Annotated in this window: 52 protein-coding genes (1 of these 52 running past the window's edge); 27 read left to right on the plus strand and 25 right to left on the minus strand. The window is 60.0% G+C overall.

What is annotated here, in order from left to right; genetic code table 11:
- Nucleotides 1-25 precede the first annotated feature (25 nt).
- Nucleotides 26-1,225: a tyrosine--tRNA ligase gene (tyrS, locus tag OK411_RS25300; protein ID WP_071173751.1), complete on the minus strand. Its 1,200-nt coding sequence runs from the start codon at nt 1,223-1,225 to the stop codon at nt 26-28.
- A 212-nt stretch (nt 1,226-1,437) separates the two neighbouring features.
- Here tyrS and OK411_RS25305 point away from each other — a divergent pair, with 212 nt between their 5' ends.
- Nucleotides 1,438-2,862: a peptidoglycan DD-metalloendopeptidase family protein gene (locus OK411_RS25305; protein WP_110603590.1), complete on the plus strand. Its 1,425-nt coding sequence runs from the start codon at nt 1,438-1,440 to the stop codon at nt 2,860-2,862.
- Nucleotides 2,863-2,865: 3 nt separating this feature from the next.
- Nucleotides 2,866-3,957, plus strand: coding sequence for an anhydro-N-acetylmuramic acid kinase (locus OK411_RS25310; RefSeq protein ID WP_217878908.1), 1,092 nt, complete (start codon nt 2,866-2,868; stop codon nt 3,955-3,957).
- A 69-nt stretch (nt 3,958-4,026) separates the two neighbouring features.
- Here the strand turns inward: OK411_RS25310 and erpA are convergent, their stop codons facing one another.
- Complete coding sequence (gene erpA, locus OK411_RS25315; protein WP_007918905.1) at nt 4,027-4,377, minus strand: iron-sulfur cluster insertion protein ErpA; 351 nt, start codon at nt 4,375-4,377, stop codon at nt 4,027-4,029.
- 168 nt (nt 4,378-4,545) lie between these two features.
- Nucleotides 4,546-5,580, minus strand: coding sequence for an N-acetyl-gamma-glutamyl-phosphate reductase (gene argC, locus OK411_RS25320; protein WP_217878909.1), 1,035 nt, complete (start codon nt 5,578-5,580; stop codon nt 4,546-4,548).
- Between the two features lie 134 nt (nt 5,581-5,714).
- On the opposite strand from argC, the gene hemJ reads away from it, so the two are divergent.
- From hemJ to coq7, 6 genes are all read left to right on the plus strand, one after another.
- On the plus strand, nt 5,715-6,143 hold the full coding sequence (hemJ, locus tag OK411_RS25325) for a protoporphyrinogen oxidase HemJ (RefSeq protein ID WP_016772928.1): 429 nt from the start codon (nt 5,715-5,717) through the stop codon (nt 6,141-6,143).
- Nucleotides 6,144-6,176: 33 nt separating this feature from the next.
- A complete protein-coding gene (locus tag OK411_RS25330; protein ID WP_016772927.1) occupies nt 6,177-7,145 on the plus strand; it encodes an NAD(P)H-dependent flavin oxidoreductase in 969 nt (322 codons plus the stop codon).
- A gap of 66 nt (nt 7,146-7,211) precedes the next feature.
- Complete coding sequence (locus OK411_RS25335; RefSeq protein WP_136493043.1) at nt 7,212-8,159, plus strand: DUF805 domain-containing protein; 948 nt, start codon at nt 7,212-7,214, stop codon at nt 8,157-8,159.
- Between the two features lie 61 nt (nt 8,160-8,220).
- Complete coding sequence (locus OK411_RS25340) at nt 8,221-9,009, plus strand: SDR family NAD(P)-dependent oxidoreductase (protein WP_264365842.1); 789 nt, start codon at nt 8,221-8,223, stop codon at nt 9,007-9,009.
- 56 nt (nt 9,010-9,065) lie between these two features.
- The gene (locus OK411_RS25345; RefSeq protein WP_016772924.1) at nt 9,066-9,404 is read left to right on the plus strand and encodes a histidine triad nucleotide-binding protein; all 339 of its coding nucleotides are present in this window, start codon (nt 9,066-9,068) and stop codon (nt 9,402-9,404) included.
- A gap of 196 nt (nt 9,405-9,600) precedes the next feature.
- Nucleotides 9,601-10,248 carry a 2-polyprenyl-3-methyl-6-methoxy-1,4-benzoquinone monooxygenase gene (gene coq7, locus OK411_RS25350; RefSeq protein WP_264365843.1) on the plus strand — a complete coding sequence of 216 codons (648 nt, stop codon included), beginning with the start codon at nt 9,601-9,603 and terminating at the stop codon, nt 10,246-10,248.
- Between the two features lie 110 nt (nt 10,249-10,358).
- Here coq7 and speD read toward each other — a convergent pair whose 3' ends face one another.
- Together speD and OK411_RS25360 are read right to left on the minus strand one after the other, a co-directional pair.
- Nucleotides 10,359-11,153, minus strand: coding sequence for an adenosylmethionine decarboxylase (gene speD / locus OK411_RS25355; RefSeq protein ID WP_024014530.1), 795 nt, complete (start codon nt 11,151-11,153; stop codon nt 10,359-10,361).
- Between the two features lie 237 nt (nt 11,154-11,390).
- Nucleotides 11,391-11,813, minus strand: coding sequence for an OsmC family protein (locus OK411_RS25360; protein WP_016772921.1), 423 nt, complete (start codon nt 11,811-11,813; stop codon nt 11,391-11,393).
- A gap of 235 nt (nt 11,814-12,048) precedes the next feature.
- Between OK411_RS25360 and crp the strand changes: the two genes are divergently transcribed.
- Entirely contained in the window at nt 12,049-12,693 is a 645-nt protein-coding gene (gene crp, locus OK411_RS25365; RefSeq protein WP_041476679.1) for a cAMP-activated global transcriptional regulator CRP, read from the plus strand.
- A gap of 9 nt (nt 12,694-12,702) precedes the next feature.
- On the opposite strand, the gene OK411_RS25370 is transcribed toward crp, so the two are convergent.
- The 4 genes from OK411_RS25370 to OK411_RS25385 all read right to left on the minus strand — a co-directional run bounded on the left by OK411_RS25370 (nt 12,703) and on the right by OK411_RS25385 (nt 16,017).
- Nucleotides 12,703-13,404 (minus strand): biotin/lipoate A/B protein ligase family protein, encoded by a 702-nt coding sequence (locus tag OK411_RS25370; protein ID WP_217878910.1) that lies wholly within the window; start codon nt 13,402-13,404, stop codon nt 12,703-12,705.
- A 124-nt stretch (nt 13,405-13,528) separates the two neighbouring features.
- Nucleotides 13,529-14,368 (minus strand): indole-3-glycerol phosphate synthase TrpC, encoded by an 840-nt coding sequence (trpC, locus tag OK411_RS25375; protein WP_110603583.1) that lies wholly within the window; start codon nt 14,366-14,368, stop codon nt 13,529-13,531.
- Nucleotides 14,365-15,414 (minus strand): anthranilate phosphoribosyltransferase, encoded by a 1,050-nt coding sequence (gene trpD / locus OK411_RS25380; protein WP_016772917.1) that lies wholly within the window; start codon nt 15,412-15,414, stop codon nt 14,365-14,367. The genes trpC and trpD overlap by 4 nt, the downstream gene beginning before the upstream one ends.
- Before the next feature lie 9 nt (nt 15,415-15,423).
- Entirely contained in the window at nt 15,424-16,017 is a 594-nt protein-coding gene (locus OK411_RS25385; protein WP_042610431.1) for an aminodeoxychorismate/anthranilate synthase component II, read from the minus strand.
- Between the two features lie 407 nt (nt 16,018-16,424).
- Between OK411_RS25385 and estP the strand changes: the two genes are divergently transcribed.
- A complete protein-coding gene (gene estP, locus OK411_RS25390) occupies nt 16,425-18,332 on the plus strand; it encodes an esterase EstP (RefSeq protein ID WP_217878911.1) in 1,908 nt (635 codons plus the stop codon).
- Nucleotides 18,333-18,504: 172 nt separating this feature from the next.
- On the opposite strand, the gene trpE is transcribed toward estP, so the two are convergent.
- From trpE to OK411_RS25440, 10 genes are all read right to left on the minus strand, one after another.
- Entirely contained in the window at nt 18,505-19,986 is a 1,482-nt protein-coding gene (gene trpE / locus OK411_RS25395) for an anthranilate synthase component I (protein WP_016772912.1), read from the minus strand.
- Between the two features lie 70 nt (nt 19,987-20,056).
- Entirely contained in the window at nt 20,057-20,875 is an 819-nt protein-coding gene (locus tag OK411_RS25400) for a phosphoglycolate phosphatase (protein WP_122612452.1), read from the minus strand.
- Entirely contained in the window at nt 20,872-21,546 is a 675-nt protein-coding gene (gene rpe, locus OK411_RS25405) for a ribulose-phosphate 3-epimerase (protein ID WP_007918813.1), read from the minus strand. Before rpe ends, OK411_RS25400 begins: the two co-directional genes overlap by 4 nt.
- A gap of 114 nt (nt 21,547-21,660) precedes the next feature.
- Nucleotides 21,661-22,809, minus strand: coding sequence for an iron-containing alcohol dehydrogenase (locus tag OK411_RS25410; protein WP_016772910.1), 1,149 nt, complete (start codon nt 22,807-22,809; stop codon nt 21,661-21,663).
- Nucleotides 22,810-23,094: 285 nt separating this feature from the next.
- On the minus strand, nt 23,095-23,919 hold the full coding sequence (locus OK411_RS25415) for an ABC transporter permease (RefSeq protein ID WP_016772909.1): 825 nt from the start codon (nt 23,917-23,919) through the stop codon (nt 23,095-23,097).
- Nucleotides 23,920-23,931: 12 nt separating this feature from the next.
- A complete protein-coding gene (locus OK411_RS25420) occupies nt 23,932-25,179 on the minus strand; it encodes an ABC transporter permease (RefSeq protein WP_016772908.1) in 1,248 nt (415 codons plus the stop codon).
- A gap of 277 nt (nt 25,180-25,456) precedes the next feature.
- Nucleotides 25,457-26,500, minus strand: a complete 1,044-nt coding sequence (locus OK411_RS25425) for an ABC transporter substrate-binding protein (RefSeq protein ID WP_016772907.1) — start codon at nt 26,498-26,500, stop codon at nt 25,457-25,459.
- 48 nt (nt 26,501-26,548) lie between these two features.
- Nucleotides 26,549-27,673 carry an ABC transporter ATP-binding protein gene (locus OK411_RS25430; protein ID WP_041476689.1) on the minus strand — a complete coding sequence of 375 codons (1,125 nt, stop codon included), beginning with the start codon at nt 27,671-27,673 and terminating at the stop codon, nt 26,549-26,551.
- Between the two features lie 349 nt (nt 27,674-28,022).
- Nucleotides 28,023-28,652, minus strand: coding sequence for a response regulator transcription factor (locus OK411_RS25435; RefSeq protein ID WP_003228820.1), 630 nt, complete (start codon nt 28,650-28,652; stop codon nt 28,023-28,025).
- A gap of 84 nt (nt 28,653-28,736) precedes the next feature.
- The gene (locus tag OK411_RS25440) at nt 28,737-31,133 is read right to left on the minus strand and encodes a PAS domain S-box protein (protein WP_136493047.1); all 2,397 of its coding nucleotides are present in this window, start codon (nt 31,131-31,133) and stop codon (nt 28,737-28,739) included.
- A 74-nt stretch (nt 31,134-31,207) separates the two neighbouring features.
- On the opposite strand from OK411_RS25440, the gene OK411_RS25445 reads away from it, so the two are divergent.
- Nucleotides 31,208-32,194, plus strand: coding sequence for an alpha/beta hydrolase family protein (locus OK411_RS25445; RefSeq protein ID WP_264365844.1), 987 nt, complete (start codon nt 31,208-31,210; stop codon nt 32,192-32,194).
- A gap of 123 nt (nt 32,195-32,317) precedes the next feature.
- Here the strand turns inward: OK411_RS25445 and OK411_RS25450 are convergent, their stop codons facing one another.
- Genes OK411_RS25450 through OK411_RS25460 form a run of 3 tightly spaced genes read right to left on the minus strand, consistent with a single transcriptional unit; the run spans nt 32,318 to nt 34,774 of the window.
- The gene (locus OK411_RS25450; protein WP_264365845.1) at nt 32,318-33,085 is read right to left on the minus strand and encodes a TerB family tellurite resistance protein; all 768 of its coding nucleotides are present in this window, start codon (nt 33,083-33,085) and stop codon (nt 32,318-32,320) included.
- Between the two features lies 1 nt (nt 33,086).
- Nucleotides 33,087-33,758: an N-acetylmuramate alpha-1-phosphate uridylyltransferase MurU gene (murU, locus tag OK411_RS25455; protein WP_264365846.1), complete on the minus strand. Its 672-nt coding sequence runs from the start codon at nt 33,756-33,758 to the stop codon at nt 33,087-33,089.
- Nucleotides 33,755-34,774, minus strand: coding sequence for an aminoglycoside phosphotransferase family protein (locus OK411_RS25460; protein WP_016772900.1), 1,020 nt, complete (start codon nt 34,772-34,774; stop codon nt 33,755-33,757). Before OK411_RS25460 ends, murU begins: the two co-directional genes overlap by 4 nt.
- Before the next feature lie 130 nt (nt 34,775-34,904).
- Between OK411_RS25460 and OK411_RS25465 the strand changes: the two genes are divergently transcribed.
- The 11 genes from OK411_RS25465 (at nt 34,905) to OK411_RS25515 (ending at nt 49,003) form a co-directional block, all read left to right on the plus strand.
- Nucleotides 34,905-37,703 carry an LPS-assembly protein LptD gene (locus OK411_RS25465; RefSeq protein WP_217878915.1) on the plus strand — a complete coding sequence of 933 codons (2,799 nt, stop codon included), beginning with the start codon at nt 34,905-34,907 and terminating at the stop codon, nt 37,701-37,703.
- On the plus strand, nt 37,678-39,000 hold the full coding sequence (gene surA, locus OK411_RS25470; protein ID WP_177421654.1) for a peptidylprolyl isomerase SurA: 1,323 nt from the start codon (nt 37,678-37,680) through the stop codon (nt 38,998-39,000). Before OK411_RS25465 ends, surA begins: the two co-directional genes overlap by 26 nt.
- The gene (gene pdxA, locus OK411_RS25475) at nt 38,997-39,986 is read left to right on the plus strand and encodes a 4-hydroxythreonine-4-phosphate dehydrogenase PdxA (protein ID WP_136493051.1); all 990 of its coding nucleotides are present in this window, start codon (nt 38,997-38,999) and stop codon (nt 39,984-39,986) included. Before surA ends, pdxA begins: the two co-directional genes overlap by 4 nt.
- A complete protein-coding gene (rsmA, locus tag OK411_RS25480; RefSeq protein WP_041476699.1) occupies nt 39,983-40,801 on the plus strand; it encodes a 16S rRNA (adenine(1518)-N(6)/adenine(1519)-N(6))-dimethyltransferase RsmA in 819 nt (272 codons plus the stop codon). Before pdxA ends, rsmA begins: the two co-directional genes overlap by 4 nt.
- Nucleotides 40,802-40,914: 113 nt before the next feature.
- A complete protein-coding gene (apaG, locus tag OK411_RS25485) occupies nt 40,915-41,295 on the plus strand; it encodes a Co2+/Mg2+ efflux protein ApaG (protein WP_122612442.1) in 381 nt (126 codons plus the stop codon).
- Nucleotides 41,295-42,176 carry a symmetrical bis(5'-nucleosyl)-tetraphosphatase gene (locus OK411_RS25490; protein ID WP_016772894.1) on the plus strand — a complete coding sequence of 294 codons (882 nt, stop codon included), beginning with the start codon at nt 41,295-41,297 and terminating at the stop codon, nt 42,174-42,176. Before apaG ends, OK411_RS25490 begins: the two co-directional genes overlap by 1 nt.
- Before the next feature lie 33 nt (nt 42,177-42,209).
- Entirely contained in the window at nt 42,210-42,539 is a 330-nt protein-coding gene (glpE, locus tag OK411_RS25495; protein ID WP_110754832.1) for a thiosulfate sulfurtransferase GlpE, read from the plus strand.
- Nucleotides 42,540-42,836: 297 nt separating this feature from the next.
- Nucleotides 42,837-44,759: a PrkA family serine protein kinase gene (locus tag OK411_RS25500; protein WP_016772892.1), complete on the plus strand. Its 1,923-nt coding sequence runs from the start codon at nt 42,837-42,839 to the stop codon at nt 44,757-44,759.
- Between the two features lie 120 nt (nt 44,760-44,879).
- Nucleotides 44,880-46,151: a YeaH/YhbH family protein gene (locus tag OK411_RS25505; RefSeq protein WP_039757709.1), complete on the plus strand. Its 1,272-nt coding sequence runs from the start codon at nt 44,880-44,882 to the stop codon at nt 46,149-46,151.
- Nucleotides 46,148-47,710 carry a SpoVR family protein gene (locus tag OK411_RS25510; protein ID WP_024014545.1) on the plus strand — a complete coding sequence of 521 codons (1,563 nt, stop codon included), beginning with the start codon at nt 46,148-46,150 and terminating at the stop codon, nt 47,708-47,710. Before OK411_RS25505 ends, OK411_RS25510 begins: the two co-directional genes overlap by 4 nt.
- Before the next feature lie 63 nt (nt 47,711-47,773).
- Nucleotides 47,774-49,003 carry a multifunctional CCA addition/repair protein gene (locus OK411_RS25515; RefSeq protein ID WP_264365847.1) on the plus strand — a complete coding sequence of 410 codons (1,230 nt, stop codon included), beginning with the start codon at nt 47,774-47,776 and terminating at the stop codon, nt 49,001-49,003.
- An 85-nt stretch (nt 49,004-49,088) separates the two neighbouring features.
- Here the strand turns inward: OK411_RS25515 and folK are convergent, their stop codons facing one another.
- Complete coding sequence (gene folK / locus OK411_RS25520; protein ID WP_264365848.1) at nt 49,089-49,607, minus strand: 2-amino-4-hydroxy-6-hydroxymethyldihydropteridine diphosphokinase; 519 nt, start codon at nt 49,605-49,607, stop codon at nt 49,089-49,091.
- Entirely contained in the window at nt 49,598-49,954 is a 357-nt protein-coding gene (folB, locus tag OK411_RS25525) for a dihydroneopterin aldolase (protein WP_016772885.1), read from the minus strand. Before folB ends, folK begins: the two co-directional genes overlap by 10 nt.
- Nucleotides 49,955-50,028: 74 nt before the next feature.
- Between folB and plsY the strand changes: the two genes are divergently transcribed.
- Nucleotides 50,029-50,598 carry a glycerol-3-phosphate 1-O-acyltransferase PlsY gene (gene plsY / locus OK411_RS25530; protein ID WP_024014548.1) on the plus strand — a complete coding sequence of 190 codons (570 nt, stop codon included), beginning with the start codon at nt 50,029-50,031 and terminating at the stop codon, nt 50,596-50,598.
- 23 nt (nt 50,599-50,621) lie between these two features.
- Here plsY and tsaD read toward each other — a convergent pair whose 3' ends face one another.
- The gene (gene tsaD, locus OK411_RS25535; protein ID WP_136493055.1) at nt 50,622-51,647 is read right to left on the minus strand and encodes a tRNA (adenosine(37)-N6)-threonylcarbamoyltransferase complex transferase subunit TsaD; all 1,026 of its coding nucleotides are present in this window, start codon (nt 51,645-51,647) and stop codon (nt 50,622-50,624) included.
- A 199-nt stretch (nt 51,648-51,846) separates the two neighbouring features.
- Here tsaD and rpsU point away from each other — a divergent pair, with 199 nt between their 5' ends.
- The 4 genes from rpsU to OK411_RS25555 form a co-directional block, all read left to right on the plus strand.
- A complete protein-coding gene (gene rpsU, locus OK411_RS25540; RefSeq protein WP_002551877.1) occupies nt 51,847-52,062 on the plus strand; it encodes a 30S ribosomal protein S21 in 216 nt (71 codons plus the stop codon).
- A 486-nt stretch (nt 52,063-52,548) separates the two neighbouring features.
- The gene (gene dnaG / locus OK411_RS25545; RefSeq protein WP_076564352.1) at nt 52,549-54,513 is read left to right on the plus strand and encodes a DNA primase; all 1,965 of its coding nucleotides are present in this window, start codon (nt 52,549-52,551) and stop codon (nt 54,511-54,513) included.
- Between the two features lie 67 nt (nt 54,514-54,580).
- Entirely contained in the window at nt 54,581-56,428 is a 1,848-nt protein-coding gene (rpoD, locus tag OK411_RS25550; protein ID WP_024014550.1) for an RNA polymerase sigma factor RpoD, read from the plus strand.
- A gap of 126 nt (nt 56,429-56,554) precedes the next feature.
- On the plus strand, nt 56,555-57,671 hold the 5' portion of the coding sequence (locus tag OK411_RS25555) for a bifunctional diguanylate cyclase/phosphodiesterase (RefSeq protein ID WP_264365852.1). 2,630 nt of this gene lie beyond the right edge of the window; only the first 1,117 of its 3,747 coding nucleotides appear in the window; it begins with the start codon at nt 56,555-56,557; the stop codon falls past the right edge of the window.

Raw genomic sequence — 57,671 nt, forward strand, 5'->3', positions numbered from 1 at the left:
TCGCCGTCAACCCCCAATTTCAACTTTATTCAGATTTCAGCGTAATACGTGCAAAAGCCTTCTTGCCGGCCTGGCAAACGTGAGTCGCGCCCAGTGCATATATAAAGGAGCGATCAACCACCTCACCATCGACACGCACGCCGCCAGCCGCCAACAGATCTCGCGCCGCCGCTGAGTTCTTCACCAAGCCAGCCTTATTAAGGACAGCAGCGATCGGCATATCCTCAACCGAAGACAGTTCGATCTCAGGCAAGTCATCTGGAAGCTCGCCATCCTTCATGCGGTTGCCAGCGCCTCGGTGAGCGTTCGCCGCAGCATCTTCACCATGGAAACGCGCAACGATCTCTTCAGCGAGTTTGATTTTGATGTCACGCGGATTCGCCCCAGCTTCGACGTCAGCCCGGAATGCGTTGATTTCATCCATCGAACGGAAGCTGAGCAACTCGAAGTAACGCCACATCAGCGCGTCCGGGATGGAGACCAGCTTGCTGTACATGACGCCCGGCGCTTCCTGGATACCGACATAGTTACCCAGCGACTTGGACATCTTCTTTACGCCATCCAGACCTTCCAGCAATGGCATGGTCAGAATGCACTGGGCTTCCTGGCCATAACCACGCTGCAACTCACGCCCCATCAGCAAGTTGAATTTCTGATCGGTACCGCCCAGCTCGACATCGGCGCGCAGCGCGACCGAGTCATAACCCTGAACCAGCGGATAGAGGAACTCGTGAATAGCGATCGGTTGGTTGGTGGTGTAGCGTTTGTCGAAGTCATCGCGCTCGAGCATGCGAGCGACGGTGTATTGCGAAGTCAGGCGAATGAAATCCGCTGGCCCCATCTTGTCCATCCAGGTGGAGTTGAAGGCAACTTCGGTTTTCGCCGGATCAAGGATTTTGAAAACCTGAGTCTTGTAGGTCTCAGCATTTTCCAGAACCTGCTCACGCGTCAGTGGCGGACGCGTGGCGCTCTTGCCACTCGGATCACCGATCATCCCGGTGAAGTCACCTATAAGGAAGATGACCTGGTGCCCCAGCTCCTGGAACTGGCGCAGCTTATTAATAAGCACGGTATGCCCAAGATGCAGATCCGGAGCGGTTGGATCGAAACCAGCCTTGATACGCAGCGGTTGGCCGCGCTTGAGCTTCTCGACCAGCTCGGACTCGACCAACAGTTCTTCCGCACCACGTTTAATCAGCGCTAGCTGCTCTTCAACCGACTTCATAACAGACCCGCAAGGCTCAGATTCAAAGGGAACCAACCATACAAGAACGCGCACCAATTACAAGTTTTGCCCGGCGCACGGACACCAATCCACAGACCCGAGGTCTGTAGACTTGCTTCAGCGATGATTTGGTTATATTTTATACAGTTATTTCATCTTCATCATGTCATTCATCTTTTCCAATTCATCTATTTCAAAGTCAAAAATTACCTATGACCACAGAACCGTCTAAAGCGCCCCCGCTTTACCCGAAGACCCACCTGCTCGCCGCAAGTGGAATCGCCGCCCTTCTCAGCCTGGCACTGCTGGTATTTCCCTCCAGCGATGTTGAAGCCAAAAAGACGACTCTGAGTCTTGAACTGGAAAGTCCTGCTGAACAACTGACACAAGATCAAGACGCTGCTGATGCGGCTCAAGCCACAAACGAGCCCGTAGCTTCGCCGTTCGCACAAATCGAAAACAGCGACGAAAACGCCGCGCAAACCGCTGAAACCGCGCCAGCACCTGTAGCCCCTGCTGAGAAACCAAAAGAGCCTGGGCACCGTGAAGTCGTGGTTTCCAAAGGCGATACGCTGTCTACCCTGTTTGAAAAAGTCGGCCTACCGGCAGCCTCCGTGCACGAAATACTGGCTAGCGACAAGCAAGCCAAGCAGTTCAGCCAACTCAAGCGCGGTCAGAAACTCGAATTCGAACTCAGCCCGGAAGGCCAGTTGACCAGCCTGCACAGCAAAGTCAGCGACGTTGAAACCATTACTTTGACCAAGAACGATAAGGGCTATTCGTTCAACCGAGTGACTGCCAAGCCAACCGTTCGCACTGCCTACGTCCACGGTGTCATCAACAGCTCACTGTCGCAGTCCGCAGCCCGCGCCGGCCTTTCTCACAGCATGACCATGGATATGGCCAGCGTCTTTGGCTACGACATCGACTTCGCGCAGGACATTCGTCAGGGTGATGAATTCGATGTGATCTACGAGCAGAAAGTCATAAACGGCAAGGCTGTCGGCACCGGCCCGATCCTGTCTGCGCGCTTCACCAACCGCGGCAAGACCTACACCGCTGTGCGCTACACCAACAAACAAGGCAACAGCAGCTATTACACTGCCGATGGCAACAGCATGCGCAAGGCTTTCATCCGGACGCCGGTTGACTTCGCCCGCATCAGCTCGAAGTTCTCCATGGGCCGCAAGCACCCGATCCTCAACAAGATCCGCGCCCACAAAGGCGTCGATTACGCAGCGCCGCGAGGCACGCCGATCAAGGCTGCCGGTGATGGCAAGGTCCTGCTGGCCGGCCGTCGCGGCGGTTACGGCAACACCGTGATCATTCAGCATGGCAACACCTACCGTACGCTTTACGGCCACATGCAGGGTTTCGCCAAAGGCGTGAAAACCGGTGGCAGCGTCAAGCAAGGTCAAGTCATTGGCTACATCGGTACAACTGGCCTTTCCACCGGCCCGCATTTGCACTATGAGTTCCAGGTCAACGGCGTTCACGTCGATCCGCTGGGCCAGAAGCTGCCGATGGCCGATCCGATCGCCAAGTCCGAACGCGCGCGCTTCCTCGCGCAGAGCCAACCGTTGATGGCGCGCATGGATCAAGAGAAGGCCACGATGCTGGCTTCGAGCAAGCGCTAAGCCATGGCCCTGTATATCGGTGTGATGTCCGGAACCAGTCTCGACGGGCTGGACATCGCCCTGATCGAGCAGACCTCGGCGATCAAACTGATCGCCACCCACTACCTGCCAATGCCTGACTCCCTGCGCGCCGAGCTGCTTGGCTTGTGCGCCAGCGGCCCCGACGAGATCGCCCGCTCGGCGATTGCCCAGCAACACTGGGTCGAACTTGCCGCGTCGGGCATTCACACCCTCCTCGCGCAACAACAACTCAAGCCCGATGCCATTCGTGCCATCGGTAGCCACGGTCAGACCATTCGCCATGAGCCGGCGCGCGGGTTTACCGTGCAGATCGGTAATCCAGCCCTGCTGACTGAGTTGACCGGTATTACCGTCGTCAGCGATTTCCGCAGTCGCGATGTCGCAGCGGGTGGCCAAGGTGCGCCTCTGGTGCCAGCCTTTCACGAAGCGTTGTTTGAAGAGCGTACTGGTAACCAGGCAGTCTTGAATGTCGGCGGATTCAGCAATCTCAGCCTGATTGAGCCGAACAAACCTGTAGCCGGTTTCGACTGCGGACCGGGGAATGTTCTGATGGACGCCTGGATTCACCGGCAACGGGGCGAGAACTATGACCGGGACGGCAAATGGGCTGCGATCGGCAAGGTTGAACCAGCCCTGCTCACGGCACTGCTCAGCGACCCGTTCTTCGTCACCAAAGGCCCGAAGAGTACCGGCCGGGAAGTCTTCAATCTGCCATGGCTGGAACAGCATCTTTCGAACCTGCCAACCTTCGCAGCCGAAGACGTTCAGGCCACGCTGCTCGAACTGACGGCGCTGACCATCGTCGAGTCGCTACAAAGCGCTCAATCGGACACTCAGGAATTGCTGGTTTGTGGCGGCGGCGCGCACAACGCGACGCTGATGAGACGTCTGGCGGATCTGCTGCCAAATACCCAAGTCGCCAGCACCGCAACTCACGGCGTTGACCCTGACTGGGTAGAAGCCATGGCCTTCGCCTGGCTGGCTCATTGCTGCCTCGAAGGCATCGCCGCCAATCGGCCAAGCGTCACCGGCGCTCGCGGGCTGCGCGTACTCGGCGCCATCTACCCGGCATAAACTTCAGATACAAAAACGCCGCAGAACCGAAAGGCTCTGCGGCGTTTTGTTGTGTGCGCTGAAGCGCGATCAGATCGAGAACGACGACCCGCAACCACAAGTCGTGGTGGCATTCGGGTTCTTGATCACGAAGCGCGAACCTTCCAGACCTTCCTGATAATCCACCTCGGCACCGGCCAAGTACTGGAAGCTCATCGGATCGACCACCAGGCTCACGCCTTCGCGCTCGACGATGGTGTCGTCATCGGCCACGTCCTCATCAAAGGTGAAACCGTATTGAAACCCTGAACAACCGCCGCCCGTAACAAATACGCGCAGCTTCAAGCGATCATTCCCCTCTTCATCGACCAGGCTCTTCACCTTGTGCGCAGCACCTTGAGTGAATTGCAAAGCCGTGGGGGTGAAGGATTCGACGCTCATGCTGACTATCTCCCGGCGTTACGCCGCCATAATGCGTGATGACGCGCATTATCCGCTTGTCCTAGAAAATTGGTCAACTATTAGAGGAGCAGCGGCAAGCTTCAAGCGGTGAGCTTCAAGCCTGCCTCTGATCTCTTGTAGCTTGTGGCTTGAAGCTCGTAGCTGCTTTTAAGGCAGCATGCCGGCGTGTGACAGGCCGAAGCGCTCGTCCAGTCCGAACAGAATGTTCATGTTCTGCACCGCCTGGCCCGAGGCGCCCTTGACCAGATTGTCGATCACCGAGAGCACGACCACCAGATCGCCATCCTGTGGACGATGCACGGCGATGCGGCAGACGTTGGCGCCGCGCACGCTACGGGTTTCCGGGTGGCTGCCGGCTGGCATGACATCGACGAACGGTTCGTTGGCATAGCGCTTTTCGAACAGTGCCTGCAGATCAACCGAGCGATCCGCTACTGTCGCGTAGAGCGTGGAGTGAATACCGCGAATCATCGGCGTCAGGTGGGGGACGAATGTCAGGCCGACTTCCTTGCCCGCCGCGCGACGCAGGCCTTGGCGAATTTCCGGCAGATGACGATGACCTTTTACCGCATAGGCCTTCATGCTTTCCGACGTCTCGGAGTACAAAGAACCTACAGCCGCACCACGCCCGGCACCACTGACACCGGATTTGCAGTCGGCGATCAAACGCGATGCGTCGGCCAGACCTGCTTCCAGCAACGGCAGGAAACCCAATTGCGTTGCGGTCGGATAGCAACCCGGCACCGCGATCAGGCGCGCTTTCCTGATCTGCTCGCGATTGACTTCCGGCAGACCATAGACCGCTTCGTCCAGCAATTGCGGTGCGCCGTGTGGCTGGCCGTACCACTTGGCCCATTCATCAGCATCTTGCAGACGGAAGTCAGCGGACAGGTCGATGACCTTGGTGCCCGCCGCCAGCAGCTCGCCTGCCAAGGCGTGAGCCACGCCGTGTGGCGTGGCGAAGAAAACCACATCGCAGGCGCCAAGGGTTTTCACGTCCGGCACGCTGAACGCCAGCCCGTCATAGTGACCGCGCAGGTTCGGGTACATGTCAGCCACGGCCAGACCGGCCTCGGATCGGGAAGTGATGACGACCACTTCTGCCTGCGGATGCTGTGCCAACAGACGCAGCAGTTCGACACCGGTGTAACCCGTGCCGCCGACGATACCGACCTTGACCATAAACCTGCCCTCAACGAACCCACTGGAAAGCCGTCGATAATAGGGGCCGCGCGCGCCTGCGACAACCGCCAAGGTGACGCGCGGACGCTCAAGCCTCTACTATCTGGCTACCGTGAATGAGGGAATAACCAAAAATGCTCTATCTATGGCTCAAAGCGTTTCACATTGTCAGCGTCGTCTGCTGGTTTGCCGGGCTGTTCTACTTGCCGCGCCTGTTCGTTTACCACGCGCAAAGCACCGACACGATCAGCCAGGAACGCTTCAGCGTCATGGAGCGCAAGCTGTATCGCGGCATCATGGGCCCGGCGATGATCGCCACGCTGATCTTCGGTGGCTGGCTGATCTACCTCAACCCGAGCCTTTTCAGCCAGGGCGGCTGGATTCACGCAAAACTGACTCTGGTCGTTCTGCTGATCGGTTACCACCATATGTGCGGCGCGCAGGTAAAACGCTTCGCCCGTGGCGAAAACACCCGCAGCCATGTCTTTTATCGCTGGTTCAATGAAGTGCCGGTTCTGATATTGCTGGCTATCGTAATTCTGGTCGTGGTCAAGCCGTTCTAACTTCAACCAATACAGATCCTCGGGGTGTTCTCAATGTCGCTGCCCGCTCTGCTCGAACAACGTCTGCGTCTGCCCGTAGTAGCAGCGCCGATGTTCCTGATCTCCAATCCGGAACTGGTGCTCGCCTGCTGCCGCAACGGCGTGGTCGGCAGCTTTCCGGCGCTGAACCAACGCGAAAGCAGTGGGTTCAAGGCCTGGCTGGAACAGATCGAAGCGGGCCTGGCGACGCTGGCTAATCCGGCTCCTTATGCGGTGAACCTGATTGTTCACCACAGCAACCCGCGTCTGCAGGCGGATCTGGACATTTGCGTCGAGCACAAGGTGCCGATCGTTATCACCAGCCTCGGCGCGGTGAAGGAACTGGTCGACGCGGTGCACAGCTACGGCGGTCTGGTGTTTCACGACGTGACCACGCGGCGCCATGCCGAGAAAGCCGCTGAAGCCGGTGTCGACGGGCTGATTGCCGTCGCGGCCGGCGCCGGCGGGCATGCCGGCACCTGGAGTCCGTTTGCGCTGATTGCCGAGATCCGTGAGTTTTTCGACAAGACGCTGTTGCTTGCAGGATGTTTGAACCACGGCCATGAGATTCTCGCCGCGCAGCTGCTCGGCGCGGATTTGGCCTACTTCGGTACGCGATTTATCGGCACCACCGAAAGTCACGCGCCTGACGCTTATAAAGAAATGCTGCTGACAGCCAAGGCTGCCGACATCATTCATACTCCAGCGGTGTCGGGAGTGCCGGCCAGTTTCATGCGCCAGAGCCTGGAGGCGGCCGGTTTCGACATGGCGGCACTGCAAGGCAAGGGCGAGGTCAATTTCGGCGACAAGCTCAAGCCGATCAACGATGAAGCCAAAGCCTGGAAGACCGTGTGGTCGGCGGGTCAGGGTGTTGGTCAGATTGGTGATCTGCCAAGCGTGGATCAGTTGATCGCGCGGCTCGACGCTGAATATCGTCAGGCCCAAGCGCGCGCTGCACAGTTGCCACAACGCTGGCCGCGCTGAAAAACATATCTGGCCAGTCCTGATCAGACTGGCTGCCAAATGAATCGCGACAAGGATGCCTCGGCCATGAGCGACACCCGTTACAAGATCGTCTTCGACGGCGCGCTGCAGCCCGGCGTCGACTTCACCACCGCCAAACTGAATCTGGCGGATCTGTTCAAAAGCGATGTGGCCGCCATCGAGCGCCTGTTCAATGGCCGCACCGTCGCTCTCAAACGTGATTTGTCCCACAGCGATGCGCAGACGTATCTGCAGGCGTTGAACAAAACCGGGATCGATGCGCGGATCGAAGCGGAAACCGCCATCGAGCTGAATCTCGCGGACGTCCACGACAACCCTGCAACGGTGGCCGAACCGGACTCGCCTTACGCACCGCCGCGCGCCAATGTCGGTGAAGCTCTGCCGCCATTCGCCACGCTCAAGCCATTCAGCGTCGAAGGCCGGATCGGTCGCCTGCGCTTTCTGGCCTGGACCATGGTCTTGAGCCTGGTGACCCTGCCCATCGTCGGCGTGTTTGCTTTGATTGCGTTGGGCTTGGTCAGCGGCGACTCGACTACCGGGCTGATCCTCGGCGGCATTCTGGCGGTCTTCCTGTTCCTCGGCTTCATGATCGTCAGCATTCTGTTCAGCGTTCAGCGCCTGCACGATATCGGCTGGTCGGGCTGGCTGTGGCTGTTGAACCTGGTGCCGTTCGTGGGCAGTTTTTTCCCGCTGGTAATGATGGTCGTACCCGGCAATGCCGGCGCCAACCGCTATGGCCCGCCGCCGCCACCGAACAGCACGGCGGTCAAAGTGCTGTGCTCGTTGTGGATCGTATTCTTCGCACTGATTTTTGCCGGCGGCCTGCTTGGCGGCTTCTCGGCTGTCCAGGAAGAATATGAAAGCAATCTGGAGAGCAGCTATGACAGCGGCTCGGTGACCACCGACGAAGTCGAGGTTGTCGAGCCGCCAGCGATTTCCGCCGACGAGGCAGCCGAACCGGCGCAGGCCCCTGTAGACTCTGCGCAAGAATGAACAGCGCTCCCTGCCGCGACAACCGCGTCGCCGGCGCGGAGCTGTTGCGATGGAGAACTGCATGACCCGTTACGCTCTGATCACTGGCGCTTCCAGCGGCATCGGCCTGGCCATGGCCGAAGCACTGGCCCGGCGCGGCCGCAGCCTGATTCTGGTGGCACGACAGCGTGATCAGCTGGAAAGTATCGCCATCGAGCTGACCCAGCGTTTCGATGTCGAAGTATTGTTTCGTGCCTGCGATCTCGGCGAACCGTTGCGCCTGTCGGGCTTTTTGCTGGAGCTGGAAGAAGGCGACCGGCAGATCGATCTGCTGGTCAATTGCGCCGGCATCGGCACCTGCGGGCCATTCCTCGCGCAGGACTGGATGACTGAGCAGGACCTCATCGAGGTCAATATCCTCGCCCTCACCCGCCTCTGCCATGCGCTGGGTAACAGCATGGCGCTGCTGGGTAGCGGGCAGATCCTCAATGTCGCGTCGGTGGCTGCGTACAGCCCCGGCCCATGGATGAGCACCTACTACGCCAGCAAAGCCTATGTGCTGCATTTTTCCGAAGCCCTGCGCGTGGAGCTCAAACAAAGCGGCGTGAAAGTCTCCGTGCTTTGCCCCGGCCCGACGCGCACACCGTTCTTCCGAACCGCACAGATGAGTAGCGAGAAGATAGAAAGCAGCCACTCGCTGATGAGTCCGGAAGAAGTGGCACTGCATGCCGTACGCGCACTGGATAAAAACCGCGCCATCATTATTCCGGGACGGCGCAACCGCTGGCTGGCGTTCCTGCCGCGACTGGGTTCGCGCTGGCTTAACCGGACGATTGTCGGCATGGTCAATAAAGCTTACTGCCCCCGCTAGGAACACTACTTCGAAGCGGTACACTCGATTCAGCCCAACTCAACGGAGAAACAGCAGTGGATACTCTGTTCACCAAGATCATCAACCGGGAAATCCCGGCCAATATCATCTACGAGGACGACCAGGTTCTGGCCTTCCACGACATCGCCCCACAGGCTCCGGTGCACTTTCTGGTGATCCCGAAAAAACCGGTGCGCACGCTCAACGACCTGACCGAAGACGACAAGGCACTGGCCGGGCACATCCTGTTCACCGCGCAGCGTCTGGCGCTGGAACTGGGTTGCGAAGAAGGCTTCCGCGTGGTGATGAACTGCAATGAACTTGGCGGGCAGACTGTCTATCACATCCATATGCACGTGCTGGGGCAGCGCCAGATGAACTGGCCGCCGGGCTGATTGGCGACAACCAACCGTGGGAGCGAGCCTGCTCGCGAAGGCGCCGATACATCCAACACTTCAGTAGCCGATAATCCGCTTTCGCGAGCAGGCTCGCTCCCACAAAAAAGCCTGACCGCGCAGCAAGTGACCCAGCGCAAACCCTCGCCGGCCGATTCGGTTAAACTGGCCGCCGAGATTCTTCCCGGAGGTCAGCATGACTACCCAACGTCACTACTCGCCCATAGACCGTCTGCTACTGCAAGCCGATACCGCGATGCGCACCCTGTTGCCCTTCAGTGGCCAGCCGTACCGCCCGTCGCCAGCGATTCTGCAGCCGGATACGCAGATGAGCGATGAAGACACCCGCCATGTCGCCGGTCTGATGCGCATCAACCACACCGGCGAAGTCTGTGCCCAGGCGCTGTATCAGGGGCAGGCGCTGACCGCCAAGTTGCCGCAGGTACGCGCAGCCATGGAGCACGCGGCTGAAGAAGAGATCGATCATCTGGTCTGGTGTGAACAGCGCATCCATCAGCTGGGCAGCCACACCAGCGTGCTGAATCCACTGTTTTACGGCATGTCGTTCGGTATCGGCGCGGTGGCCGGCCTGATCAGCGACAAGGTCAGCCTTGGTTTCGTTGCGGCGACCGAGCATCAGGTCTGCAAACACTTGAACGAACATCTGGAGCAATTGCCGGCCGAGGACGAAAAATCCCGGGCGATTCTTGAGCAGATGCGCATCGATGAAGAACACCATGCGGAAAGTGCTTTGGATGCGGGCGGGTTTCGTTTTCCGGCGCCGGTCAAGTTCGGGATGAGCTTGTTGGCCAAGGTGATGACCAAGAGTACTTATCGGATCTGAGATCTGTGTCGGTGCTGATGACCTCTTCGCGAGCAGGCTCGCTCCCACAGAGGTTTTGTATGAGGCATGAAAAAGGCGACCACGAGGTCGCCTTTTTTTGTCCGGTAATCTTAGGTCGGCATATTGCGCGCGTAGAAGATTTCCAGCATTTCGTGTTTCACACGGTCGGTCACCTGGGCACGCTGCTCGGGCGAGAGGTTGCTGGTGGCGTCGCCGAACAGGTAGTTATCCAGTTCGAAGTTCTTCAGCAGCATTTTGGTGTGGAACAGGTTTTCCTGGTACACGTTCACGTCGGTCATCTGGTACGCGTCGCGGGTGTCTTCGGAGAGGTAGTTCTGGATCGAGTTGATCTCGTGGTCGATGAAGTGCTTGTTGCCTTCAACGTCACGGGTGAAGCCGCGCACACGGTAATCCACGGTCACGATGTCCGAATCGAACTGGTGAATGAGGAAGTTGAGTGCTTTGAGCGGTGAAATGACACCACAGGTCGACACGTCGATATCCACACGGAAGGTCGCAATACCATCGTCCGGATGGATTTCCGGATAGGTGTGCACCGTGATGTGGCTCTTGTCGAGGTGGGCCAGAATAATTTCGGGCAAAGGGCCCGGCGATTCTTCGATCTGGCTGTCAGTCGGGGTTACCGGCTCTTCCGAAATCAGAATCGTGACGCTGGCGCCCTGGGGTTCATAGTCCTGACTGGCGATGTTCAGGATGTTGGCACCAATGATCTCGACAACTTCTGTGAGAATCTGCGTCAGGCGTTTCGCGTTGTACTCTTGATTGATGTACTCAACGTAAGCCTGCTGGTCTTGCGGGGTTTCCGCGTAGCAGATGTCATAGATGTTGAAGCTCAAGGTCTTTGTCAGGTTATTGAACCCGTGGAGCTTGAGTTTGCTTTTCACCGTTAAAAACTCTCTATGTATGCGGCGCGGCCGCGTGATCAAGCATGCCCGTCAAGTGCGAACAACGCACCTGCGTAGGACGGTTAACACCTCTTCGCGATGGCGATTTTGGTTATCTGTTCAGGCGGATGACCCGTCGGCTGACCGATCACTGCCCTGAAAAAAGTGGCGCATTATGCAGACGTCAGCGGGGGATCGCCAGAGTCTGCACTGCTTTTATGATAGTTGAATGTCGGTTCAGCCGAGTTCGACGATTTCATAATCGTGGGTGATTGCCACGCCAGCCGCGCCGAGCATGATCGACGCCGAGCAATACTTCTCGGCCGACAGTTCGATGGCGCGCTTGACCTGAGCTTCTTTCAGGCCCCGGCCCTTGACCACGAAGTGCATGTGGATCTTGGTAAAGACCTTGGGATCTTCAGTCGCACGCTCGGCGTCGAGGAAGGCTTCGCAGCTTTCAACGGCCTGACGCGACTTCTTCAGGATGCTGACCACGTCGAAGTTGCTGCAACCGCCGACACCCAGCAAGAGCATTTCCATCGGGCGAACCCCGAGGTTACGGCCACCGGCATCTGGCGGGCCGTCCATTACCACGACATGACCGCTGCCGGATTCGCCGAGGAACATGGCTTCGCCAGCCCATTGGATGCGTGCCTTCATCGCCCAGACTCCACTGTAAAAAAAGGGTCGCCAGCTTAGCACAGCACTTTGTTCCGACAGGAACGACGTCCTAGGACGGATGCTTTCTGGCTGTAGGTAATTTCTCGAATTCTCGACGAAGTGTCTGGTAAGCTGGCGCCAATTCGCTGGCGCCAATTCGTCAGCTCTGTAGCGACCGCCTTCAGCGCCTCATAAAAACTCAAACATCACCGTGCAGTCTTTTCGGGATACAACCATGGTTGCTATTACCCCCACACCCAAAATCAAGAACATCGACAAGCTGTTGATGCATTGCCAGCGCCGGCGTCATGCGGCCAAGAGCAATATAATCTGCGCCGGGGATCGCTCGGACACGCTGTTTTTCATCATCAAAGGCTCGGTCACCATCCTCATCGAAGACGACGATGGTCGCGAGATGATCATCGCTTACCTCAACGCCGGGGATTTCTTCGGCGAACTGGGTCTGTTCGAGCAGGCAGGTCAGGAGCAGGAACGCAGCGCCTGGGTGCGGGCCAAGGTCGAATGCGAAACCGCGGAAATCAGTTACGCCAAGTTCCGCGAGTTATCGCAGCAGGATCCAGACATTCTTTACGCGCTCAGCGGACAAATCGCACAACGCCTGCGCAACACCACGCGCAAAGTCGGCGACCTGGCATTTTTTGACGTCACCGGCCGCGTCGCCCGCTGCCTGCTGGAGCTGTGCAAACAGCCGGACGCCATGACCCACCCGGACGGCATGCAGATCAAAGTCACCCGTCAGGAAATCGGTCGGATTGTCGGTTGTTCGCGAGAAATGGTCGGCCGCGTGCTCAAGGATCTGGAAGAACGCAATCTGGTCGACGTGAAGGGCAAGACCATGGTGGTCTTCGGTACGCGCTAAGCTCGTAAATCAGGCACTGTAAATCTGCGCCAGCATCAAACGAAACAATTCATCGAGACGCGCCAGCGCCTGTGGCGCGTTGAATTTCTCATGCAGGGCGATGTGGCTTTGCGCCCTCACCCGCTGCTCCAGGCCGCAGGCTTCATTGAAGCGGTTGACCGCGGCGACCATCGCTTCACGCTCGTCATCCATCAGCATTGCACCGTGCACCAGCCCCACCGGACGCTGGCCGCCCTGGCTCTGGCGCCAGCGCTGGGCGGTGCCGACCATCTTGCGACCGTCGAGATTGACGTTGAAACGTCCATCACAGAATGCGCCTTCGATTTCGCCCACGGACGAGGTGCCACCCAACTCATCCAGCAACTGACAGATCGGATCGCACAGGCAGCGGTAGCCGGTTTCGATGCGGTTCAGATCGCCTTCACTGCGAGGCGGGGCATACACCAAGGCAATGTTGATGGTTGCAGCGGATTGCGGGACGGGCTCGCCGCCCGTTTCACGCAACAGCACCGGCCAGCCTGCGGCGGCGGAGACTTCGCAGGCGTGGTCGAATTGCGGGAGACGGTTGAGGCGGCGCGGCATGACCAGCGCGCGGTCGGTGGGTTGCCAGAACAGCAGGCCGAATTCAGCGTCGCCAGCGCAGACCGAGGCCAGCAAGTCCTGTTCGGCTTGCAGGCCGGATTCGATGGTCAGCGGGGTTGGCAGCGACATGGTGAGCTCCGGCAGATTGAATCTCTTTAGCGGAATTTAGCGCCTCTTCGCGAGCAGGCTCGCTCCCACACTGGAATGCAGTCCTCTGTGGGAGCGAGCCTGCTCGCGAATGAGGTCGACTCGGTCAGTCGAGGGTCGAACCGCTCACTACTGGACCACCACGCTCCGGAAAGAACAGGCGCTGCAATTCAATGCCCGGATTTTCCGCGCGCATGAACGCTTCGCCGACCAGGAACGAGTACACATCGCTGATTTCCATCAGCTCGACGTCGGCCCGATTGAGGATGCCGCTCTCGGTGATCACCAGGCGATCGCGCGGGATGCGCGGCAGCAGGTCGAGGGTGGTTTCCAGACTGACGTCGAATGTGTGCAGGTTGCGGTTGTTGACCCCGACCAGCGGCGTGTCGAGGGTTTTCAACGCGCGCTCAAGTTCGTCACCGTCGTGCACTTCCACCAACACGTCGAGACCGACGCCTTTGGCCACGGCGGCCAGCTCGGCCATTTTCACGTCGTCCAGTGCGGAGACGATCAACAGCACGCAATCGGCGCCAAGCGCGCGAGCTTCAACGATCTGGTACGGATCGATCATGAAATCCTTGCGGATCACCGGCAGCTTGCAGGCGGCGCGCGCCTGTTGCAGGTAGGCATCGGCGCCCTGGAAGTAATCGATGTCGGTCAGCACCGACAGACAGGTCGCCCCGCCCTTTTCGTAGCTCTTGGCGATGTCGGCCGGCATGAAGTCTTCGCGGATCACGCCTTTGCTCGGCGAAGCCTTTTTGATTTCGGCAATCACCGCCGGTTGTTTTTTCTTTGCTTGCGCCAGCAATGCCTGGGCAAAACCACGGGGTGCATCGGCCGCCTTGGCCAGACTTTCCAGCTCGCTCAGGCTGACCCGAGCGCTGCGCTCGGCGACTTCCTCAACCTTGCGCGCCAGAATGTTTTCCAGAACCGTCGGTACACTCATCCTTCATTCTCCACTTTGAATACCGCGGTAAAGGCACCCAGCTCCTCGAGCTTTTCCCGAGCGAGGCCGGTGTGCAGCGCGTCGTGCGCCAGCTCCACACCTTGTTTCAGACTGCTTGCCAGGTCGGCGGCGTACAGCGCCGCACCGGCATTGAGCACAATCATCTCGGCAGCTTTCTGGCCGTTTTCGGTTTTGCGCTTGCCGAGGGCATCACGGATCAGCGCCAGCGACGCTTCCGGTCCTTCGACCGACAGGCCGTGCAGGCTCTGGCTCTTCATGCCGAGGTCTTCCGGTTCGACCCAATACTCAGTGATTTCGTTGTTTTTCAGCTCGGCGACAAAGGTTGGCGCGGCGAGGCTGAACTCATCCAGACCGTCCTTCGAATGCACGACCAGCACGTGTTTGCTGCCCAGTCGCTGCAAGACTTCGGCCAATGGCCGACACAGCGTCTGAGTGAATACGCCGACGACCTGATGTTTCACACCGGCCGGATTCGTAAGCGGGCCGAGCATGTTGAACAGCGTGCGCAGGCCGAGTTCGCGGCGCGGGCCGGCGGCGTACTTCATCGCTTTGTGATGGGTCTGGGCGAACATGAAACCGATGCCGACGTTGTCGATGCAGCGCGCGACCTGCACCGGGGTCAGGTTCAGATAAATGCCGGCAGCTTCCAGCAGATCGGCACTGCCGCTCTTGCCGGACACCGCGCGGTTGCCGTGCTTGGCCACGGTGCAACCGGCTGCTGCGACAACAAAGGAAGATGCGGTCGATACATTGAAGATGTTCGCACCGTCACCGCCGGTGCCGACCACATCGACCACGCCGTCGAGGGTTTTCAGCTCGACCTGATCGGCCAGCTCGCGCATCACCGACACCGCGCCGACGATCTCGTCGATGCTCTCACTCTTCATGCGCATGGCCATCATGAACGCGCCGATCTGCGCTTCGGTGCACTGGCCGGTCATGATCTCGCGCATCACATCGCGCATTTCATCGGTGCTGAGGTCGAGGTGTTCGACGATACGGCTGAGGGCTGTCTTGATATTCATGGGAAGTCCTTAGCGCGTGCCGCCGGTTTGTTTGAGGAAATTGGCAAACAGTTCATGACCCTGCTCGGTGAGGATCGACTCGGGGTGAAACTGTACGCCCTCGATGTTCAGGGTCTTGTGACGCAGGCCCATGATCTCGTCGACCGAGCCGTCGTCGTGCTGGGTCCATGCGGTCAGCTCGAGGCAATCGGGCAGGCTTTCGTGCTTGACGATCAGCGAGTGGTAACGGGTAACGGTGAGCGGATGATTGAGGCCGGCGAACACGCCCTTGTCCTCGTGGAATACCGGGCTAGTCTTACCGTGCATGACCTGGCGGGCACGCACCACATCACCGCCGAAGGCCTGGCCGATGGACTGGTGGCCGAGGCAAACGCCTAGGATCGGCAGTTTGCCGGCGAAGTGCTTGATCGCATCAATGGAAACGCCCGCCTCGGTGGGCGTGCACGGCCCGGGGGAAACCACGATGCGCTCGGGATTCAGCGCTTCGATTTCGGCGATGGTCAGTTCGTCGTTGCGCACCACTTTGACCTCGGCACCCAGCTCGCCGAGGTATTGCACAACGTTGTAGGTAAAGGAGTCGTAGTTGTCGATCATCAGCAACATGGCGTTTCGAACCTCTTGAATTCTGACTTGATGACAGCCTTCAGATGACTTGCCCGCAGGGCGCTGCGCGATGTCGGACGCGCACAGGGCGCCAGCACAGCGGCATTTCAAACAGACAAGGAAGGCAAAGCGATACAGATCCGGCGGAGCCGGCAGAGAAGATTCAGGCGCGCCAACGCCAGCGGGCGTGTGCCTTGATGACTTGATCCAGAAGTTTGCTGGTGATCAACACGGGGAAGGTCTCGTTCATACGTTCCGGCACAGTAACTTAGCTGGGCGGAGCACGCAATATGGCGGGGCCTGCGGGTTATAAAACGGGAGAAGGATTCGCGACCGATGGCAAAATGCCGAACGTTTTTGGTACTGTCGTTTCGTTCACCTACAACAATAAATAAACGGACTTGCTCATGATCAGACAGACGTTGTTTGTACCGCTGGCCAGCTGCTTGCTCGCACTCGCCTGCGCCCAGGCCAATGCGGCGCCCAATCCTTATTCCAGTTTCATCGTCTTCGGCGACAGCCTCAACGATGCCGGCACCTTCGCCGACACCGGCGGCCCGGCGGGCTCCACCGAGCGTTACACCAACCGTACCGGGCCGGTGTATCAGGATGGCAGCGGCGAAGTTTTTTCATTGAATTCCACCCAGTTGCTCGGCGGCCGCCTGGGCTTTTCACCCGACCAGACAGCCTCTTCCAGCTCCGCAGTGCGCGCGGAAAACGGCCAGCCTGACGGCAACAACTGGGCGGTCGGTGGCTATCGCACCGACCAGATTCTCGACTCGATCACCACCCAATCGGCCACCGGCGAACGCACCCGCGCCGGATACCTGCCGTCGAACGGCTTCCGCGCCGACCCGAATGCGCTGTATTACATTTCCGGTGGCGGCAACGACTTCCTCCAGGGCCGCATTCTCAGCCTGCCCCAGGCCAACGCCGCAGCCGATCGACTGGCCGACAGCGTGCAGACCCTGCAGACCGCCGGCGCCAAATACGTGATGGTCTGGCTGCTGCCCGACGTGGGCCTGACCCCGGCCCTCAATGGCACGCCGCTGCAAGCGTTCAGCAGCACCCTCGCCAACCAGTTCAACAGTCAGTTGGTGACGCGCCTGCAAGGCATCAACGCCGAAGTCATTCCGCTGAACATTCCGGTGCTGCTCTCGGAAGTCTTCGCCGACCCGGGGCGCTTTGGTCTGGCTACCGACCAGAACCTCACCGCGACCTGCTTCAGTGGCAATAGCTGCACGGAAAACGCCCGCTACGGGATCAACAGCGCCACGCCGGATCCGACCAAGCTGATCTACAACGACGGTGTACACCCGACCGAATCCGGGCAGAAACTGATCGCCGATTACGCCTATTCGCTGTTGGCTGCGCCGTGGGAATTGAGCCTGCTACCTGAAATGGCCCACGGCACCGTGCGTGCGCATCAGGATGAATTGCGTAACCAATGGCAGGCGGACTGGGAGAACTGGCAAGCGGTCGGCCAATGGCGTGCGATTGTCTCGGCCGGCGGACAGCGTCTGGATGTCGACAGCCAAAGCAGCGGCGCCAGCGCCGATGGCAGCGGTTACAACCTCAACGTCGGCGGCAGCTATCGGCTGAACGAGGCCTGGCGCGTGGGCGTGGCGGCCGGTTTGTACCGGCAGAATCTCGAGGCCGGGCACAACGACTCCGATTACAAACTCAACAGCTACATGGCCACCGCGTTCGCCCAGTTCCAGCAGAACCGCTGGTGGGCCGACGCGGCGCTGACCGGCGGCAAACTCGACTACGACAACCTCAAACGCAAGTTCGACCTCGGCGCCAGCGAGGGAGCGGAGAAAGGCGATACCGACGGCAGCCTGTGGGCGCTCAGCACGCGCTTGGGCTATGACATTGCGCAACCGGGCAGCCAATGGCACCTGTCGCCGTTCGTCAGCGCCGATTACGCCAGTGTCGATGTCGACGGTTACTCGGAAAAGAGCAACCGCGCCACGGCGCTGACCTTCGATGACCAGAGCCGCGATTCGAAACGACTCGGCCTGGGCATCCAGGGCAAGTACAACTTCACCGCGCAAACCCAGGTGTACGGCGAATACGCCCACGAGCGTGAGTACGAAGATGACGTGCAGAAGGTCAACATCGCCCTCAACACCCTGCCGGCCAATGACTTCACCCTTGAAGGCTACACACCGGCAAGTCACCTGAACCGCTTGAGCCTGGGTGTCAGTCACAAGCTGACGGCGGATCTGGCGCTGCGTGGGGGTTATACCTTCCGCAAGGATGATGACTTCAAGCAGCAGGGCCTGAATGTCGGGGTTGTGCTGGATTTCTGAGTCGTAGATGCAAAAAAGCGGCGCCTGTCAGGGCGCCGCTTTTTTTATGCCTCAACACAAAACCCGATGTGGGAGCGAGCCTGCTCGCGAAAGCGCTGGGTCAGTCAGCATCAACGGTGACTGACTCACCTCTTCGCGAGCAGGCTCGCTCCCACACGGGAAATTGCGTGGCTCAGGCGTCCGGGGTCTGCTCGGCCAGGGCCACGGCGCGGAACATCGCGCGGCGTTTGTTCAGGGTTTCTTCCCATTCCAGCGCCGGCACCGAGTCGGCGACGATGCCGCCGCCGGCCTGCACGTGCAGCTCGCCGTTCTTGATCACTGCCGTGCGAATGGCAATGGCGGTGTCCATGTTGCCGTTCCAGGCGAAGTAACCGACCGCGCCGCCGTACACACCGCGCTTGACCGGCTCCAGCTCGTCAATGATTTCCATCGCGCGAATCTTCGGCGCGCCCGACAACGTACCCGCCGGCAGAATCGCCCGCAGTGCGTCCATCGCGGTCAGGCCCGACTTCAACTGGCCGGTGACGTTGGAGACGATGTGCATTACGTTGGAATAACGCTCGATGACCATTTTCTCGGTGAGCTTCACCGAACCGATTTCCGAGACTCGCCCGGTATCGTTGCGGCCCAGATCGATCAGCATCAAGTGCTCGGCGATCTCCTTGTCATCCGAGAGCAGATCCTGCTCCAGCGCCACATCGGCTTCTTCGGTGGCACCGCGTGGGCGCGTGCCGGCGATCGGGCGCACGGTGATCAGGTTGTCTTCGACGCGCACCAGCACTTCCGGCGAACTGCCAACGACGTGGAAATCGCCGAAGTTGAAGAAGTACATGTACGGCGTCGGGTTGAAGCAACGCAGCGCGCGATACAGATCGATTGGCGCTGCCTTGAAGTCGATCGACATGCGCTGCGATGGCACCACCTGCATGCAGTCGCCGGCGAGGATGTATTCCTTGATGGTGTCGACGGCTTTTTCGTAATCGTCCTGAGTGAAACTGGAACGAAACACCGGATCGGCCGATTGCTGTTTGCTGAAATCCAGGCCACGACGCGGGGTGATCGGCTGACGCAGTTGCTCGAGCAGTTCCTGCAACCGCGCCTGGCCTTGCTCGAAGGCATCGGCCTGCGCAGGGTCGGCGAGGACGATCGCGTGCATCTTGCCGGCCAGGTTGTCGAACACCACAACGGCGTCGGAAACCATCAGCAGAATGTCCGGCACGCCCAGCGGATCCGGGTTCGGGCATTTGCCCAGACGCTTCTCGACATAGCGCACACAGTCGTAACCGAAGTAACCGACCAGTCCACCGTTGAAGCGCGGCAGGCCGGCGATGGTCGGTACGTTGTAGCGCGCCTTGAAGGTTTCAACGAAGGCCAGCGGGTCTTCAACCTCGTGGCTTTCGGTCTCGACGCCATCAACGCTGATGCTGACGTGATGATCATGAACCCGCAGCACGGTGCGGCACGGCAAGCCGATGATCGAATAACGGCCCCATTTCTCGCCGCCCTGCACCGATTCGAGCAGGTAGGAGTTGGGCTGGTCGGCCAGTTTCAGGTAGATCGACAGCGGCGTGTCGAAGTCGGCCAGGGTTTCGCAAGCCAACGGGATGCGGTTATAGCCGTCAGCGGCCAGACGCAGGAATTCTTCGCGATTCATAAGGTGCCTCGTGGTGTGAGGTGCAATCAGTCAGGTATGCAAACGCGCCGGCACGGCCGGCCAGAATCAGTCAGGCGCGCCAACGCCAGCGGGCCAGGGCCTTGATGACTTTCATCCAGAGTTTGCGGGTGACCACCACGATGGCGTTTCCAGAAGGGGGTTGAACAGCGTCGGGCAACGTTATCCCACCGGCCAGATCCAGGCAACCGGGAATTAGTTTGCGCAAATCGTCGATCACCAGTGCCGGGGATTCCTCGGCAATCGGCCGGCCATGGTTGTAGCCATAACTCAGCGCGACACACTTGACCCCCGCTGCTTTCGCCGCCTGCACATCGCTGCGCGAGTCGCCGACGAACAACGATTGCGAGGCCGGAATGTTGGCCATTTTCATCACGAAAAACAGAGCCGCCGGGTCAGGCTTCTTCTGCGGCAGGGTATCGCCGCCGATGATCCACTTGAAGTAGCGGCCGATCTTCATCTGATCGAGCAGAGGCGCGACGAAGCGCTCGGGCTTGTTGGTGATCAGCGCCATGGCCACGCCTTGCTTGTGCAGCCACTTGAGCGTGTCGCGCACACCGGGATAGACCACGGTCAGCTCATGGCTGGCGCCGTAAGCCTCCATGAAAATCTCCAGTGCGCGCTCGGCTTCAGCGTCGTCCACTGCCGAGTCATCGATACCACCCGCCAAGGCCCGACGCACCAGCACCGGCGCGCCATTGCCGACCCATTCGCGCACCGCTTCGATACCTGCCGGCGGACGGCCGAGGGAGAGCAGCATGGTGTCCACCGCCGCTGCCAGGTCGGGAACCGAATCGATCAGCGTGCCATCCAGATCGAACATCACCAACCGTGGCAGCTGCCCCGGGAACAACTGCTCAAAACCGCTCATGGGCGTGCCAGTGCCAGTTCGGAACGCATCTTGTCGATGACTTCCTGATAGTTCGGCGCGTTGAAAATGGCCGAGCCGGCGACGAAGGTGTCAGCACCAGCAGCGGCAATTTCGCGGATATTGTTGACGTTGACGCCGCCGTCGATTTCCAGGCGGATGTCGCGGCCCGAGGCGTCGATGATCGCCCGCGCTTCACGCAGTTTGTCGAGGGTGCCGGGAATGAACTTCTGCCCGCCGAAGCCCGGGTTGACGCTCATCAGCAGGACCATGTCGACCTTGTCGATCACGTACTTGAGCACGTCCAGCGGAGTCGCCGGATTGAACACCAGACCGGACTTGCACCCGCCTTCGCGGATCAGTTGCAGCGAGCGATCGACGTGCAGCGTGGCTTCCGGGTGGAAGGTGATGTAGGTCGCGCCGGCTTCGATGAAGTCGCCGACGATGCGGTCCACCGGGCTGACCATCAGGTGCGCGTCGATCGGCGCGGTGACGCCGTACTTGCGCAGTGCCGCGCAGACCATCGGGCCGATCGTCAGGTTCGGTACGTAGTGGTTGTCCATGACATCGAAGTGGACGAAGTCGGCGCCGGCGGCGAGAACGTTGTCCACTTCCTCGCCGAGGCGGGCGAAGTCGGCGGAGAGGATCGACGGAGCAATTACGAAGGGCTGCATGACGCACCTGTGCTGAGCTAAATCACGATGGCGCGCATTGTATACCTCAAGTTTCCACGCGCGCACCGGGACCGCGATGATTGGGTTGTGCCATGAGCCCTCAGCGACCGCGCTTCAGTAAGCCGCGCGGTAGATCTTCTCGATGTCGCCGGCGCTGAGCTTGCGCGGATTGTTGCGCATCAGCCGCTCGATGCCGGCGGCCTCCACGGCCATCGCCGGGATCGCTTCCTCCGGCACGCCGAAACTGCGCAGCCCGGCAGGGATTTCCACCGCCGCGCACAGGTCGGTCATGGCCTGCACGGCTTTGTCCGCAGCTTCGCTGGCGCTCAGATGCGCGGTCTTCACACCCATGGCTTCGGCAATATCCTGCATGCGTTCGACGCAGGCCATTTTGTTCCAGGTCATCACATAGGGCAGCAGCAAGGCGTTGCTGACGCCGTGGGCAATGTTGAAGCGCCCGCCCAGCGGGTAGGCCAGCGCATGCACCGCACCCACCCCGGCGTTACCGAACGCCATGCCGGCCATCAGGCTGGCGGTGGCCATGTCTTCCCGCGCTTGCAAATTGGCGCCGTTGGCGTAGGCCTTGGGCAGAGCGCTGGCGATCAGCTTGATTGCGCCGATGGCGAGGGAGTCGGTGATCGGCGAGGCGTTCACCGACAGATAGGATTCGATAGCGTGCACCAGTGCATCGACACCACTGGCGGCGGTAACGCTGCGCGGACAGGTCAGGGTCATTTGCGGACTGACCAGCGCCACATCGGGCAACAGATAGTCGCTGACGATGCCTTTCTTCAACTGCGCGACCTTGTCCGAGAGGATCGCCACATTGGTGACTTCAGAGCCAGTGCCGGCGGTGGTCGGAATGGCGATCAGCGGCGGGCCCTTGCGCGGCACCTGATCGACGCCGAACAGATCTTCCAGCGCGCCGTGGTAACCGGCGTAGGCGGCGACACTCTTGGCAATGTCGATGGCGCTGCCACCGCCAAGGCCGATCAAACCGTCATGCCCGCCTTCGCGATAGGCGCGCATGCAGTCCTCGACGATGGCGATTTCCGGGTCGGGCAGCACACGGTCGAAAATCTCGTATTCGCGCCCGCCGAGTTGCACCAGCGCCAGCTCGACAGTACCGGACTTGACCAGCGCGGCGTCGGTGACGATCAGCGGATTATCGATGTCCAGACGGGTGAGTTCAGCGGCCAGTTGCTCGATGGCTGCGGCGCCGGTGATCAGTTTGTGAGCGATTTTGAACTGGGACAGACTCATGGTGCGCAGCCTCTTATAGATGTGGGAGCTGGGCACAAGATTAGCTGGGGATTTGGGGTTGTCTGCTATTCAGGGTGTGAATGGTTGATCGGATAGGAAGATCAAGAGCCCCTCACCCTAACCCTCTCCCGGAGGGAGAGGGGACTGACCGGGTTGTACTCTCGAAATACATCGACCTGAATTACCGAGTCGAACTCCGGCCGCGAAAGCCACGGAGATCTGCTCCCTTCCCCCTCGCCCCCTTGGGGAGAGGGCTGGGGTGAGGGGTGGCTTTTGACCTTGATCTCAGACCTGCGCAGTACGCAGTTTCTCGCTGCGCCCGCGCAGCCATTCCAGCGTCAGCAGCAAGATCACCGAGAAGGCAATCAGCAACGTCGCTGCCGCTGCAATCGTCGGGCTGAGGTTTTCGCGAATCCCGCTGAACATCTGCCGAGGCAATGTCGCCTGCTCGGGCCCGGCAAGGAACAGCGTCACCACCACTTCATCGAAAGAAGTGGCAAAGGCAAACAGCGCCCCGGAAATCACTCCCGGCGCAATCAGCGGCAAGGTCACCCGGCGGAATGCAGTCAGCGGCGATGCACCGAGACTCGCAGCAGCACGCACCAGGTTGTGATTAAACCCCTGCAACGTCGCCGACACGGTGATGATCACAAACGGCACACCCAATACCGCATGCACGACGATCAGCGAGAAGAAGCTGTTACCCAGCCCCAGCGGCGCGAAGAACAGATAACTCGCCACGCCGATGATCACCACCGGCACCACCATCGGTGAAATCACCAGTGCCATCACCAGTGACTTGCCAGGGAAGTCGCCACGGGTCAGGCCGATCGCCGCCAGGGTGCCGAAGATCATCGCCAGCACCGTCGCCGCCGGAGCGACGATGATGCTGTTCTTCAGCGCACGCATCCATTCCGCCGAGGCGAAGAAGTCGTGGTACCACTGCAGCGAGAAACCTTGCAGCGGATAGACCAGGAAACTCCCCGAGTTGAACGACAGCGGAATGATCACCAGCACCGGCAGGATCAGGAACAACAGAATCAGGCCGCAGAGAATCCGCAGGCTGTAGAACCACACCCGTTCGATGGGCGACATGTAAGGACTCAGCATCGCAAATTCCCCTTAGCTCAGGCGCAGGCGACTGGCGCCGACCAGCCAGCTGTAGATCAGATAAAGCACCACGGTCGCCAGCAACAGCAGCCCGCCGAGCGCAGTGGCCATGCCCCAGTTGATGCTGGTGTTGGTGTAGAAGGCGACGAAGTAACTGACCATTTGGTCGTTCGGGCTGCCGAGCAGCGCCGGGGTGATGTAGTAGCCAATCGCAAGGATGAACACCAACAGGCAGCCGGCGCCGACACCAGCGTAGGTCTGCGGGAAGTACACCCGCCAGAAACTGGCGAACGGATGACAGCCGAGGGAAATCGCCGCGCGCATGTAGGTGGGCGAGATGCCTTTCATCACGCTGTAGATCGGCAGAATCATGAACGGCAGCAGAATGTGCACCATCGAGATGTATACGCCGGTGCGGTTGAACACCAGTTCCAGCGGTTTATCGATGATGCCCATGGCCAGCAGCGCACTGTTGATCAGACCGCCGGATTGCAGCAGCACGATCCACGCTGCGACCCGCACCAGAATCGAAGTCCAGAACGGCAGCAGCACCAGGATCATCAGCAGGTTGCTCTGCCGCGAAGGCAGGTTCGCCAGCAGGTAGGCCAGTGGATAGGCGAGCAGCAGGCAGATCACGGTGATGACCAGGCCCATCCAGAAGGTGCGGGCGAAGATGTCGAGGTAGATCGCTTGATCCGGGGTGGCCGGGGCCAGTTCGCCGAGATCATCGATACGGTGATCGACCGCCGCCAGCAGGTAATACGGAGTGATGCTGCTGGTGTTGCGTTTCACCGCTTGCCAGTAGGCCGGGTCGCCCCAGCGTTCGTCGAGCGCTTCCAGCGCTTCTTTATAAGAGGCCGGTTCGCTGGCGAACGGCAGCGCCCGGGCGGTTTTGGTCAGCAGGCTGCGGTAGCCGGCCAACTCCATGTTCAAGCGCTTGGACAGATCGCCCAGCGTCTGGTTTTTGCGGGCTTCGGCGAGGTCTTCGCTGGCAGCCTTGTACACCGGTTCGGCGGGCAGACCACGGCCGTCCCAACTGGCGATGGCAGTGACAGTGCGCGGCATGCCGCCAACCACTTCCGGGTTGCCGACGCTTTTATAGAGCAGCGCCACGATCGGCACCAGAAACACCAGCAGCAGAAACAGCACCAGCGGAGCAATCAGCGCCTGGGCCTTCCAGCGGTTGACCCGCTCGGCGTGCTTGAGCTTCTGCTTCAAGGTGGGGCTGGCGCCCTCGTTCAGGGGAACGGCGATGGCCATGACGTACTCCGCAAATCTTTGATCGTTACAGAGGTGGCGAACCACCTCTGTTGCGTTGAAACACTGCTACCTGTGGGAGCGAGCCTTCCTGTGGCAGCGAACCTTTGTGGCGAGGGGATTTATCCCCGTTCGGCTGCGCAGCAGTCGTAAAACCTGAGAATGCGGTTTACCTGACCCACCGAGCGGGTATGGCTTCGGGGCTGCTTCGCAACCCAACGGGGATAAATCCCCTCGCCACAAAAGCCCCCTTGCCATCTCCATACAGGTAAATAAGTGGTTATTTGGCGGCCCAGGAATTGAAGCGCTGCTCCAACTGCTCACCGTTATCAGCCCAGAAGCTGACGTCGATCTGCACCTGGTTGGCGATGTTTTCCGGGGTGGTCGGCATGTCTTTCAGGACATCCTTGGCCAGCAGCGGCACGGCTTGGGTGTTGGCCGGGCCGTAGGCGATGTTTTCCGAGTAGGTCTTCTGCTGCTGCGGCTGCACCGAGAAGGCGATGAATTTCTTCGCCGCTTCGGCGCGCTTGGCGTCCAGACCTTTCGGGATTGCCCAGGCGTCGAAGTCGTAGATGCCGCCGTTCCACACCACTTTCAGGTTGGATTCTTTCTGCACCGCCGCGATGCGACCGTTGTAGGCCGAGCTCATGACAACGTCACCGGAAGCGAGGTACTGCGGCGGTTGGGCGCCGGCTTCCCACCACTGAATGCTTGGCTTGAGCTCATCGAGTTTCTTGAACGCCCGATCCTGGCCGCCCTTGCTCGCGAGCTCTTTGTAGACGTCTTTCGGCGCCACACCATCGGCCATCAGCGCGAATTCGAGGGTGTACTTGGCGCCTTTGCGCAGGCCGCGCTTGCCCGGGAATTTCTTCGTGTCCCAGAAATCCGCCCAACTGGTCGGTGCTGTTTTCAGTTTGTCGGCGTTGTAGGCCAAAACGGTCGACCAAACGAAGAAGCCCACGCCGCACGGCTGAATGGCGCCCTTGACGTAGTCTTCGGTTTTGCCGAACAGCGCAGGATCGAGCTGCTCGAACATGTCTTCGTCGCAACCACGGGACAGCTCTGGCGATTCAACTTCGACCAGATCCCACGACACGCTCTTGGTGTCGACCATGGCTTTGACCTTGGCCATTTCGCCGTTGTATTCGCCGGCAACGATCTTACCGTTACCCGCCGCTTCCCACGGTGCATAGAAGGCTTTGACTTGCGCCGCCTTGTTCGCCCCGCCAAACGACACCACGGTCAAGTCCGGGCCGGCGGCCATTGCGCCGGTCGCACCCATCAGGCCCAGAGTCAGGGCGGTGAACTTCAGGGATCTCAACATTTATTGTTCTCTCCACGTGCAGGGTTGGTGTTGGTATTGCCGGGGCGCTTAGTGCGCCTCTAAAAGCGGATCGAGCGCGCGAACGTGCTCGACCTGCCAGCCAAGCGGTACCACGTCGCCGACGCTGAGCGCAGGATCGAGCTCGGCAATCGGTTGTTTCACGAAGAAGTCGGTCTTGCCGCAGACTTCCAGGCGCACCCGGACGTGGTCGCCCAGATAGATGAATTCCGCCACCCTCCCTGAGAAGCGGTTGACGCATTGATCGCTCGAACCGTTGAGGCTGACGCGCTCCGGTCGGATCGACAGAGTCACCGGTTCGCCGGTCTGGCCAACGTTGACGGCCAGCGCCTCGACCTTTTCGCCACGCCCCAACTCGACCACGCAGCGCTCGCCACTCTGGCTGAGCAGGCGGCCGTTGAGGCGGTTGTTCTCGCCAATGAAGTTGGCGACAAAGGTGTTTTTCGGCTCTTCGTAGAGCGTGCGCGGTGGCGCGATCTGCTGGATCTCGCCCTGATGGAACACCGCGACGCGGTCGGACATGGTCAGTGCTTCACCCTGATCGTGGGTTACGTAGACCACGGTCACGCCGAGGCGCTGGTGCAGGTGCTTGATCTCCATCTGCATGTGTTCACGCAGTTGTTTGTCGAGGGCGCCCAGCGGCTCGTCCATCAGCACCAGTTGCGGCTCGAACACCAGCGCGCGGGCCAGTGCCACACGTTGCTGCTGACCACCGGACAACTGCGCCGGATAGCGCGAAGCGAAGGCATCGAGCTGAACCATGCTGAGGACTTTCTTCACCCGCTCGCTGACATCGCTTTTGTTCAAGCCGCGCACGGTCAACGGGAAAGCAAGGTTCTCCGCGACAGTCATGTGCGGGAACAGCGCGTAGTTCTGGAACACCATGCCGATATCGCGCTTGTGCGGCGGCACGTTGTTGATCGAACGCCCGGACAGGAGGATTTCACCGGCGGTCGGCGTTTCGAAACCGGCGAGCATCATCAGGCTGGTGGTCTTGCCGGAACCGGACGGCCCGAGCAGGGTGAGGAATTCGCCCTTGCGAATGTCCAGGTTGAGGTCTTTGACGATCAGGTTCTCGCCGTCGTAGCTCTTCTGCACACCACGAAAGCTGACCAGCACATCACTGGTCCCTGCGCTTGTATCGACCTGGCTCATACCCACACCTTTGTTGTTGATGACTGCTTGTTCATCAAGCCTAGTGGCTGGCGGCGGCCACGCAAATCGGGGCGCAGGAGAGAATCGCTTAAGCGTAATGGAAGGTTGGGGGTAGGGATTGCCCTACAAGGATGGCGCGTTTGGGCAAGCGCAGCGGCAAGGGGCAAGCTGCAAGCGGCAAGAACAGGCAAAAGCGCTTGTCGCTAATGGATATGCCCACAATCGAGGGTTAAACAACGAAACCTGTGGGAGCTGGCTTGCCAGCGATAGCGGTGGGTCAGCCGACATTTATGTGACTGACATGCCCTCATCGCTGGCAAGCCAGCTCCCACAGGTTTTTGAGGTGGGTTCAGAGAAGTTTGTGCTCCATCGCATATTTCACCAGTTCGGCCAGCGAGGTGATGTTGAGCTTCTGCATCAGCCGCGCCTTGTGGGTGCTGATGGTCTTGCTGCTCAAGGCCAGTTGCTGGGCGATGTCGTTGACGTTGGCGCCCTGGGCCAGGCGTTCGAACACCGAGAATTCGCGTTCTGACAACAGCGAATGCAGCGGCCGGGTATCGGTCAGGCCGACTTCGAAGACCATGCGGTCGGCCAGCTCCGGGTCAATGTAGCGCCCGCCCGCCGCGACTTTGCGGATCGCCGTGAGCAGCAGCGCCGGATCGCTGTCCTTGGTCGCATACCCGGCCGCGCCGACCTTCAACGCGCGCGCGGCCATTTGCGCTTCGTCGTGCATCGACAGCACCAGAATTGCCGGCGGATTGTTCAGCGCCCGTATGCGCGGGATCGCTTCCAGGCCATTGACCCCGGGCATGGAGATGTCCAGCAACACCACCTCGCACGGCACGCTGCGCAGGGTTTCGAGCAGTTGCTCGCCATTGCTCGCCTCCCCCACGACTTGCAGATCCTTGGCCAGGCCGATCAATTGCTTGATGCCTTCACGGACGATGGTGTGGTCTTCGGCTACCAGTACACGGATCACGTTCTTCTCCAGATTTCAGGTACACACCAATCCCTGTGGGAGCGAGCTTGCTCGCGAAGGCGCCAGTCCAGACACCGCAACATGTCAAACCTCACTCACCGGCACTCGCACCACCAGACTGGTGCCCTCCCCCGGCTCACTCACCAGCTCCAGCCGCCCGCCCATGATCAGCACCCGCTCACGCATGCCGACCAGGCCAAACGACGTCGGCCTACCCTCGGCCGCGACAAATCCTACGCCATCATCGCTGACGGTCAGACACAATTCATCGCCCGCAAGCTCCAGCGTCAGCTCCACCGTGTGCGCCTGAGCATGGCGCATCACGTTGGTCAGCGCCTCCTGCAAAATCCGGAACAGCCCCACCGCTTTGGCATCGCTGAGTGCCGGCAGGTTGTCCGGCACCTGCACCAGACACGGTATCTGTGTGCGCGCCTCGAAACGCCGAGCCTGCCACTCGATGGCCGAGGCAATCCCGGCATCAAGGATCGGCGGGCGCAACGCCGTCGCCACATCGCGCACCAGCTGAAATAACTGTGCGATCAGGCGCTTCATGCTGTTGAGCCGCTCGTTGAGTCCCGGATCGAGTTGCGCGTAGGCCAATTCGCACATCGATGTCTCCAGTTTCAGCACGGTGAGCATCTGCCCCAACTCATCATGAACTTCCCGGGCGATGCGCGCCTTCTCTTCTTCGCGCACGCTCTCCAGGTGCGCCGACAATTCGCGCAGTTGCTCGCGCGAGGCCGCCAGTTCCAGCTCGATGCGTTTGCTTTCGCTAATGTCCCAGACGATGCCGTCCCACACATAGGCGCCGTCTTCCAGTTGGCGGGTGATCGCCTTGATCTCGGCCCAGCGCTGCTCACCCTGGCGCGTGACGATGCGGCCCTGCCACGACCAGTCGCTGTCGGTATCCAGCGCCTGATCCTGGGTGCGGTGATAGCTGGCCTTGTCGTCGGGGTGCACGAGGCTGCGCAAGCCCATGTCGCGATGAGCGATGGCGGCCGGCGCATAACCGACCAGACTTTCGCTGCCCTCGCTGATGTAGGCAAAGTCGATCTGCCCGGTGACCGGTGCCCGCTCCAGCCTGAACACCAGACCCGGAACGTTGGCGGCGATGCCTTGCAGGCGCGCCTCGCTTTCCTGCAAAGCGGCGAGCGCGCGGCGGCGGTCGGTGACGTCGGTGAGGTAGACCACCAGATATTCACTGTCGCGAAAACGCAGGAAGCTCAGGGAAACGTCCGCCGGCAACACGCTGCCATCGGCGCGCAGGCAACTGGTTTCGAAGCTCAAGGGCCCTTCTTCACTGGCCCGTGCACGCTTCCACAGATTGAGCCAGCGATCCATGTGCAGGCCGGGCTCGAAATCGATCAGCGGCCGTTCGATCAGCCCGCCCGAGGGATAACCAAGCATGTTTTCCGCCGCGCGGTTGGCGTAACGCACATGGCTGTCCCAATTGACCCAGAGAATGCCGACGGTGCTTTGGTCGATGGAAAACTGCGTCAGTCGCAGCGCCTCTTCACTGGCCGCGCGCAACGCAATGTCTTCGCGGGCGCTGAGCAGGCGTTGTTCGAGGCTGCGCTGTTGGCGACGCTGCCACGCCACGATCGCCGCGCAACTGAGCAGCATCACCGCGAACAACAGGCTGAGGTTCTGCCAGAACCCCGGCGATTCGGTCAGCCGTGGGTATTTCGGCTGCAGCCATTGGTTGTGCAACTGTTCCAGATCCTTGGCCGGGATCGCGCGCAAGGCGCTCTGGACGATGCCGGCCAGTTCCGGCCAATCGCGCCGCGAGGCCACACGCAGCAGTTGCGGCAGGCCGATATCGCCGACCACCACCAGTTCGGCAAACTCCGGCTCCACCGACAGCCGGCCCAACTGTGCTTCGTCGACCACCGCGTAGGAGGCTTGCTGACTCAACAGCAGTTGCAACGCTTGCCGTTCCAGCGGCACGCCCTGCAAATTCAAGTGCGGATAGTTGCTGCGCAGGTAATCGGCGGTGCTGCTCGGCATGCGCACGGCGACGCGGGTCTGGCTGTCGAGCTTTTCCAGATCGACCGCGCCGCTGCTTTTCTGGTCGCTGACCACCAGTTGCGGCACGCGCATGTACGGGTCGGAAAACTGCCAGAGGCGCAGCGCGCTCGGGGTCTGGCTGAGGCCCGGAGCGATGTCGATCTCGCCCTCGCGCAAAGCGTTTTCCAATGCCCCCAGATCCTGAAAGTTGCGCCAGCTCAGTTCCACGCCGAGGGTGTTGGCCAGCAGTTTCATCAACTCGACATTGGCCCCGGACAATCGCTGCAGGCGCCGATCGTAGGTCGCGTAGGGCGCCTGCAAGACCAGGCCGACGCGCAATTCGTTGTGCTGCGCCAGCCATTGCTGCTGCTCTGGCGACAATTGCGCGGCATGATCCGGTGGCGCAGGCGCCGCCCAGCCCATCAAGGGAAACCACAAACAGCCGATAACCCACAGGCAGCAAAATCGCTTCATTGAAGTCTCATACACTGACAAATTCTGACCAACCCATTAGGCTGCCGGGATACTTTTCTGGCCTGGAATAACCAATGCCCTCTGTCTACCGCCTGGCACTGCCAGCATTGTGCCTGTCGCTGATCCTGCCTTGTGCGTTTTCCGTCGAAGCCGCCGACCCGGCGCCTGCCGCCACGGATAAACCCGCCGAAGAAAAACCGGCCGAGCGCCAGCCACTGCTTGAGCGTAGTCAGGAAGAGGCCGCCGCACTGCAACGTAAACTGCCGGCGCAAGAGCAGCAACAACTGCAGGCTGGCAGCGACACCTTCCTCGCCCTGTGGAAACCGGCCAACAGCGCCGACCCCAAAGGCGCGGTGATCATCGTTCCCGGTGCCGGCGAAACCGCTGACTGGCCGCAGGCAATCGGCCCGTTGCGACGCAAATTGCCGGACGTCGAGTGGAGCAGCCTGAGTATCACCCTGCCGGATCTGCAAGGCGACGCCATTGCTCCGCGCGTGATCGAACCGGCCGCGGCGCCGAAAGCCCCGGAAACCACAAGCAAAGACGCCACCACCGCGCAACCGATCGAGCAAGCCGCTGGTGGGGAAGCGGAAGTTGCCGAACAGGTGGTCGCCGAGACCAGCGAAGAACAAGCCAAGGCCGATGCCGATCGCATCTTCGGACGCATCGACGCGGCGATTGCCTACGCCGAACAGCAGAGCGCGCGCAGCATTGTCGTGCTCGGCCACGGCACCGGCGCTTATTGGGCGGCGCGTTTTCTGACCGAGCGGCAGACGCCGCAGGTGGAGAAACTGGTGATGGTTGACGCGCAAGCACCGGCCAAAGCCCTGCCGCCACTCGCCGAACTGACACCGACGCTGAAGCTGCCGACTGTGGATATTTTCTACATGGACAAAGCGCTGGATCGCAACGCGGCGCTGGAGCGCATGCAAGCGAGCAAACGTCTGAAGACCTCGGCGTTCAGCCAGGTGGCGCTGAAGGTGTTGCCGGACAAGAAGGCTGAGCAGGAACAACTGTTTCGGCGGGTGCGGGGCTGGTTGAATCCTCAGGCTGTTGACTGACTGTCACACCGAGTCGCCCTAAATTCGCGAGCAGGCTCGCTCCCACATTGGATCTATGCAAAATTCAATGTGGGAGCGGGCCTGCTCGCGAAGAGAGCCGCACAAACAACAACCCTCTAACGCCTAGCGAAAATCCCGCCGCTCGCGAATCAGCGTATAAGCGCTATGCAATTCCCGCGTCCGCTCGGTCGCCTCACGCACCTGTGCCGGGGTCGCGCCACTGCCGGCGATCTTGTCCGGGTGATGGCGACTGAGCAATCGCCGGTAAGCGCGCTTGATCTGTGCCGGCTCGCTGCTCGCTGACACACCAAGCAGCTTCATCGCCTCCTGATAGCTCACTGCCGCACTGACGATCGGCCGCTTGCCCGGCTCGTAATCGCTGGCCAATGCCTGCACCTGCTGCGCCGTCCAGCCGAGCCACTTGCCCCACTGCGCCAGCAACTCGCGTTCGCTGACCCCGGCGCGACCATCAGCCCAGACCATTCGCCAACAGGCGCGCAACACGCCTTCAGCCGCATGCGGTTGCGCACTCAAACGACGCAGATAGCCGCGCAGATTGTCGCTGCCGGACTTGCCGCGATTGAATGCAGCAATGGCCCGCCGTGTCGCCGGCTCGCTCATTTCCAGCGCGCGCATTTCGTTGCGCGCCTGCTGGATATGCCCGTCAGTGACGCGCCCGTCGCGCTTGGCCAGACGCCCGAGCAACACGAACAGCAGTTCGTCGTTGCGCAGCATCGGCCGGCCGCCGAGCTTTTCGCGTAAGTGTCCCCAGCTCTGCAAGTGCAGGCGCCGATCCAGCGCCTGCCCCAACAACGCCCCAAGCATGGCCCCCGGAATGCTGGCAATCGCGTACCCCACTCCGGCTCCAATCAGAGTCCCTGGCCACAGCATCTCAGCGACTCGCTTCTATCAAGGCTTCGGCTTCGGCCAGACGCTCGTAGGTACCAACATCTACCCAATGCCCCTTCAACCGCTCGCCCGTCACTTCACCTTTGGCCATGGCGTTGCGTAGCAGCGGCGCGAGCTTGAACGCGCCAGCGCTGCAACCATCGAACAACTGCGGATGCAGCACGGCGATGCCGCTGTAAGTCAGCGTCTGCGCATCAGGCTCGCCATCCTGCACTTTGCCGTCGATGAGAGTGAAGTCGCCTTTCGGGTGATGCGCCGGATTGTCGGCCAGCACCAGATGCGCCAGGCCATTGATCGGCTGGTGCAGCACGCTGAAGTCGTAATCGGTCCAGATGTCGCCGTTGACCACCAGAAACGCATCGTCACCCAGTAACGACAGCGCACGGAAAATCCCGCCACCGGTCTCCAGCGGCTCGCCTTCCGGCGAGTACTGAATACTCAGGCCGAAACGCGAACCGTCGCCCAGATGATCCTCGATCTGCTGACCGAGCCAGGCGTGGTTGATGACGATTTCGGTGAAACCTGCGGCCGCGAGGGCGCGCAGGTGATACTCGATCAGCGGCACGCCAGCGGCACGCACCAGCGGTTTCGGTGTGGTCAGGGTCAGCGGGCGCATGCGCTCGCCTTTGCCCGCCGCCAGGATCATTGCCTTCATGCCGTCGCTCCAGCACGCAAGCTGCTGAACAGCGCTTGCAGCTCCGCCAGTTCAGGACGGCGGGCAATCACTGCTTCTATATAAGAGAAGAAGCGCGGCACGTCGGCCAGATAGCGTGGCTTGCCATCGCGGTGGCAGATGCGCGCGAAGATGCCGATGACTTTGAGGTGACGCTGCACGCCCATCAGGTCGCTGGCGCGCAGGAAGTCTTCGAAGTCGGCCTGCACCGGAATGTCCAGTGCCGAGGCCTGCTGCCAGTAACTTTCCAGCCAGCCGCGTACACGTTCTTCCGGCCAGCTGAGGAAAGCATCCTTGAACAGGCAGGTGACGTCGTACGTCACCGGGCCGTACACCGCGTCCTGGAAATCCAGCACGCCAGGGTTGGGCTCGCTGAGCATCAGGTTGCGCGGCATGTAGTCGCGGTGCACCAGCACTTTCGGCTGCGCCAGCGCGCTGTCGATCAGCAACTCGCTGATGTGCTGCCATTGTTGCTGCTGGGCCGCATCGAACTCGACGCCCAGCTCGCGTTTGACGTACCACTCGGGGAACAACTCAAGCTCGCGACGCAATAGGGCGACGTCGTAACTGGGCAACGGCGCAACCATCGGCAACTGTTGAAAAGCCAACAGCGCTTGCAGGGCATCGTGGAATAACGCGTCGGCATTTTCGCCATCGATCACGTCGAGATAGGTCTTGTTGCCCAGGTCATTGAGCAAAAGAAAACCGCGCTCGAGGTCTTCGGCGTAAATTTTCGGCACATTAATCCCGGATTTCGCCAGCAAAAAAGCGATATCCACGAACGGTTTGCAGTTTTCCTGGGGCGGCGGCGCGTCCATCACGACGAAGCTGCGGCCATCGCCCTCCCAGCGGAAGTAGCGGCGAAAACTCGCGTCGCTGCTGGCCGCGGTCAACGTGGCCGGGGGCACGGTGCCCCAGCCCTGCTCGGCAAACAGCTTTGCCAACTGCTCATCGAGCCAAACTTTCAGGTGTTGCAAGCGTACATCTTGGTCAGGCATTGCAAGGGTCTCCGACGGCGCTAGCCGTCAAGCGGGTCATGCTTTATTATCCAGCATCTTTTTCAGACCATCGAGAGGCGTGCGGCCCACACCGCGGGCAGATGGCACGCAGGAAGCCCGGACTAATAAGATGGCATTGAAATCCCCCGCGTTTCGTAAAAAATTTCCGTTGTTGGTAACCGGCAGTCTGCTGGCTATGCAACCTCTGGCCAGTCAATTCGTTGTTGCCGCCGAGCAGTATGACTGCTCCGTCTCGGCTACGGGTGGCTGGGACTGTGCGCCCAAGTCGCCCGCCGCGGCATTGCCGCCGCGCCCGGTGCATGACGGCAGTGCCGTCAGCTCTGCTGGCGAGGCCCCGGCCGACAACGGTTCCGGCGCAGAGACCGGTGCAAAAACCGCACTGGTCACCGAGTCCAAGGGCCGCGGCCTGAAATCCCGTAGCGAAGACTACAGTCACCTCGACTGGGTTCCGCGCGAGAAGCTCACCGCTGCGCAATTGGCCGAGACCGGTCCTTACTGCTCTGGTTCCTATATCGAACCGATTCGTCCTGGCATGAATGACAAGACGAACAAAAGTGACGCGCCGACCTTCATCGGTGCCAAAGCGTCGCGTTACGAGCAGGACACACAAGTCGCCAGCCTCGCCGGTGACGTGATCATGCGTCAGGGCAGCATGCAGGTCGAAGCCGACGAGGCCAATCTGTATCAGGCCGAGAGCCGTGGCGAACTGGCCGGCAACGTGCGCATCCGTGACAACGGCGCGCTGATCGTCGGCGACCACGCCGATGTGCAGCTCGACACCGGCGAAGCCAAGGTCGACAACGCCGAATACGTGATGCACAAATCGCGCATCCGCGGTAACGCGCTGTATGCCAAGCGTGCTGAAAACGCGATCATCCGCTTGAAGGACGGCACGTACACCACGTGCGAACCGAACAGCAACGCCTGGCAGCTCAAGGGCAACAACATCACCCTGAACCCGGCCACCGGTTTCGGTACCGCGACCAACGTGACGTTGCGCGTCAAAGACATCCCGATTCTGTACACCCCGTACATCTACTTCCCGATCGACGACCGCCGCCAGTCAGGTTTCCTGCCGCCGACCATCGGTTCGGGCAGCGACACCGGCTTCATGCTGGTTACCCCGTACTACTTCAACCTGGCGCCGAACTACGACGCCACGTTGTACCCGCGCTACATGAGCAAGCGCGGCATGCTGGTAGAGGGTGAGTTCCGCTACTTGACCAAGTCGAGTGAAGGGCAGTTCGGTGCGGCGTACCTCAATGATGAGAACGACGATCGCAAGCTTCAGTCCGACTACAAAGACACTCGCTATATGTACAACTGGCAGCACAAGGGCGGTCTCGACTCCCGCGTGCTCACTGAAGTTGATTACACCAAGATCAGCGATCCGTATTACTTCCAGGATCTGCAGACCGATCAGATTGGTGTGAAGAGCGATGATTTCGTCAATCAGCAGGGTGCGGTCAGCTATCGTGGCGACAACTACACCGCACGCCTGAATGCTCAGCAATATCAGCTGGCTACCGTTTCCAACATCACACCGTATGGTCGTCTGCCGCAGATCACCTTCAATGGTCAGCTGCCGTACCATCCGGAAGGTCTGAATTTCGATTACGAGACCGAGCTGGTTCGTTTCGATCGCGATCTACGTGATGGCGACTTCATCAATGAAGATGGCTTTGCCGAACGTCGTCTGGACACAAACATCACCGGTCTGGCCCGCGCCAACGGTGATCGCCTGAACCTGAAGCCGGGCGTCAGCCTGCCGATGAACTGGACGTATGGTTTCCTCAAACCATCGTTGAAGTATCAGTACACGCAGTATCAGCTTGATCTGGACAGTACCGGCAAATCCCAGATTGATGCGCTGTCCCCGGAAAACCAGAAGCTTTATGGCAAGTTCGACAGCAACCAGAGCCGTGGCGTCCCGATTGCCAGCATCGACAGCGGCCTGTATTTCGATCGCGATACTTCCTACTTCGGCAAGAATTACCGCCAAACTCTGGAACCGCGCCTGTTCTACCTCTATGTTCCAGAAACAGATCAGGAAGACATTCCGGTCTTCGACACCAGCGAATATACCTTCAATTACTCTTCGCTGTTCCGCGACAACCGCTTCTCCGGCGCCGACCGTGTAGGCGACGAGAACAAACTATCGCTGGGCGTTACCAGTCGCTGGATCGAAGAAAACGGATTTGAACGTCAGCGCATCAGCGTAGGCCAGGCGTACTACTTCAAGAATCGCGAAGTGCAATTGCCTGGTATCGATGCGAAAACTCGTGAAGACTCCAAATCCAGTGTCTCGCCGTACGCGCTGGAATATGAATACCGCTGGAACCGTGACTGGCGCGCCACTGCCGATTACAACTGGGACCCGGACAGCCGCAGCCCACGCTCCGGCAGTGCGATGTTCCACTACCAGCCGGCTGACAACCCGAACAAAGTCATCAACGCTGGCTATCGCTATCGCAATGACCAGATCCGTTACGACCAGAACACCGGCCAGTGGTCGGTGGGCGGCGGTGACTATGGCACCCCGGGTCAACCTGGCTACGTGAAGGACTACTACAAGATCCAGCAGCATGACTTCTCGGTCATCTGGCCGATCGTTCCACAGTGGAACGCCATCAGCCGCTGGCAGTACGACTACAACCGCAATCGCACGCTGGAAGCCTTCGGTGGTTTCGAATACGACAACTGCTGCTGGAAACTGCGCCTGATCAATCGTTACTGGGTCGCCTATGACGAAAACAGTCAGAACGCCCCGGAAAACGAAAAAGGCGACCATGGCATCTTCCTCCAAATTGTTCTGAAGGGACTCGGCGGCCTGACTGGCGCCAAGGTAGAGAGCTTCCTCGACAAAGGCATTCAAGGTTATCGTGAACGTGAAGACCAAGCTTTCTGATTGTCTGCGCCCGGTGCTGCTGGGCGCGTTGTTCCTGGGTACGGCGGCCAACGCCGCCGTACAGTCCATCGATAAAGTGGTGGCGATCGTCGATAACGACGTGGTCATGCAGAGCCAACTGGACCAGCGCGTTCACGAAGTTCAGCAGACCATCGCCAAGCGCGGTGGCGGCCTGCCGCCTCCGGGCGTGCTCGATCAGCAAGTGCTCGAGCGCCTGATCGTCGAAAACCTGCAACTGCAGATCGGCGAACGCTCGGGCATCCGCATTACTGACGAAGAGCTGAACCAGGCTGTCGGCACCATCGCCCAACGCAACAACATGACTGTTGATCAGTTCCGTGCTGCGCTGGCTCGCGATGGCCTGAACTATGACGACGCCCGTGATCAGATCAAGCGCGAGATGATCATCAGCCGTGTGCGTCAGCGTCGTGTGGCCGAGCGCATTCAGGTTTCCGAGCAGGAAGTGAAGAACTTCCTCGCCTCCGACCTGGGCAAGATGCAGCTGTCCGAAGAACTGCACCTGGCCAACATCCTGATTCCGACCCCGGAAAGCGCCAACTCTGAAGCGATTCAGAGCGCTTATCGTCAGGCCATGGATGTTTACCAACAGCTCAAGCAAGGCGCTGACTTCGGTCAGATGGCCGTGGCCAAATCCGGCAGCGACAACGCGCTGGAAGGCGGCGACATGGGCTGGCGTAAAGCCGCGCAACTGCCGCCGCCGTTCGATCGTGAATTGAGCAGCATGGCCGTTGGCGACATTACTCAGCCTGCGCGTACACCGGGCGGCTTCATCATTCTGAAGCTGCTGGGCAAACGTGGCGGCGAAGCGCAGATGCGCGACGAAGTGCATGTGCGTCACATCCTGGTCAAGCCGAGCCCGATCCGCGACGAAGCCAAGACCAAGGCACTGGTGCAATCGTTGTATGACCGCATCACCGCCGGCGAAGACTTTGCCGAGCTGGCGAAAAACTATTCGGAAGATCCGGGTTCCGCCCTTAACGGTGGCGACCTGAACTGGATCGACCCGAACGTGCTGGTACCGGAATTCCGCGAAGTGATGGCTTCGACCCCACAAGGTCAACTGTCCAAGCCATTCCAGACCCAATACGGCTGGCACGTGCTGGAAGTCCTTGGCCGTCGCGCCACTGACGGCACCGAACAGGCCCGTGAGCAGCAAGCGATGTCCGTACTGCGTAACCGCAAATACGACGAAGAGCTGCAGACCTGGTTGCGTCAGATCCGTGACGAAGCATATGTAGAGATCAAACTCCCTGGTGCAGACCAGGCAGCGCAGTGAAACCCAAGCGTTTCGCGCTGACACCCGGCGAACCAGCCGGCATCGGTCCCGACCTGTGCCTGCTGCTCGCTTCGCAAGCCCAGCCACATCCCCTGATTGCCATCACCAGCCGCGACCTGCTCCTTGAGCGGGCCGCGCAACTGGGGCTGGCCGTCAACCTGCTGGATGTCGCGCCAGGGCAGTGGCCAGATGTTCCAGCACCGGCCAACAGCCTGTACGTCTGGGACACCCCGCTCAGCGCACCGGTAATCGCCGGGCAACTGGACAAGGCCAACGCGGCATTCGTCCTCGAAACCCTGACCCGCGCCGGCAACGGCTGCCTGAACGGCGACTTCGCCGGGATGATCACCGCGCCGGTGCACAAAGGTGTAATCAACGAGTCGGGCATCGCGTTCTCTGGACACACTGAGTTTCTCGCCGACCTGACGCACACCGCGCAAGTAGTGATGATGCTTGCCACTCGCGGTTTGCGCGTGGCGCTGGTCACCACGCATCTGCCTCTGCGCGAGATTGCCGACGCGATCACCCCGGAGCGGCTGGAGCGCGTGACGCGAATCCTGCACGCCGACCTGCAAGACAAATTCGGCATCGCCCGGCCCCGCATCCTGGTCTGCGGCCTCAACCCGCACGCCGGTGAAGGCGGCCACCTGGGCCATGAAGAAATCGACATCATCGAACCGACATTAGAGCGCCTGCGCGGCGAGGGCATGGACCTTCGTGGCCCGCTGCCTGCCGACACTCTGTTTACCCCCAAATATCTGGAGCACTGCGACGCAGTGCTGGCGATGTACCACGACCAGGGCTTGCCCGTGCTCAAGTACAAAGGCTTCGGCGCTGCCGTCAACGTGACGCTGGGCCTGCCGATCATCCGCACCTCGGTCGACCATGGCACCGCCCTGGATCTGGCCGGCAGCGGCAGGATCGACACCGGCAGCCTGCAAGTCGCCCTGGAAACCGCCTACCAGATGGCCGAGACCCGTTTATGAACGAGCAATACCAACACAAGGCGCGCAAACGCTTTGGTCAGAACTTCCTCCACGATGCCGGCGTTATCGACCGCATTCTGCGCTCCATCCACGCCAAGCCTGACGACCGCCTGCTGGAAATCGGCCCCGGTCAGGGTGCGCTGACCCAAGGTTTGCTGGGCTCCGGCGCGCAACTCGACGTAGTGGAGCTGGACAAGGATCTGATCCCGATCCTCAATCAGCAGTTTGCCGGCATGAGCAATTTCAACCTGCATCAGGGCGATGCGCTGAAGTTCGACTTCAATACGCTGAATGCCGCGCCGAACAGCCTGCGGGTGGTTGGCAACCTGCCGTACAACATCTCCACGCCGCTGATTTTTCACCTGCTGAACAACGCCGGCATCATTCGTGACATGCACTTCATGTTGCAGAAAGAAGTGGTCGAGCGCCTGGCCGCAGGCCCGGGTGGCGGTGACTGGGGTCGTCTGTCGATCATGGTTCAGTACCATTGCCGCGTGGAACATCTGTTCAACGTCGGCCCAGGCGCATTCAATCCACCGCCGAAAGTCGACTCGGCAATCGTTCGTCTGGTGCCGCACGCGGTTCTGCCGCACCCGGCCAAGGATCACAAGCTGCTGGAGCGCGTGGTGCGCGAAGCTTTCAATCAGCGCCGCAAAACCTTGCGCAATACCCTCAAGCAATTGCTCAGCAACGCCGAGATCGAAGCCGCTGGCGTTGATGGCAGCCTGCGTCCCGAGCAACTGGATCTGGCCGCATTCGTGCGCCTGGCCGACCAGCTCGCGATACAGGTCCCGGCAGCTCCCGCCGCCGACTGACCCGCGATGAACGCTATCGGGCAGCACACCACTCTGGTTTACTGCCCGATACTTGCCTAGACTGATTCCCCATCAGCTACGCCCCGCGTTCCGCTTCGTTAAGGCCTTCTTGCATGTCCGATTCCCGTTATCAGGTCGATGTCAGCGTCGTCACCCATTATCTGGCAGACCAATCGCAACCCGAACACGACCGCTTCGCCTTCGCCTACACCATCACCGTGCAGAACAACGGCGAGCTTGCCGCCAAGCTTCTGTCCCGGCACTGGGTGATTACCGATGGTGACGGCCATGTCGAACACGTGCGCGGTGAAGGCGTCGTCGGCCAGCAACCGTTGATCGATGCAGGCAAGAGCCACACGTATACCAGCGGCACGGTGATGACCACCAAGGTCGGCACCATGCAAGGCTCCTATCAGATGCTCGCCGACGACGGCAAACGTTTCGATGCGACCATCAAACCGTTTCGCCTCGCCGTGCCCGGAGCCCTGCACTGATGACGACGTACGCCGTCGGCGACCTGCAAGGCTGCCTCGAACCGCTCAAGTGCCTGCTCAAGCAAGTCGCGTTCGACCCGGTGCTTGACCGGTTGTGGCTGGTCGGCGATCTGGTCAACCGTGGCCCGCAGTCGCTGGAAACCCTGCGCTTTCTCTACGAGATGCGCGAGTCGCTGGTCTGTGTCCTCGGCAATCACGATTTGCATCTGCTGGCCGCCGCGAAAAAGATCGAGCGCTTGAAGAAAAGTGACACCTTGCGCGAAATCATCGAGGCCCCCGACGGCCCGCAATTGATGGAATGGCTGCGCCAGCAGAAGCTGATGCATTACGACGAAACACGCGATGTTGCGATGGTCCATGCCGGCATCCCGCCGCAATGGTCGCTGCGCCGTGCGTTGAAGTGCGCCGCCGAAGTCGAGACCGCCCTGCGTGACGACAACGTATTCCCCGCCTACCTTGACGGTATGTACGGCAACGAGCCGGCAAAATGGGACAACGATCTCAAAGGCATTGATCGTCTGCGGGTGATCACCAATTACTTCACGCGCATGCGCTTTTGCACCGCCGAGGGCAAGCTCGACCTCAAAAGCAAGGAAGGCCTGGACAGCGCCCCGCCCGGCTACAAGCCGTGGTTCCAGCACAAGGAGCGCAAGACCAAAGGCCTGCGCATCATCTTCGGTCACTGGGCTGCGCTCGAGGGCAATATCCACGAGCCGGGCATTTCCGCGCTGGACACCGGATGCGTCTGGGGCGGCAGCCTGACGCTGATGAACGTCGACAGCGGCGAACGCCTGTCATGCAAATGCGACGAGCACGGCGGGCTTGCACACACGGTTGCGCCACTTATCCCCGAATCTTCGCCAGTCGACGCGCCGCGTTAGACTGCACTTTCAGTTGAGCTACAGGAACCCGCCATGAGCGAATTCAAACGAATCCCCCCGGAACAGGCGCAGGCCCTGCGTGAACAGGGCGCAGTCGTAGTCGACGTACGCGATCCAGCGACCTTCGCCGCGCTGCACATCAGCGGTTCCAAACATCTCGACAACCATTCGCTGCACGCTTTCATTCAAGGCGCCGATCTTGATGCACCGACCGTCGTGGTTTGCTATCACGGCAACTCCAGTCAGGGCGCAGCCGCCTATCTGGTCAGCCAAGGTTTCTCCGATGTTTACAGCATGGACGGCGGCTTTGAGCTGTGGCGTACGACTTATCCGTCGGAAACCGCGCAAGGCACCACCGAATAATTTTTTTGCGCAGCGCAGGCCCCGGCTGCCGTGGGCCTGCGCGCGGCAGACGAACGGTCTGCCACAACTAATTACGTATCTCGCCTTTACCTCTCGAATTCCCAACTATCCTTAAGCGCAGGCCATCCAAATCAGGGGAGAGCCGGTACACCGGCGCGCGGATCATCGGGAGTAGCTTTCGCGGTTTGTCGACCGTGGGAGAATTCTGGGGGGTAAACAGCAGCTGCCACCAGCGACTGCTGCCAGCATCGACTGAGTGATCCGGCGTCGGCTCCACGTATCGAGCGAGGTGACGTCATGAGTATCTTTAGCCACTTCCAACAACGCTTCGAATCCACACGCCAGGAAGAACTCTCTCTGCAGGAGTACCTGGAGCTGTGCAAAAACGATCGCAGCGCCTACGTTTCCGCCGCCGAGCGTCTATTGATGGCGATCGGCGAACCGGAACTGCTCGACACTTCGACCAATTCGAGGCTGTCGCGCATCTTCTCCAACAAGGTGATCCGCCGCTATCCGGCCTTTGAAGACTTCCACGGGATGGAAGAATGCATCGACCAGATCGTCTCGTATTTCCGCCACGCTGCCCAAGGCCTGGAAGAGAAGAAACAGATTCTTTATCTGCTCGGCCCCGTCGGTGGCGGTAAATCGTCCCTGGCCGAGAAGCTGAAACAGCTGATGGAGAAGGTACCTTTCTACGCCATCAAAGGCTCGCCGGTCTTCGAATCACCTCTGGGTCTGTTCAACGCCACTGAAGATGGCGCGATCCTTGAGGAAGATTTCGGCATTCCACGACGCTACCTGAACACCATCATGTCGCCTTGGGCGACCAAACGCCTGGCCGAATTCGGCGGCGACATCAGTCAGTTCCGCGTGGTCAAGCTGTATCCGTCGATCCTAAATCAGATTGCCGTGGCCAAGACCGAACCCGGTGACGAGAACAACCAGGACATCTCGGCGCTGGTCGGCAAGGTCGATATCCGCAAACTCGAAGAATTCCCGCAGAACGACGCTGACGCCTACAGCTACTCCGGTGCGCTGTGCCGAGCCAACCAGGGCTTGATGGAATTCGTCGAAATGTTCAAGGCGCCGATCAAGGTGCTGCACCCATTGCTGACCGCTACTCAGGAGGGCAACTACAACAGTACCGAAGGCCTCGGCGCGATTCCCTTCACCGGGATTTTGCTGGCTCACTCCAACGAGTCGGAGTGGCACACCTTCCGCAACAACAAGAACAACGAGGCGTTCATCGACCGGATCTACATCGTCAAAGTGCCGTACTGCCTGCGCGTCAGCGATGAAGTGAAGATCTACGACAAACTCCTGTTCAACAGTTCCTTGTCCAAGGCGCACTGCGCACCGGACACCTTGAAAATGCTTGCGCAATTCACCGTGCTGTCGCGCCTCAAGGAGCCGGAAAACTCCAACATCTATTCGAAGATGCGCGTCTACGACGGTGAAAACCTCAAGGACACTGATCCGAAGGCCAAATCGATTCAGGAGTATCGCGATTCGGCCGGTGTCGACGAAGGCATGAACGGTCTGTCGACCCGCTTCGCCTTCAAGATCCTCTCCAAGGTGTTCAACTTCGATCCGCATGAAATCGCCGCCAACCCAGTGCACCTGCTCTATGTGCTGGAGCAGCAGATCGAACAGGAACAGTTCCAGGCCGAAACCCGCGAACGCTACCTGCGCTATCTGAAGGAATACCTGGCGCCGCGCTACATCGAGTTCATCGGCAAGGAAATCCAGACCGCTTATCTGGAGTCCTACAGCGAATACGGTCAGAACATCTTCGACCGCTACGTGCTGTACGCGGATTTCTGGATTCAGGATCAGGAGTATCGCGACCCGGAAACCGGCGAGATTCTCAACCGCGTGGCGCTGAACGAAGAACTGGAGAAAATCGAGAAACCGGCCGGGATCAGCAATCCGAAGGATTTCCGCAACGAAATCGTCAACTTCGTCCTGCGCGCCCGGGCCAACAACAACGGCAAGAACCCGACCTGGCTCAGCTACGAAAAACTGCGGGTGGTCATCGAGAAGAAAATGTTCTCCAACACCGAAGACCTGCTGCCCGTCATCAGCTTCAACGCCAAGGCCAGCAAGGAGGATCAGCAGAAACACAACGACTTCGTTACGCGAATGGTTGAACGTGGCTACACCGATAAACAGGTACGCCTGCTGTCCGAATGGTACCTGCGGGTCCGCAAGTCGCAGTGAGGCAGCTGCAAGCTATAAGCCACAAGCTGCAAGAACTAAGCGCGTGAACCCGAAAATACGGGGCATTCGCTTCTACTTGCAGCTTGCAGCTCAAAACTTGAAGCTCCCCGGAGGGGCCTTATGAGCTATGTGATCGACCGACGCCTCAATGGCAAGAACAAGAGCACGGTGAACCGTCAGCGCTTTCTGCGGCGATACCGTGATCACATCAAAAAGGCTGTCGAAGAGGCAGTCAGTCGCCGCTCCATTACCGATATGGAGCACGGTGAACAGATCAGCATTCCCGGCCGCGACATTGACGAACCGGTGCTTCATCACGGACGCGGCGGCAAACAGACCGTGGTGCATCCCGGTAACAAAGAGTTCACGGCCGGTGAACATATCGCTCGTCCACCGGGAGGCGGCGGTGGACGCGGTCCGGGCAAGGCGGGGAATTCCGGCGAAGGCATGGACGAGTTCGTCTTCCAGATCACGCAGGAAGAGTTTCTCGAATTCATGTTCGAAGACCTGGAACTGCCGAACCTGGTCAAACGCAACCTGACCGGCACCGACACATTCAAAACCGTACGCGCCGGGATCAGCAACGAGGGCAATCCGTCGCGGATCAACATCATCCGCACCCTGCGCTCAGCGCATGCGCGTCGTATTGCCCTGTCTGGCAGCAGCCGCGCGAAATTGCGCGAAGCCAAGGAAGAGCTGGCACGGCTCAAGCGCGAAGAACCGGACAACTTCGGCGATATCCAGGAACTCGAGGCTGAAATTGAAAAACTCAGCGCACGCATCCATCGCGTGCCGTTCCTAGATACCTTCGACTTGAAATACAACCTGCTGGTCAAGCAACCCAATCCCAGTTCCAAAGCAGTGATGTTTTGCCTGATGGACGTTTCCGGTTCGATGACGCAGGCGACCAAGGACATCGCCAAGCGCTTCTTCATCCTGCTGTACCTTTTCCTCAAGCGTAACTACGACAAGATCGACGTGGTGTTCATCCGTCACCACACCAGCGCCCGGGAAGTGGACGAAGAGGAGTTTTTCTATTCTCGTGAGACCGGCGGCACCATTGTTTCCAGCGCCCTGAAGCTGATGCAGGAAATCATGGCCGAGCGCTATCCGAGCAACGAGTGGAACATCTACGCCGCTCAGGCCTCCGACGGCGACAACTGGAACGACGATTCGCCGATCTGCCGCGACATCCTGATCAACCAGATCATGCCGTTTGTGCAGTACTACACTTATGTGGAGATCACCCCGCGCGAACACCAGGCCCTGTGGTACGAATACGAACGCATCGCCGAAGCCTTCTCTGACACGTTTGCCCAGCAGCAACTGGTCTCGGCCGGAGATATCTATCCGGTCTTCCGTGAACTCTTCCAGCGCAGGTTAGTGACATGACCGCCAAAGAGCAGAAACGCCAACCCATTTCCACCGGCTCCGAATGGACATTCGAGCTGATCCAGACCTACGACCGCGAAATCGCCCGGATCGCGGCCCGTTATGCACTGGACACCTATCCCAACCAGATCGAAGTGATCACCGCCGAGCAGATGATGGACGCCTATGCCTCGGTGGGCATGCCGCTGGGCTATCACCACTGGTCCTACGGCAAACACTTCCTCAGCACAGAGAAATCCTACAGTCGCGGGCAGATGGGTCTGGCCTACGAGATCGTAATCAACTCCGACCCGTGCATCGCCTATCTGATGGAAGAAAACACCATCTGCATGCAGGCGCTGGTGGTGGCCCATGCCTGCTATGGCCACAACAGCTTCTTCAAGGGCAACTACCTGTTCCGCACCTGGACCGATGCCAGTTCGATCATTGATTACCTGGTGTTCGCCAAGCAGTACATCATGCAGTGCGAGGAACGCCACGGCATCGACGCCGTGGAAGATCTGCTCGATTCCTGCCATGCCTTGATGAATTACGGCGTCGACCGCTACAAGCGTCCGTATCCGATCTCCGCCGAAGAAGAGCGCCGGCGGCAAAAGGACCGTGAAGAGCACATGCAGAAGCAGATCAATGATCTGTGGCGCACCATTCCCAAAGGCGCGGACAAATACAGCGACAAGGACAACGCCCGCTTCCCGGCCGAACCGCAGGAAAACATCCTCTATTTCATCGAGAAACACGCGCCACTGCTGGAACCCTGGCAACGCGAAATCGTGCGCATCGTGCGCAAGATCGCCCAGTATTTCTATCCGCAGCGCCAGACCCAAGTCATGAACGAAGGCTGGGCAACGTTCTGGCATTACACGCTGATGAATGATCTGTATGACGAAGGCCTGGTCACCGACGGCTTCATGATGGAATTCCTCACCTCGCACACCAGCGTGGTGTTCCAACCGGGTTTCGACAGTCCGTACTACAGCGGCATCAACCCCTATGCGTTGGGTTTCGCCATGTACCGCGACATTCGGCGCATGTGCGAAGAGCCTACCGAAGAGGATCGCCGCTGGTTCCCGGACATCGCCGGTTCCGACTGGCTGTCGACCATCAAGTTCGCCATGAGCAGTTTCAAGGACGAGAGCTTCATCCTGCAGTACCTGTCCCCCAAGGTGATCCGCGATCTGAAGCTGTTCAGCATTCTCGATGACGACCAGAAAGACGACCTGCTGGTGCCGGCCATCCATGACGAGGGCGGCTACCGGATCATCCGTGAAACCCTGGCCGCGCAGTACAACCTCGGCAATCGTGAGCCGAACGTGCAGATCTACAGCATTGATCGGCGCGGCGATCGCTCGCTGACCCTGCGCCATCAGCAACACGATCGCAAACCATTGGGCGACTCCACCGAGGAAGTGCTCAAGCACCTGCACCGGCTCTGGGGCTTCGACATTCATCTGGAAACCCTGCAAGGCGACCAGATCATGAAAACCCATCACGTGCCGCCGCGCAGTGAACACAGCGAGGGCGATTACGGCCGGCTCGATCTGGCCGTGATTCATCTTTGATCCGGTTCTGGCCTCCGAAAGTCTGACGCAAGGGTTATCCTGTCGGACTGACGGAGGTTTTTTATGCAGGTTTACAAGGTTGGCGGCGCGGTACGTGATCGCCTTTTAGGGTTGCCGGTCACTGATGTCGACCGGGTCGTGGTCGGTGCAAGCACTGAAGAAATGCTCGCCAAGGGATTCCGCCCGGTCGGCGCAGATTTCCCGGTGTTTCTGGACCCCAAAACCGGTGAGGAATATGCCCTCGCCCGCACGGAGCGCAAAAGCGGTCGCGGTTACGGCGGTTTCACTTTCTACGCGAGTCCCGAAGTCACGCTCGAAGAAGACCTGATTCGCCGCGACCTGACGATCAATGCCATGGCCGAGGACGATCAGCTCAACCTGACCGATCCGTACCATGGCCAGCGCGATCTTGAAGCACGAATCCTTCGCCATGTTTCCCCGGCATTCGCCGAAGATCCCTTGCGAGTACTGCGCGTTGCCCGCTTTGCCGCACGCTACGCAGGATTGGGCTTTACGGTCGCCGACGAAACCATGGATCTGATGCGCCAGCTCAGTGAGTCCGGCGAATTGCAGGCGCTGACCGCTGAGCGCAGTTGGAAAGAGATTTCCCGCGCACTGATGGAAGACCGTCCACAGGTGTTCATCCAGGTCTTGCGCGACTGTGGCGCACTCAAAGAGCTAATGCCGGAAGTCGACGCCTTGTTCGGCGTGCCGCAGCCAGAGACCCATCACCCGGAAATCGACACGGGCCTGCACACCCTGAGCGTGCTGGAGCAATCATCCCTGCACAAACAACCACTGACAGTGCGCTGGGCCTGCCTGCTGCACGACTTGGGCAAAGGCCTGACGCCGGAAGAAGAATGGCCCAGGCATATCGCCCATGAGCACACCGGGCTGAAGCTGATCAAAGCGGTCAACGAGCGCTTCAAAGCCCCCAAAGACTGTCAGGAACTGGCGCTGCTGGTCGGGCAATACCACACCCATGGGCACCGGGCGCTGGAGCTGAAAGCCTCGACGCTGCTGGAGCTGCTGCAGAGTTTCGATGTCTACCGACGGCCGCAGCGCTTCGAGGAGTTTATCGCCGCGTGCGAGATGGACGCTCGGGGCCGCAAAGGCCTGGAGCAGCGCAGTTATCCACAGGCGGATTATTTGCGCGGAGCGGCGAAAGCCGCGCGGGAAGTGGCCGTGCAGCCGTTGCTGGAGCAGGGACTCAAGGGGCCGGAACTGGGCGAAGCGCTGAAGCGGGAACGACTGAAGGCGTTGAAAGCCTACAAAGAGGCGGCGACAGCCTGATAAAAAACTTCGCGAGCAGGCTCGCTCCCACCGGAGACCTCGATCCCATGTGGGAGCGAGCCTGCTCGCGAAAACGTAAGTCAGATCAACGCAAATCTGGAGGGGTTAATTGCTCCCCCCGCCACTCGAACTCCACCGGCGCCAACACCTGATCAATCTGCGCCTCAGCCCACAACATCGCAAAGCTCTTGCCCACCCCCGGATGCACCCGCTCCGGCGCAATCAACGACAACGGCCACAGCACAAAGGCATTTTTCAGAATTTCCGCACGCGGCAGTACCAATCCGTCGAACTTACCGACCAGATCGCCATACAGCAGCACGTCGATATCCAGCGGCAAGCCCTTGCGATCCGGGGCATAACGACCGTTGTCCGCCTCGATGAATTTCAAGCGCCGATCGAGCTCCATCAACGGCAGGTCCGTGTAGGCCGAGACCACGAAATTGAAGAATGGCCCGCTCTTGATGCCCACCGGCTGGCTCTCGAACACCGCCGAACATCGGATATCCACCAGGAACGTGGCCAGCGCATCGAGACCGGCGCGCAAATGGGTTTCGCGCTCGATATTGCTACCGAGCCCGAGGTAGACCTGAGTCAGCGACATCCGCGCTCGATCTCCACACCCACACCACCCTTGGCGGCCGGAACGGCGCCCGGCTTGGTCAGTTTCAGTCGCACCCAGGTGATCTTGAATTCGGCCATCAGCACTTCAACCAGACGCTCGGCAAAGGTTTCGACCAACTGGAACTGCGCCTGCTCGGCGAAGGCCTGAATGCGCGTGGAAACACTGGCGTAATCGAGCGCCAGGGTCAGGTCGTCGCCGGCGGCGGCCGGGCGATTGTCCCAGGCGAAGCTCAGATCAAGACGCAGGCACTGACGGATGCCACGCTCCCAGTCGTAGGCACCGATCACGGTGTCGACTTCCAGGCCCTCGATAAACACTCTGTCCAAGCACTTCTCTCCGCTGCACGACAAGGGCGCGATGCGCCGTTAGAATCAGGGCGTCCTCGCCCGGAATAGTTAGCATGTTTTGGTTACTGGCGATTCTCGCCTACCTGCTCGGCTCGCTGTCCTTCGCCATTTTGCTCAGCCGCCTGACCGGAAATCCGGATCCGCGAATGAGTGGCTCGGGTAATGCCGGCGCCACCAACATGCTGCGCCTGGCCGGTCGCAAACTGGCGATCCTGACCCTGCTCGGTGATCTGTGCAAAGGCCTGCTGCCGGTGCTGATCGCCTCGAGCGCAGGCCTCTCACTGCAGGATCAGGCGTGGATTGGCGTGTGCGCCGTGATCGGTCACCTGTTCCCTTTGTACTTTCGCTTCCGCGGCGGCAAAGGCGTTGCCACTGCCGCTGGCATGCTGCTCGGCCTGTATCCACCCGCCGCGCTGCTGGCGGTGTGCGCCTGGCTGCTGACGTTCTACCTGACCCGCACCAGCTCGCTGGCTGCGCTGATTGCCACGCCACTGACCCTGCCGTTGCTGGCCTGGCAAGAGCCGGAAGCCTTGCTGCCAATGAGCGCGCTGACCTTGCTGATTGTCTGGCGCCATCGCGGCAATCTACGCGACCTGTTTGCCGGGCGCGAACGGCATTTCTGACTGCCGTCCGTGAGCGTCGCTCATTACAGCGCCGACAACTGCTCCATTGGCCAGCGTGCCTGCACGGTGATTGCCAGACTTTCCTGCTGACCGGCCTTCAGGCGCTGGCAACCGGCAAACGCGATCATCGCGCCATTGTCGGTGCAGAACTCCGGGCGCGCATAGAACACAACGCCCTTCATATCGCCGAGCATCTTTTCCAGCGAAACCCGCAACGCCTTGTTGGCGCTGACGCCGCCGGCAATCACCAGCCGCTTCATGCCTGCCTGTTTCAGGGCGCGCTTGCACTTGATGGTCAAAGTCTCCACCACGGCCTGCTGGAATGCCAGCGCGATGTCGCACCGGGCTTGCTCGCCGTCGTCCCCGGCGCTGACGCATTGCTGCCAGGTGTTGAGGGCGAAGGTTTTCAAGCCGCTGAAGCTGAAGTCCAGACCTGGGCGATCACACATCGGACGCGGAAAAGTGAAACGTCCTGCGACGCCCTTCTCGGCCAGCTTGGCGATTTCCGGCCCGCCGGGGTAATTGAGGCCCATCATCTTTGCGGTTTTGTCGAAGGCTTCACCGGCCGCATCGTCGAGCGTCTCGCCGAGCAGGCTGTACTGGCCAATGCCATCGACCTGAACCAGCTGTGTATGACCACCGGAAACCAACAAAGCGACGAACGGGAATTGCGGCGGTTTCGGCTCCAGCATCGGTGCCAGCAAGTGGCCTTCCATGTGGTGCACGCCAAGCGCCGGAATGCCCCAGGCAAACGCCAGCGCCTGCGCGCAGGACGCACCGACCAGCAGCGCGCCGACCAGGCCAGGACCTGCGGTGTAGGCGATAGCGTCGATCTCGGTCGGCACGCAGTCGGCCTCGGCCAACACCTGACGGATCAAGGGCAGCATGCGTTTGACGTGGTCACGCGAGGCCAGCTCCGGCACCACACCGCCATAGACGCGGTGCAGGTCGATCTGACTGAACAGCGCGTCGGCCAGCAGACCGCGTTCACTGTCATACAATGCGACGCCGGTTTCGTCGCAGGAGGTTTCTAATCCCAGTACTAGCATGGGTTTGCGCCTTGTTTAGGCTGAATTCGAAGGCGCGCATAATAGTCGCCACGTGATGCCCCGACCAGCGGTTTTCGATCAGAGGCTTTGCATTCCGAGCGATGAGGGGTTAACATCCGCAACCCTTAAAAACCGACGTCTTCAAGTGCTCTTTTGCCGCGAGGATGTTGACCCCGGTAATGAATGAAGGTAGCTCTGGATGCCAGCCGTCAAAGTAAAAGAGAACGAACCCTTCGACGTAGCTCTGCGTCGTTTCAAGCGCTCCTGCGAAAAAGCCGGTGTACTGGCTGAAGTTCGTAGCCGCGAATTTTACGAGAAGCCAACTTCTGAGCGTAAGCGCAAAGCAGCAGCCGCTGTTAAGCGTCACGCCAAGAAAGTTCAGCGCGAACAGCGCCGCGCCGTTCGTCTGTACTAATCCACAGACGTTCGTAGCAAGCTTCTTGCCTAAGCCCGGCCCTCAGCCGGGCTAATGGCATTTGCGTAAAACGCTTGATGATTCACCGTCGACGCCGCCGATGCGACCGAGACAAATCTGCTTCACCGCGTCAGGCCTGGCTCTTTTGCCAGCGGTGCACGTCTTTTCTGACGAGCCTTTCAAGGCTACTGACGAGCACACCCACTGATTCCTCTTACGACGATCAGCCCAAGGCACCTGCATGCGTGCCCGCTTTATTGAGCTATCCGAGGCCAACAACCGGCCGTCAGCGGATTCAGCGCAACACTTTCAAATAGTCGAAGACTGATAGGTACTAACGTCAGTGGATTTTCGGCAGATACACTTCCCGACAGCGATCACGCAGACGACACCGGTCGAGCCGCACTTTTTGTGCGTTTCCAGCAATGGCCCGCGTCCGACAGCCTGTCGCAACGGATTTATTGCAGCGCAGACGACGAGAACGCCATGGCCGGGCTGATTCCCCAGAGCTTCATTGACGACCTGCTGAACCGCACCGACATTGTCGACGTGGTCAGCTCGCGCGTGCAATTGAAGAAGGCCGGCAAGAACTACACCGCCTGCTGCCCGTTTCACAAAGAGAAAACCCCGTCGTTCAGCGTCAGCCCCGACAAGCAGTTCTATTACTGTTTCGGCTGCGGCGCTGGCGGCAACGCCCTCGGCTTTCTCATGGATCACGACAACCTGGACTTCCCCCAGGCCGTCGAAGATCTGGCCAAAGCCGCCGGCATGGAAATCCCCCGCGAAGAAAGCGGCCGCGAGCGTAAGCCGCGTCAGCCGACCGATTCGCCGCTGTATCCACTGCTCACCGCCGCCGCTGATTTTTACCGGCAGGCACTCAAGAGCCATCCGTCGCGCAAGGCTGCGGTGGATTACCTCAAGGGCCGCGGCCTGACCGGCGAGATCGCTCGGGATTTCGGCCTCGGCTTTGCGCCGCCGGGCTGGGACAACCTGCTCAAGCATCTGAGCAGCGACACCCTGCAACAGAAGGCCATGATCGAAGCGGGCCTGCTGATCGAGAACGCCGAAACCGGCAAGCGCTATGATCGCTTCCGCGATCGTGTAATGTTCCCGATCCGCGACACCCGCGGACGGATCATCGCCTTCGGCGGTCGCGTACTGGGCGACGACAAGCCCAAGTACCTGAACTCACCGGAAACCCCGGTATTCCATAAAGGCCAGGAACTCTACGGCCTCTATGAAGCGCGCAAGAACAATCGCAACCTCGATGAAATCATCGTTGTCGAGGGTTACATGGACGTCATCGCCCTAGCTCAGCAAGGCTTGCGCAATGCCGTCGCCACGCTGGGTACCGCAACCAGCGAAGAACACCTCAAGCGCCTGTTTCGCGTCGTGCCGAACGTATTGTTCTGCTTCGACGGCGACCAGGCGGGCCGCAACGCCGCGTGGCGCGCACTGGAAGCGACCCTGCCGTGTCTGCAGGACGGTCGTCGCGCGCGGTTCCTGTTTTTGCCCGAAGGCGAAGACCCGGACACCCTGGTTCGCGCCGAAGGCACCGACGCATTCAAGGCGCGCATCAATCAGCACGCGCAGCCGCTGGCCGATTATTTTTTCCAGCAACTGACCGAAGAAGCCGACCCGCGCTCGCTTGAGGGCAAGGCGCACATGGCCACCCTCGCCGCACCATTGATCGACAAGGTGCCGGGAGCGAACCTGCGCATCCTCATGCGTCAGCGACTGACCGAGATTACCGGCCTGAGCAGCGAGACCGTCAGCCAATTGGTTCAGAGTGCGCCGCAGGAAGCACCGCCCGCCTACGATCCGGGCTTCGATTACGACGCCATGCCGGACTACAGCGACTACCATCAGCCGCAGGCACAGGACATGTACGCGCCGCAGCAGGAATGGACGCCGAAGAAACCCGGCGCCGGCGGCAAGAAGTGGGACAAGAAACCTTGGGACAAGAACGGCAAGCGTGGTGGCGATCGCGAACAGCAGCGCCCGCGCACGCCGATTGGCGTTGAATCGCCAACCCTGACGGCATTGAGAACATTGCTCCATCATCCGCAACTGGCCAAGCGCGTCGAAGACGCCGGGCACATTGCCGATGAAAATCAGACCAACGCCCAGTTGCTTGTGGCGCTGCTCGAAGCCGTACAGAAGAATCCCAAGCTAAACTCATTTCAGTTGATCGCGCGATGGCACGGCACTGAACAGGGTCGCTTGCTCAAGGCACTGGCAGAAAAGGAATGGCTGATTGACGGAGATAACCTTGAACAACAGTTTTTCGACACCATTACTAGCTTGTCCGCCCGCCAACGCGAGCGAAATCTCGAACAGTTACTCAGGAAAGCGCGGCAAAGCGAACTGAGCGTCGAAGAGAAAAATCAACTGCGCGACCTTTTAAGTCGCAATGTTTCCGCATCAAACCCGACCTCAACTGGCGCGTGAGGTCATAGCTCAGGTATAATCCTCGGCTTGTTTTTTGCCCGCCAAGACCTTCAGTGGATAGGGTGTTATGTCCGGAAAAGCGCAACAGCAGTCTCGTATTATTGAGTTGATCAAACTGGGTCGTGAGCAGAAGTATCTGACTTACGCCGAGGTCAACGACCACCTGCCCGAGGATATTTCAGATCCGGAGCAGGTGGAAGACATCATCCGCATGATTAACGACATGGGGATCCCCGTACACGAGAGTGCTCCGGATGCGGACGCCCTTATGTTGGCCGACGCCGATACCGACGAGGCCGCTGCGGAAGAAGCAGCCGCTGCGTTGGCGGCGGTGGAGACCGATATCGGTCGCACCACTGACCCGGTGCGCATGTACATGCGTGAAATGGGTACGGTCGAGCTTCTGACCCGTGAAGGCGAAATCGAAATCGCCAAGCGGATCGAAGAAGGCATTCGTGAAGTGATGAGCGCAATTGCGCACTTCCCTGGCACGGTTGACCACATTCTCTCCGAGTACACCCGCGTCACCACCGAAGGTGGTCGCCTGTCCGACGTCCTGAGCGGTTATATCGACCCGGACGACGGCATCGCGCCGCCTGCGGCAGAAGTGCCGCCGCCGGTTGACCCGAAAGCCGTCAAGGCTGACGACGACACTGACGACGATGATGCCGAATCTTCCGACGACGAAGAAGAAGCCGAAAGCGGTCCGGATCCGGTCATCGCTGCACAGCGCTTCGGCGCCGTCGCCGACCAGATGGAAATCACCCGCAAGGCCCTGAAAAAGCACGGTCGTCACAACAAGGCAGCGGTTGCCGAGCTGCTGGCCCTGGCCGAGCTGTTCATGCCGATCAAACTGGTGCCGAAGCAATTCGAAGCCCTGGTCGAGCGTGTGCGCAGTGCCCTGGATCGTCTGCGTCAGCAAGAGCGCGCGATCATGCAGCTGTGCGTACGTGATGCACGTATGCCGCGCGCCGATTTCCTGCGTCAGTTCCCGGGCAACGAAGTCGACGAAAGCTGGTCCGACGCGCTGGCCAAAGGCAAGAGCAAGTACGCCGAAGCCATCGGTCGCGTGCAGCCGGACATCATCCGTTGCCAGCAGAAGCTGATTGCGCTGGAAACCGAGACCGGTCTGACCATCGCAGAAATCAAGGACATCAACCGTCGCATGTCGATCGGTGAGGCCAAGGCCCGCCGCGCGAAGAAAGAGATGGTTGAAGCCAACCTGCGTCTGGTGATCTCGATCGCCAAGAAGTACACCAACCGCGGCCTGCAATTCCTCGATCTGATCCAGGAAGGCAACATCGGTCTGATGAAGGCGGTGGACAAGTTCGAATACCGTCGTGGTTACAAGTTCTCGACTTATGCCACCTGGTGGATCCGCCAGGCGATCACTCGCTCGATCGCCGACCAGGCCCGCACCATCCGTATTCCGGTGCACATGATCGAGACGATCAACAAGCTCAACCGTATTTCCCGGCAGATGTTGCAGGAAATGGGTCGCGAACCGACTCCGGAAGAGCTGGGCGAACGCATGGAAATGCCTGAGGACAAGATCCGCAAGGTACTGAAGATCGCCAAAGAGCCGATCTCCATGGAAACCCCGATCGGTGATGACGAAGACTCCCATCTGGGCGACTTCATCGAAGACTCGACCATGCAGTCGCCAATCGATGTCGCCACGGTGGAAAGTCTGAAGGAAGCGACTCGCGAAGTGCTGTCCGGCCTCACTGCCCGTGAAGCCAAGGTACTGCGCATGCGTTTCGGTATCGACATGAACACCGACCATACGCTCGAAGAAGTTGGCAAACAGTTTGACGTAACGCGTGAGCGGATCCGTCAGATCGAAGCCAAGGCGCTGCGCAAGCTGCGCCATCCGACGCGAAGCGAGCATCTGCGCTCCTTCCTCGACGAGTGATACCAGAACCCCCGGCCCAGGCCGGGGGTTTTGTTTTATGGCAGATTAAATTCCCCGCTCCGCCCTCCCCGCCGCGTACCCCGTCTACACTCGAAACAATCATCCCCAAGCCGTGACGAGAGCGTTATGCCCAGACTGGCGCCCGTGCTTTTTCTGCTGTCATTGATGATCTGCACCGCCACGGCTGACGCGCTGACTCTCACCGATGAAGAACGCAGCTGGCTGGCGGCTCACCCTGACTTGCGCCTGGGTGTCGACGCGTCGTGGCCGCCTTTCGAATTTCGTGACGATCAGAACCGCTATCAGGGTCTGGCCGCTGACTATATCGACGTGATTCGCCAACGTCTGGCGATCAAGCTGACGCCGATCGAACCGGCAAGCTGGACGGTGGTGCTGGAGCAGGTGAAAAAAGGCAAGATCGATTTGCTGCCAGGGATCATGTCCACGCCGGAGCGCCAGAATTACCTGGCATTTACCCGGCCGTACCTCGACTTCCCGATCGTCATCCTTGCCCATGTCGGCGGCGCCCAGCCGCGCAAACTCGACGACCTGTACGGTCTGAAAATCGCCGTGGTGGAAAACTACGCCCCCCACGAACTGCTGCGTACTCACCACCCCGATCTGAATCTGGTCGCCATGCCCAATGTCAGCTCGGCGCTGCAAGCTTTGGCGACCGATGAAGTGGACGCGGTGGTCGGCGATCTCGCTTCCAGCGTGTGGAGCCTGCGCCAGCTCAAGCTCGACGGCCTCTACGTCAGCGGCGAAACCCCATATCGCTATCAATTGGCGATGGCCGTGCCCCGCGACAACAAGGTGCTGGTCGGGATACTTGATAAAGTCCTCGCCGACATGACCCCGGCGGAAATCAGTAGCATCCAGGAACATTGGGTCGGCAATGTGCTCGACCACCGCACGTTCTGGTCGGACCTGCTGATGTACGGTCTGCCCGGTCTGTTGCTGCTGATGACGATCCTCGCCGTGGTGATTCGCATCAACCGCCGCCTGAGTTCGGAAATCAGCCGGCGCATCGACCTCGAACAAGAGCTGCGCAGCAGCGAATATCACTACCGCGGCCTGGTGGAGAGCTTGTCAGCCATCGCCTGGGAAGCGCGGATGAGCGACTTCACCTACAGCTATGTTTCGCCCCATGCTGAAGACTTGCTCGGTTATCCACAATCTCACTGGCTGATTCCGGGTTTCTGGCACAACATCATTCACCCGGCCGACCTGACCCGCACGCAGA

Origin of the sequence: Pseudomonas sp. RG1 (genome assembly GCF_025910115.1) — a bacterium.
Lineage (GTDB): Bacteria > Pseudomonadota > Gammaproteobacteria > Pseudomonadales > Pseudomonadaceae > Aquipseudomonas > Aquipseudomonas atacamensis.

Excerpts from the sequence above, each read along its gene's own strand:
- tyrS (WP_071173751.1), bottom strand. The coding sequence starts at position 1,225 with ATGAAGTCGGTTGAAGAGCAGCTAGCGCTGATTAAACGTGGTGCGGAA.
- OK411_RS25305 (WP_110603590.1), top strand. The coding sequence starts at position 1,438 with ATGACCACAGAACCGTCTAAAGCGCCCCCGCTTTACCCGAAGACCCAC.
- OK411_RS25310 (WP_217878908.1), top strand. The coding sequence starts at position 2,866 with ATGGCCCTGTATATCGGTGTGATGTCCGGAACCAGTCTCGACGGGCTG.
- erpA (WP_007918905.1), bottom strand. The coding sequence starts at position 4,377 with ATGAGCGTCGAATCCTTCACCCCCACGGCTTTGCAATTCACTCAAGGT.
- argC (WP_217878909.1), bottom strand. The coding sequence starts at position 5,580 with ATGGTCAAGGTCGGTATCGTCGGCGGCACGGGTTACACCGGTGTCGAA.
- hemJ (WP_016772928.1), top strand. The coding sequence starts at position 5,715 with ATGCTCTATCTATGGCTCAAAGCGTTTCACATTGTCAGCGTCGTCTGC.
- OK411_RS25330 (WP_016772927.1), top strand. The coding sequence starts at position 6,177 with ATGTCGCTGCCCGCTCTGCTCGAACAACGTCTGCGTCTGCCCGTAGTA.
- OK411_RS25335 (WP_136493043.1), top strand. The coding sequence starts at position 7,212 with ATGAGCGACACCCGTTACAAGATCGTCTTCGACGGCGCGCTGCAGCCC.
- OK411_RS25340 (WP_264365842.1), top strand. The coding sequence starts at position 8,221 with ATGACCCGTTACGCTCTGATCACTGGCGCTTCCAGCGGCATCGGCCTG.
- coq7 (WP_264365843.1), top strand. The coding sequence starts at position 9,601 with ATGACTACCCAACGTCACTACTCGCCCATAGACCGTCTGCTACTGCAA.
- OK411_RS25360 (WP_016772921.1), bottom strand. The coding sequence starts at position 11,813 with ATGAAGGCACGCATCCAATGGGCTGGCGAAGCCATGTTCCTCGGCGAA.
- crp (WP_041476679.1), top strand. The coding sequence starts at position 12,049 with ATGGTTGCTATTACCCCCACACCCAAAATCAAGAACATCGACAAGCTG.
- OK411_RS25370 (WP_217878910.1), bottom strand. The coding sequence starts at position 13,404 with ATGTCGCTGCCAACCCCGCTGACCATCGAATCCGGCCTGCAAGCCGAA.
- trpC (WP_110603583.1), bottom strand. The coding sequence starts at position 14,368 with ATGAGTGTACCGACGGTTCTGGAAAACATTCTGGCGCGCAAGGTTGAG.
- trpD (WP_016772917.1), bottom strand. The coding sequence starts at position 15,414 with ATGAATATCAAGACAGCCCTCAGCCGTATCGTCGAACACCTCGACCTC.
- OK411_RS25385 (WP_042610431.1), bottom strand. The coding sequence starts at position 16,017 with ATGTTGCTGATGATCGACAACTACGACTCCTTTACCTACAACGTTGTG.
- estP (WP_217878911.1), top strand. The coding sequence starts at position 16,425 with ATGATCAGACAGACGTTGTTTGTACCGCTGGCCAGCTGCTTGCTCGCA.
- trpE (WP_016772912.1), bottom strand. The coding sequence starts at position 19,986 with ATGAATCGCGAAGAATTCCTGCGTCTGGCCGCTGACGGCTATAACCGC.
- OK411_RS25400 (WP_122612452.1), bottom strand. The coding sequence starts at position 20,875 with ATGAGCGGTTTTGAGCAGTTGTTCCCGGGGCAGCTGCCACGGTTGGTG.
- rpe (WP_007918813.1), bottom strand. The coding sequence starts at position 21,546 with ATGCAGCCCTTCGTAATTGCTCCGTCGATCCTCTCCGCCGACTTCGCC.
- OK411_RS25410 (WP_016772910.1), bottom strand. The coding sequence starts at position 22,809 with ATGAGTCTGTCCCAGTTCAAAATCGCTCACAAACTGATCACCGGCGCC.
- OK411_RS25415 (WP_016772909.1), bottom strand. The coding sequence starts at position 23,919 with ATGCTGAGTCCTTACATGTCGCCCATCGAACGGGTGTGGTTCTACAGC.
- OK411_RS25420 (WP_016772908.1), bottom strand. The coding sequence starts at position 25,179 with ATGGCCATCGCCGTTCCCCTGAACGAGGGCGCCAGCCCCACCTTGAAG.
- OK411_RS25425 (WP_016772907.1), bottom strand. The coding sequence starts at position 26,500 with ATGTTGAGATCCCTGAAGTTCACCGCCCTGACTCTGGGCCTGATGGGT.
- OK411_RS25430 (WP_041476689.1), bottom strand. The coding sequence starts at position 27,673 with ATGAGCCAGGTCGATACAAGCGCAGGGACCAGTGATGTGCTGGTCAGC.
- OK411_RS25440 (WP_136493047.1), bottom strand. The coding sequence starts at position 31,133 with ATGAAGCGATTTTGCTGCCTGTGGGTTATCGGCTGTTTGTGGTTTCCC.
- OK411_RS25445 (WP_264365844.1), top strand. The coding sequence starts at position 31,208 with ATGCCCTCTGTCTACCGCCTGGCACTGCCAGCATTGTGCCTGTCGCTG.
- OK411_RS25450 (WP_264365845.1), bottom strand. The coding sequence starts at position 33,085 with ATGCTGTGGCCAGGGACTCTGATTGGAGCCGGAGTGGGGTACGCGATT.
- murU (WP_264365846.1), bottom strand. The coding sequence starts at position 33,758 with ATGAAGGCAATGATCCTGGCGGCGGGCAAAGGCGAGCGCATGCGCCCG.
- OK411_RS25460 (WP_016772900.1), bottom strand. The coding sequence starts at position 34,774 with ATGCCTGACCAAGATGTACGCTTGCAACACCTGAAAGTTTGGCTCGAT.
- OK411_RS25465 (WP_217878915.1), top strand. The coding sequence starts at position 34,905 with ATGGCATTGAAATCCCCCGCGTTTCGTAAAAAATTTCCGTTGTTGGTA.
- rsmA (WP_041476699.1), top strand. The coding sequence starts at position 39,983 with ATGAACGAGCAATACCAACACAAGGCGCGCAAACGCTTTGGTCAGAAC.
- apaG (WP_122612442.1), top strand. The coding sequence starts at position 40,915 with ATGTCCGATTCCCGTTATCAGGTCGATGTCAGCGTCGTCACCCATTAT.
- OK411_RS25490 (WP_016772894.1), top strand. The coding sequence starts at position 41,295 with ATGACGACGTACGCCGTCGGCGACCTGCAAGGCTGCCTCGAACCGCTC.
- glpE (WP_110754832.1), top strand. The coding sequence starts at position 42,210 with ATGAGCGAATTCAAACGAATCCCCCCGGAACAGGCGCAGGCCCTGCGT.
- OK411_RS25500 (WP_016772892.1), top strand. The coding sequence starts at position 42,837 with ATGAGTATCTTTAGCCACTTCCAACAACGCTTCGAATCCACACGCCAG.
- OK411_RS25505 (WP_039757709.1), top strand. The coding sequence starts at position 44,880 with ATGAGCTATGTGATCGACCGACGCCTCAATGGCAAGAACAAGAGCACG.
- OK411_RS25510 (WP_024014545.1), top strand. The coding sequence starts at position 46,148 with ATGACCGCCAAAGAGCAGAAACGCCAACCCATTTCCACCGGCTCCGAA.
- OK411_RS25515 (WP_264365847.1), top strand. The coding sequence starts at position 47,774 with ATGCAGGTTTACAAGGTTGGCGGCGCGGTACGTGATCGCCTTTTAGGG.
- folK (WP_264365848.1), bottom strand. The coding sequence starts at position 49,607 with ATGTCGCTGACTCAGGTCTACCTCGGGCTCGGTAGCAATATCGAGCGC.
- plsY (WP_024014548.1), top strand. The coding sequence starts at position 50,029 with ATGTTTTGGTTACTGGCGATTCTCGCCTACCTGCTCGGCTCGCTGTCC.
- tsaD (WP_136493055.1), bottom strand. The coding sequence starts at position 51,647 with ATGCTAGTACTGGGATTAGAAACCTCCTGCGACGAAACCGGCGTCGCA.
- rpsU (WP_002551877.1), top strand. The coding sequence starts at position 51,847 with ATGCCAGCCGTCAAAGTAAAAGAGAACGAACCCTTCGACGTAGCTCTG.
- dnaG (WP_076564352.1), top strand. The coding sequence starts at position 52,549 with ATGGCCGGGCTGATTCCCCAGAGCTTCATTGACGACCTGCTGAACCGC.
- rpoD (WP_024014550.1), top strand. The coding sequence starts at position 54,581 with ATGTCCGGAAAAGCGCAACAGCAGTCTCGTATTATTGAGTTGATCAAA.